This window comes from Streptomyces sp. NPDC058525 (assembly GCF_042719495.1).
Classification (GTDB): Bacteria; Actinomycetota; Actinomycetes; order Streptomycetales; family Streptomycetaceae; genus Streptomyces.
The window spans coordinates 1-48023 of sequence record NZ_JBHXNP010000074.1 but is presented as its reverse complement, the minus strand read 5'-3'; the positions used below and the strand labels follow the sequence as shown (position 1 = coordinate 48023).

The window sequence follows — 48023 nt, the reverse complement described above, 5'->3', positions numbered from 1 at the left end:
GCCGGTGTTGCGCTCGTGGGGGGGGGGGGGGGGGGGGGGGGGGGGGGGGCGGGGGGGGGGGGCCCCGGGGGGGGGGGGGGGGGCCCCCCCCCCCCCCCCCACCACCCTGGGACCGGTCGGACCGGGTCAGGCGATGGAGAAGGTGACCACCGACTGGTAGGTGTCGGCGAACATGAACGGCGGGAGCTGGATCATCCCCGCGCCGCCGACGGCGAACTCGCCACCCGTCAGCTCCTCCCCGCCGGCGGCCTGGGAGGCCACCTTCATCGGGGTCGCGGAGATCGCCCCGGGCGCACCGGCGGTGCAGGTGCTCGGGCTGTCCGCGTTGGTGACGGTGCAGGTGGGCTGGATGCCGATCTGCGCCTTCGCCATGGAGTGGCCGGTGGTCTCGTTCAGGAACGGCGTACGGGTCGCCGTGACGTCCCAGCCGAGGCTGCCGCCGCGGAAGTCCTGGACGGACATCGCCGTGAACTGGCCGACGACCGACTGGGGCTTGCCGTTGATGGTCACCTTGCCGAAGCTGACGGCCGGGTTGCCGCTCTGCGGGCCGATGGCCAGCGGACCGGGCAGCACCTCGACGTCGACCGGGTTCTTCACGCCGGGCTGGTCCTCGAGGAAGACGAAGTCCTTGTACGGGGTGACCGATCCGTCGATCCTGATCTGGTCGGCCTTCTTGGTGACCGTGACCTCACAGGTGGCCGCGCCGCCCGCGGCCGCCGTGCCCTGGCCGGTGTCACCGGTCGGGGTGCCCGCGAGGAGCGCGGAGCAGGTGACCGCACCGGGGGCGAAGTTGGCGCCGGTGACGGCGACCTTCTGGCCCGCCTTGCCGCTGTTGGGAGTCAGCTTGGTGGTGACCGGGTCCTTGGGCAGGGCCTCGACGGCGACCGATCCGACGGAGCCGCTGGGGCGCGGGTCCGGCGTACAGGTCGTGGTGTAGACGGTGCCGCCGATGTCGGCGTCCGTGATCACCTGGTCGATGGTGATCTGGATGGTGCGGCCCTCGGTGCCGTCGGGGATCTTGACGGTCCCGTCGAACCTCGGCGGGTCGGCCTTCTGGCCCGCCGTCTGCCGGCTCGGTGTGGGCGGGCTGGTGACGGTCTGGGGCACGCCGTCGACGAGCAGCTTGGCCTTGGTGGTGTTGACCGTCTCGATGGTGAACATCGGGATGATGGGCGTCAGACCCGGGTCGATCGAGATCGGTACGGTGTCGCCCGCCTTGGCGCCGTCGGGGAGCGTGATGGTGTAGTCCTGGATGCCCTCGGCGTCCGGCTGCGGAGCCGGGGCGTCGCACTTCACGTAGACCGGCGTGGTCTTCGTCGCGGCCTGCGCGGAGCCGGCCAGGCCGACCACACCGCCCGTCAGGGCCAGGGACAGTGCCCCGGCCCCGGCCAGCACTCTTCGTCTGAGCGTTTGCGTACTCACTGGGTCGCGACTCCTTCGTCATGACGAACCCCTCCCCCCACCCGCTGTGTGGGGGAGGCCGAGCCGGTGCGGTGGCCGACATTGACGCGTCGCCGTGATGAGAAGTCAATGACTTGTTTTCGCCCGAAGCACACAGAAATTGATGTGCCATCAGAGCAGGTCTGATGGCACATCGGATACCGACTGGTCGGTGGGGCCTCAGCGGGCACCTCCCAGCGGTAGCTGGGGGAGGGCGGTGGGGGTGTGCAGCAGGAGGTTGGGGGTGCCCGCGGGGAGTCCGGTGATGCGGTCGGGGACCGCGCTGTGCGCCAGCGCCGCGGCCACCTGCTCCGGGGTCTTGCCCGTGCCGTCGGCGCGGATCAGCGCCGCGACCCCGGCCACGTGCGGGGCTGCCATCGAGGTGCCGGAGGAGCGGGCGGTGGCGGTAGCGGACCCCTTCCACGCCGAGACGACGGACACGCCGGGCGCCGAGAGGTCCACGCAGCGGCCGTGGTTGGAGAACGGCGCGCGCCGGTCCTCGGCGTCGGTCGCGCCGACCGTGAGGGCCTGCGGTACGGAGGCCGGGGATCCGGAGCAGGCGTCCTTGCCGTCGTTGCCGGCGGCCACGACGAAGGCGACCCCGGAGGCGATGGCCCGGGTGACCGCCCCGTCGAGGGCGTAGCTGCGGGTGCCGCCCATGCTCATGTTGGCGACCGCCGGGGTGGCGGGTGACCTGGCGGCGTGCTTCACCATCCACTCGATGCCGCCGACCATGGCCGAAAGCCGCCCGGAGCCGCGGCAGTCGGCCACCTTCACCGAGACGAGGGAGACGCCCTTCGCGACCCCGTACGTCTCCCCGCCCACGGTCGCCGCGACGTGCGTGCCGTGGCCGTTGCAGTCGCCGGAGCCCTGGAGGAACAGCCCGTTGTAGCCGGCCCGGGCGCGGCCGCCGAACTCCTGGTGGCGGGTGTTGATTCCGGTGTCGATGACGTAGACGGTGACGCCGTCGGCCCTGGTCGGGTACGTGTACGAACCGTCGAGCGGGAGCTCGCGCTGGTCGATCCGGTCCAGCGGCCAGGGCGCCCGGGGCTGGGTGTCGGCGGTGCGGAACTCGGCGTCCGGTTCCACCGAGGCGACCCGGGGGTCGGCGGCCAGGGCGGCGGCGCGGGCGGCGGTGGTGCGGACGGCGAAACCGTCCAGGACGGTGTCGAAGACGTCCGAGACCTCGTCGCCGGCGTCGGCCGCCTCGACGGCCAGGGCCAGGGCACGGGCGGGAACCCGGGGGCCGGAGTCGGCCGGAGCGCCCTTCAGGACGACGACGTAGGGGGCGGTCCGGGCGTCGGTGGCGTCGGAGTGCGGCGGCGGCAGGGCGGTGGCCGTGCCGGCCGTCGCGAGGAGGGCGGCGGCCGGGAGGAGGGCGGCGAATGCGGTCATGTGGCCGATGCTCGGCGACGGGCGGCAGGGGCGCGCGGAGGGTGCGCCGACTGGGCGCACGACACGCCGCCGCGGGGGCGACGCGGGCGACGGGCGGCGACGGGCGGCGGGGGCGGGCTGCCGGGCGGGTGCGGTGGCGCGTCTTCGGACCTACGGCGTGAAGGGCCAGCCGCGCATCGTGAAGACGCCCTCGTCGCGGGCCCCGGCGGCCGCGTAGGTGGCGAGGGCCGCCTCGTTGTCCGTGTCGACGCCCACCCACATGCCGTAGCAGCCACGGGCCTTGGCCTCCTCGGCGAGCGCGGCGGTCAGGGCGCGGCCGATTCCGCGGCGGCGGTACCCCTCGTCCACGGAGAGCTCGTACAGGCACATCTCGGTGCCCTTGTCGGGGTGGGTCATCTCGACGCCGGAGACCATCCCGGCGGGTACGCCGTCCACGTAGGCGATGAGCAGCAGATGCCCCGGCGCGGCCAGGAAGCGCTCGGACCACTCCGCGCGCGCGGGCCCGTCGAAGAGGGATTCGGCGGCGGTGAGCTCGGCGGGGGTGCGGGCCCGGCGGATGTCCATGGCGGCCACGATAGTGCGCGAAGGGCAGCCGGAGCGCGGGATTTCGCCGCGGAACGCGATGCGCGGGCACGAGCCCGTGCGGCGGTCAGGCCCGGACGGCCAGGGCCGCCGCGTAGTGCGGGGGGGCCGGGAGGTCGCGCAGGGTCCAGCCCGGGACGGGGGCCGGGGTGGCGGCGGAGCCGACGTACGGGTCGACCAGGCCGAGGGCGAGTCCGGTGCCCTGGGCCTTGAGGCAGGCCTCCTTGCGGCACCAGACGCGGGCCAGCCCGGCCGGCCGGTCCGCCTCGGGCAGGGCGTTCAGCTCGGCGATCTCCGCCGGGTGCAGCAGCGGCAGTACGTCGGCCAGCGCCTCCTGGCTCGGCGTCTCCTCCACGTCGATGCCGACGGGCACTCCGGAGAAGGCCAGGTAGGCCACGTCGCCGCTGTGCGAGAGGGAGAAGTGGACCGGTCCGCCGCCGGCCACGGCGGGCCGGCCGTGCGGGCCGCCGCAGCACGGGCAGGTCTCGCGGACCAGGACGACCTCGTGCGGCGCCAGCCCCAGGTAGCCGCCGAGCAGGACGCGCAGGCCCAGGTGCGAGGCGAGGTAGCGGTGCCGGTCGGCGGGCCGCCGGAGCCGTGCGGCGCGCTCCTGTTCGGCCGCGTCCAGGACCTCCCCGGCCTCGGCGACCGGGCGTCCGGCGACCGAATCCCGCAGGGTGTCCAGGGACCACACGGCCACGGCCGCGCCCTCGGGGGGCGTGCCGGTGCGCGGTGCCTCGTCGGTGAGCTCGTTCACGTGGTCGATCACCTGACCGAGGGTAGACGAGCCGGATGCGGCGGCCCGGCCCTGGCTATCCTCGTCCCGGCCATGACCGGGAAGTGACCTGGGAGTACAGGGGGGATGGATCGTGCGGAGCGCTGCCGTCACGGCGGAGGGTGACCGGATCAGGTGGGTGGAGCTGCCGGGGGAGGAGCCGGCCCGGGTGTACGTGCACGGGCTGGGGGCCAGTTCGCCCGGCTACTTCACGGCGAGCGCGGCCCATCCGCTGCTGGCGGGGCGCCGTTCGCTGCTCGTCGACCTGCTGGGCCACGGGTACAGCGACCGGCCCGAGGGGTTCTCGTACACCCTCGAGGCGCATGCCGATGCGCTCGCGGCCGCCCTCGCCGCCGCCGGGGTGCGGGGCGCCGAGCTGATCGCGCACAGCATGGGCGGATCCGTCGCCATCGTGCTCGCCGGCCGGCACCCCGACCTGGTCTCCCGGCTGGTGCTGGTCGACGCCAATCTGGATCCGCTGTCCCCCACCCCCGGTTCGGGCGGGAGCAGCGGGATCGCCGCCTACGGCGAGGAGGAGTTCCTGGCGGGCGGCTGGGCGCAGGTGCGCGACCGGGCCGGCGCGCACTGGTGGGCGACCATGCGGCTGGCCGGGCGGACCGCCCTGTACCGCAGCGCCGTGCACCTGGCCGCGGGGACGAGGCCCACGATGCGCGAGCTGCTGCTGGAAGCGAAGGTTCCGCGCAGCTTCCTGCTGCTGGAGGCCGACGCTCCGCTCCCGGGTGCCGAGGCCTTGGAGGCGGCCGGGGTCCACGTGGTGTCCGTACCGGACTGCGGGCACAACATCATGCTCGACAACCCGGAGGGCTTCGCCCGGGCCGTCGCGGCGGCCCTCGACACGGACGGGCGCCCGCCCGGCGGCGCACCGGCGGCCGGGTGACGCGATGGCCCGGTGACGCGGCGTCCCGGTGACGCGGTGGCCCGGTGACGCGGCGGCCCGGTGACGCGGTAGCCCAGTGACTCGGCGTCCCGGTGACGCGGTGGCCCGGTGACGCGGTGGCCCGGTGACGCGGTAGCCCGGTGACGCGGTGGCCCGGTGACGCGGCGTCCCGGTGACGCGGCGTCCCGGTGGCCCGATAGCGCCGTGCCGCAGTAACCACGCGGCACCCGGGGGAGTTGGCCGGGGGGCGACCCGCCCCGCCCACCCCCCGGCCCCGAGGAACGCCATGCGCCGCCGTGCCGTCCGCCGTACCGTCGTCCCCGCTCTCGCCTCCGCCTCCGCCGCCGCGGCCGCCGTGCTCGCCCTCGCGACCGCCGCCTCGGCGGCCCCCGAGGTCCCCGCCGACAAACCGCAGGTGCTGAGCCGTTGGACGCAGCCCGACGCGGCCGGCTACGGGGCATGGGCCGCCGCGCGCGAGAACCAGGCGGCCTGGGCCGCGTACGGATTCGACTGGTCGACGGACTACTGCACCGGCTCCCCGGACAACCCCTTCGGCTTTCCCTTCAGGCTGGCCTGCGCACGCCACGACTTCGGCTACCGCAACCACCGGGCGGCAGGTCTGTTTCCAGCCGCCAAGTCCCGCCTCGACGAGGCCTTCCACGCGGACCTGAAGAGGGTCTGCACCGCCTACTCGGGCGCCCGCCGGGGCTCCTGCGACAGCACCGCGTGGCTGTACTACCAGGCCGTCAGGATCGTGGAGATCACCTAGGCCGGATGAGCCGCGCGCCAAGGGGGCGCACGGGTCCGGCCCCCCCCACCCCGGCCATGTTCTCCACCCCGTCCGACCCGCGCACGGCGGACTACGTGGAGGGCCGCTTCGGCTGACGCCCCGACGTGCGGACCCCCGGGACCCGGCGTAGTAATGAAGATCTACGCCGAAGATCGGAGTCCGGCATGGACGACTATCCGCTGCTGAATCTGTTCTGGACGATGCTGTGGCTGTTCGTGTGGGTGATGTGGTTCTTCCTGCTCTTCAAGGTGGTCACGGACATCTTCCGCGACCACAGCCTGAACGGCTGGGAGCGGGCCGCCTGGCTGGTGCTGGTCCTCCTGCTTCCCTACATCGGCGTGTTCATCTACCTCATCTTCCGCGGCCGCAGCATGGGTGAGCGCGAGGTGAAGCAGGTCAAGGAGCAGGAAGAGGCCTTCCAGCAGTACGTCCGCAAGGCGGCGGGTCCCTCGAGCAGTCCGGTCGACGAGCTGCACAAGCTCTCGGCCCTGAAGGACAAGGGCGACATCAGCCAGGAGGAGTTCGACCGCGCGAAGCAGAAGCTCCTGACCTGAGGCCGGCCGGCTCCGCAACCCCTGGAGGTCGAAATGGCCAGTGACAGCAGCAGACTCCTCGCAGGCGACGCACACCCGAGCCCCTGGCACGCGCCGACATCCGGCACCACGATCCTGGCCGCGGCCCTGATGCTCTTCGGCGGGGCGATGGCGCTCTTCGAGGGCATCGCGGCCATCGCCAGGGACGACCTGTTCCTCGCGACGCGCCACTACGTCTTCGAGTTCAGCCTCACGGGCTGGGGCTGGATCCACCTCATCCTGGGCATCGTCCTGATCTTCGCGGGCTGCGCCGTGATCAGCGGAGCCCTGTGGGCGCGCTTCTTCGGCGTCGCCATCGCCGGCCTGGGCGCGATCGCCAACTTCCTCTGGCTGCCGTACTACCCCTTGTGGGCCCTGGTGCTGATCGCCGTCAACATCTTCATCGTCTGGGCCCTGTGCACGGGCCTGCACCACGAAGCCGCCACGGACCCCGCCCACCGCGTGTGACCCTGCTTACGGCGACGCTACGCCGGTCTCGCTAGTCTCCGTTGACCTGCGCAAAAGCCCTCCCTGGGGGAGGGCGGCCCGGACGTCATCGGGGTGCCGCTCGCGCACCTCGTGTGCGAGTAGCCCCGGCCGGTTGAAGGGGTACTGGCCGGGGCTGGATCATTGTCAGCGCGCGATGACGAACCCACGCTCGGGCTGCCGCATACGTGCGCACGCGACCCGGGTGAGCACATGGGCCGTGGTGTCTCGGCCTTCGGCGTCGACCACGAGCCACGCACCGTTCGGCTTCTCCGGGTCGGCGGGCCTGAGGGTCCCCGCAATCCCGAGCTGCCTCATCTCGCTATGGATCTCGCGTGCTTCGTCCGCAGTCATGTCCTCACCCTTTCGTCGCCGGCGTGTGCCGAACCTACTCTCCTTCGTCTCCTCCACCGCCGTGCGTGGCACAGCCGCCGGGGTTGATCGGACCACAGCCCCCGGGGACCGGGGTGTGCGAGCAGTTCGCCGCCACAGGAACGAGCGTCCGATTCGGTGCTACCCAGAGTTCGGGGTCCGGGGTGTAGCCCGCCTGCTCGATCAGCGCCACCGTGCGGGTCAGGACGTCAGGGTCGTGGCGGGACGGGTCAGGCCGCTCGGGGTAGTGGTGGACGAACCGGCCGAGCCGCCCGGTCAGCAGCGCGTACAGGTGCGTGTGCAGGATGAGGGCATGCCAACCCTCGTCGACCTCGCGGGTCGGCGCGATCCGCACAGTGGGAAACTTGGCGGCGGCCGCGGTGAACTTGAGGGCCTCGACCACGATCCGGGACCCCATGCTGATGTCCATGTCGGGGTTGTTGTCGAGGACCGTGCCCAGCACGTCGTTGAACTGGGCGTCGCTGAGCAGGGCGCGTGCGTCGTTCGGGAGCGCGGCCGTGTACGCGGGGGCGGGCGGGGCCTCGCCCTTGCCGGCGCTGCACGGGGGCGGGGGCGGGGGCGGTACGGGAGTGGACACGATGTCTCCTTCGGATTGGAGTACAGGATTCAGCGAGTGCCGATGACGATCACCGCGCACAGCGCGGCGACGATCAGCACGTAGACGAGCTGCTCGCGCCAGTTCACTGGCCAGCCGCTTCGATGTTGTCGACGGCGGTAGTGATCTCCCGGCCGGATGCGATCCGGACGTAAGCCAGCTCGGCCCAGTGATCGACGGCGGTGGCCGAGACGTTCTCGTTGATCACGGCCATCAGTTCGCCCTCGGCCCCGGACGCGATGTCGCGCACGCGCTTGCGGAGCAGACGGTGAGGTACGTACTCGTACACCTCAGCCATCGGACGGTCCTCCGGTGCCGAGGTAGCGCTCCCAGCCGACCAGCGCACGGTCGAGGAGTTCTGGACTGGGCTCGCCCACCGGACGGACGCCCGAGAGAGTGTCGTCCGGTGTGTCGATGCTGCGCACACCATGGGCGCAATGAGGCATCGGGGCGCTGTCATGAGGTCACTCCCTACCGTCGTCAGCGGGTGGTGAAGACGACGGTAGGGGCGGTCACCCGGCAGCAGGGGTACAGAATGTACCCCTTCGGTTTCAGGCAGTCAGTAGACCCAGCTGCTGCGCCAGTTCGGACGCTCGGCGCCGGCGTGCGGGACTCTTCGATGCGGCCTCCTCAAGCACGATCCGCTTCGCGTACCCGTTGTACTTGACCGTCTCCGGCGCCGCCTCGTGAGCCTGCGCGAGCGTCGCCAGCGCGACGTCCGGCTGCGCGTCCAGGTGGTAGGCGCGGGCCTGCTCGATCCGGTGCCGGGCCCGCCGAGGCCGGGACGGGATCGCCTCCGCCTCCGCACGGGCGGCCTGCCGCGCCGACTCCCCACCAGCGTGCAGCTCCACCGCGACCGTGACCGCGTGCGCACCGATGACCGCTCGCGAGAAGCTGGTGACCGGGTGGAAGTAGCCGTCCGGCAGGCCGACGGCCAGACGGCTGGCCTCGTCCCAGAACCGCCACGCAGTACCCGTCTCCCCGCGGCGGGCCGCCGTCAGCCCGGCCTCGACCGTTAGTGCACCGGCCACCGCCCGGACATCAGCGCCTGCGTCGGGGAGCAGCGGCTCCAGGTAGCGGAGCGTCTCCATGGTGACGGCGTCCGCTGCGTCGAGGTGCAGGGATTCGCGGTGGGCCTGCGTCGTCAGCCATGCGGCCAGCCCGATGGCGTGCGGGTCCTCGGAGTCCTGCGCGGCCATCATGCCGCGCTCTGCGACTCGCCACACCAGGGGAGCGTCGGGCTGGTAGGCGCAGAAGAACTGTGCCAGAAAGTAGGTCTCGGCCAACCTGGCCTGCGCGGCCTTCCGGTCGGCGATCGTCGCGGCCGCCCGTACCGCGGCCTGCGCGTCCAGGACCAGGTCCGGCAGCAAACTGCCGATGACGTCGCGGTGGTTCGGTGCGGAGTGCCTTGCGGTCCAGGCGCGGGCCAGGCGAGCGGACAGGTGCTCGGCGGACGGCGCTTCGCGGTCGGCGCCGAGCTGCAAGGCGTTAAGGGCTTCGCGCACGGCGGCGAACCGGGGGTGTCCTGGACCGGTGAACAGGCTGACGGTCATGGACTGGTCCCCCGTGAGGTCGGACAGGTCCCGGACACGGAGTACCTCTGCGAGGCGGAGGACGATCTCCAGCTTGGGTGTGCGGAGACGGCCGGTTTCCAAGGCCTTCACCCACTCCCCGGACCGGCCGGCGAGGCCGCCGAGTTGGTCGCGGGTGAGGCCGCGGCGGTTGCGCAGGAGCTGGAGTCTCTGGCCGAACGCCAGCGACTCGCGGTACGGGTCCGGGGTGACATCGGTAGACATGCGGCCTTGCCCCTCTCGCAGCAGCTTCGACACCTGCCAGCGTAGGGGGCGAGGCCGGTTCTGTGTGATCCAGAACGCACGAAAGCCGCCCCACCCGCCCAAGGCGAGAGGGGGCGTTGCTCTCAGGCGATCGGGGTCGGCTTCAGCATGCTGCCGGTCTTCAATCGTCGGCGTTCTGTTGGCGGACATCTGCGCCCGCGCCGCCCTCCGTCCAGGACATGAGCGCCCCGGCCGGGACCGTCCAACCGATCGTGATGTCGCCTGCCGGGTCGCCTTCGACCAGGAACCCGTTCAGCGCATTGCCGGAGGTCAGCGGATAGAACTGCGTCGTCGCCCACGCGCGGTCCCCGTGTGGGTCGCCCGCGGCCGTGCCTTCGGTGGCGGCCTGTGCCAACTTCCTCTGGCTGCCGTACTACCCCTTGTGGGCCCTGGTGCTGATCGCCGTCAACATCTTCATCGTCTGGGCCCTGTGCACGGGCCTGCACCACGAAGCCGCCACGGACCCCGCCCACCGCGTGTGACCCCGCTTACGGCGACGCTACGCCGGTCTCGCTAGTCTCCGTTGACCTGCACAAAAGCCCTCCCTGGGGGAGGGCTTGCGTGGTGGAGAAAGAGTGCCCCCGGCAGGACTCGAACCTGCGGCCAAGTGCTTAGAAGGCACCTGCTCTATCCACTGAGCTACGGGGGCCGGAAGGTGGCCCTGGTGGGCCTGGAGCCCCCGGTGGGGGTGGGACTGCGGTCCGTGCCGGGTCAAGGATAGGGCTCCGGTCGCCTTGTCCCGGTTGCTTCACCCGCGTGCCACGATGTGGAGGTTCGGTGAAGCGGTCCCGATAATCGCAGGCAGGTGCGATTCTCGCATCGCTTTTGCGCCGCGGCGCCGTGGGTGTTGTGCACTCGTTATGCCTGCGCCCCACTCGTCCGCGGTGTCCAGGATGTCCCACTGGAGTCGCGCTCGGCGCGCAGAGGACGTATAAGCTTCAAAAATGGTCCTAAATTGGGCATTCTTCGCATGTGGTGACCTTGGATGTTCGGCCTCAGCTGCTCGATGCCCTGTCCGCCCTGCGCGACCGGGTCGCGTCCGTGCGTCTGCCGCTGCCCCTGCCCGGCGCTCCGCGCGCCCGCCAGACCAGAGCCGAGCTGCTCGCGCAGCTCGACGACTACCTCGTACCCCGGCTGAAGGCGCCCGAGGCGCCGATGCTCGCCGTCGTCGGCGGGTCCACCGGGGCCGGTAAGTCCACCCTCGTCAACTCCCTCGTCGGACGACAGGTCAGCGAGGCCGGGGTGCTGCGCCCCACGACACGCACCCCGGTGCTTGTCTGCCATCCGGATGATCATCACTGGTTCGCCGGGATGCGGGTGCTGCCCGACCTGATGCGGGTCTGGGTGCCGCACGGCGAGGACGACCCCGCCCCCGCCCCCGCCCCCCGCGGCCACGACCGCGGACCCGGCCACGGGCACGCCACCCGCGAGATGCGGATCGAGACCGTCTCCACCCTGCCCCGCGGACTCGCCATCCTCGACGCCCCCGACATCGACTCCCTCGTGGTCGAGAACCGGACACTGGCCGCCGAACTCATCTGCGCCGCCGACGTCTGGGTGATGGTCACCACCGCCTCGCGGTACGCCGACGCCGTCCCCTGGCACCTGCTGCGCACCGCCAAGCAGTACAAGGCCACCCTCATCACCGTCCTCGACCGGGTCCCGCACCAGGTGCTCGCCGAGGTCTCCCGCCAGTACGGGGCCCTGCTCACCCGGGCCGGGCTCGGCGAGGTCCCGCGCTTCACCGTGCCCGAACTCCCCGAGTCCGCCGGCGGCGGCGGACTGCTCCCGGCCAGCGCCGTCGCTCCGCTCTACGCCTGGCTCGCCCACCACGCCCAGGACCCCGCCGCCCGCCAGCACGCCGTCGGGCGCACCGCGCTCGGCGCACTGGACTCCCTGAAGCGCCGGATGCCCGAACTCGCCTCCGCCGTCGCCGCCCAGCACGCCGCCGCCGTACGGCTGACCTCGGCCGTGGAGGACGCGTACAAGCGGGAGGGCCGGCGCGTGCGCAACCGCCTCGACCAGGGCGCCGTACTCGCCGGGGACGCGCTGACCCGCTGGCGCGGCTACCCCCTCGACACGAGCGCCGACGAACTCCTCGACTCGCTCGCCGAATCCCTCGCCGCGCTCCTCCAGTGCGCCGTCGCCGCCGCCGACGAGCGGATCGCCGAAGCCTGGCGGCGCGAGCCGGCCGCCGGCGCCGTGCCCCTGCCCACACCCGACAGGGAGGCCGGGGAGCGCATCGGCATGGCCGTACGGCGCTGGCGGCGGGTGCTGGAGGAACTCGCCGAGGAGGAGGTCGCCGCGCTCGACCGGCAGCCGGCCCCCGACCCCGACTCGGTCGCGGCCCTGCTCGTGGCCGCCCTGCTCGGCGGCAAGCGGGCCCGCCCGGCCGGGGAGAAGCTCGCCGAACGGATCGGCGCCCAGGCCGCGCTGCGGCTGCGCGACCGCGGCGGCGAGCTGGTCGGCGACCACCTCGACCAGGTGCTGCGCGCCGAACGCGACCGCCGGCTCGCCCCGCTGGAGGCCCTCGAGGTGACCCCCGAACCGCAGGCCGAACTGATCGCCGCGCTGTCCCTACTGCAGAAGGAGAGGTGACGCGGTGACATCCCTCGCCGACCGCACCGAGGACCGCTGGGACGACGGACTCATCGCACGCTCGCGCCCCAAGCCCGCCGAGGCCCTCGCCGGTGACGGCGGCGACGGCAACGACGGCACCGAGGGCGACGAAGGCGACGAGGCGCTCGTACGGGCCCTCTCCGGCGCCGGGAGCGACGGCGGCAAGTCCACCGCACCCCCGCTCAGCCCCGAGGGCCAGGCCCTGCGCCTGCGCCTCGACGCCCTGCGCCAGCTGGTCGGACTGTCCCGGACCCGGCTCGACGGCAAGACCCTCGCCGAGGCGGGCCGGGTGCTCGACGAGGCGGCCGCACGGCGCGGACTGTCACCGCAGCACACGGTCGTCGCGATCGCCGGAGCCACCGGAAGCGGCAAGTCCACGCTCTTCAATTCACTCGCGGGGGTGCAGATCTCGGAGACCGGCCTGCGCCGCCCCACCACCGCCGCCCCCATCGCGTGCAGCTGGTCGGACGGCGCGGCCGGACTGCTGGACCGGCTGGAGATCCCCGGACGGCTGCGCCGCCGCCCCCGCGAGACCTCGGAGGCCGAGGCGCTGCGCGGGATGGTCCTCGTCGACCTCCCCGACCTCGACTCGGCCGTCGGCGCGCACCGCGACCACGTGGACCGCGTACTGGCGCTCGTCGACGCGGTGGTGTGGGTGGTGGACCCGGAGAAGTACGCGGACGCGGTGCTGCACGAGCGGTACCTGCGCCCGCTGGCCGGGCACGCGGAGGTGACCTTCGTCGTGCTCAACCAGGTGGACCGGCTGCCCGGCGACGCCGCCGACCTCGTCCTGGACGACCTGCGCCGGCTCCTCGACGAGGACGGCATCGCGCTCGGCGAGCACGAGGAGCCCGGCGCCACCGTGCTGGGCCTGTCCGCGCTGACCGGTGAGGGCGTCGGGGAACTGCGCGAGCTGCTCGGGCAGTTCACCCAGGAGAAGGGCGCCGCGACCCGGCGGATCTCCGCCGACGTCGACCGCGCCGCCGTGCGCCTGCGCCCGCTGTACGTGGCCGACGGGCACCCCGGGCCGGAGATCGGGGAGACGGCGCGCGCCGAGTTCGAGGACCGGCTGGCGGAGGCGGTCGGGGCGTACGCGGCCGGACTCGCGGCCGAGCGGGCCTGGCGGCGCAATGCCGGAAAGGCCTGCGGGACGCCCTGGCTGCGGCTGTGGCGCTGGTACGAGGGCCGCCGCGCCCCGCGCACCCTGGCGGGGCTGGCCGCGCTCGCGGCGATCGGCGGCCGGGGCACGGCGGTCGCGGCGCCGCCGGTCGAGGAGGAGGTGACCGCGCGTCAGCGCGTGGAGCAGGCGGTGCGCGTGGTCGCCGACGAGGCCGTCACCGGCCTTCCCGACCCCTGGGCCCAGGCGGTGCGGGAGACGGCGGTGCGCGGCGCCGAACGCCTTCCGGAGGCGCTGGACGAGCTGGCGGTGACCCTCGGGGCGGCGGTCGCGGTGCCGAGCGTCAAGCCGCCGCGGCCCACGTGGTGGCCGGCGGCGGTCCTGGGGCAGGCGGCGATGACCCTGCTCCAGATCTACGGCGGGCTGTGGCTGCTCGGGCAGATCATCGGGGTCCTGGAGCCGCAGCTGATGCCGCCGGTGCTGCTGATGGTGGCGGGCATCGTCGGCGGGCCGCTGGTGGAGTGGGCCTGCTCGATCGCGGCGCGCGGCCCGGCGCGCAGGTACGGGCAGGACGCGGAGCGGAGGCTGCGTCAGGCGGCCGCCGGGTGCGGTCGGGCCCGGGTGCTGGAGCCGGTGGCGGCGGAGCTGCTGCGCTACCGGGAGGTGCGCGAGCAGTACGCGACCGTCGCCGCAGGGGGGACGAAGTTGTCCACAACCCGCCAGTAATCCACAGGCTCGAGCGGGGGTCGGCGGCCGGCCCCAGCATGGTGCGTACCTCGTGCGGATGGTCCGTACGGGTACGCATCGCAGGGGGAGGGCGGCCGGGATGAACGACACCCTGGTGACGCTGGTGGGATACGTGGCCACGCAGGTCGACTACAAGGAGACGCCGAACGGGCCGTCGGCGAGGTTCCGCTTCGCCGTGACGCCGCGGTACTTCGACCGGCGCAAGGAGGCCTGGACCGACGGGACCACCAGCTTCTACACCGTGTGGGCGCGGCGCACGCTGGCGGTGAACCTGGCGGGTTCCGTGTCGGTGGGCGAGCCGCTGGTGGTGCACGGCCGGCTGCGGGTGCGGGAGGACCCGCCCGATGGGGAGGGGCACCGGTGGGTGTCGGCCGAGATCGACGCGACGGCGATCGGGCACGATCTGAACCGGGGAACGGCCGCGTTCCGCCGGGTCGTCAAGACGGACGTGCCGCTGATGGCCACTCAGAAGGCGGCGGTGGTCTGAGTGTTCGAGGCGGTTAGGATTCCCCGGTACTCACGGGCACCTGGGTCTTTGGCCCGAAGGGGAAGACTGTGTCGATTGCCGTTCCCGCATCCTCCGCTCCTGATTCCACTCCTGCTGCCGTTCCTCCTGCTGCCGTTCCTCCTGCTCCTCCCGCCGCCCCCCGGGCCGCGGCCGCGGCGCTCCCTCGGGCCGTCTCCCTCTCCGCGGCCGTACGGGGCTCCGCGCGGCGCCCGCTCGCCGTCGCCCTGCTGGCCGCGGCCCTCACCGCCGCGCCCGGAGCCCAGGCGGCCGCCGACTCGGGCCCGGCGGTGGCCCAGGCCCCCGAAGGCGCGAGCGCCGTGCTGGACGGGCTGAAGACGTACGGGCAGGCGGTCCTGCACTCCGGGGACGGGTCGATCCGGCACATCCCGGCCGGGCTCTACGAGATGCGGGTCGACGGCGGCGGGATGCTCCAGACGTACGGGGTCGGCGTCGAGGGCCACGCACAGCCCCAGTCCCGCTACACGGAGAGCGGCTGGAGCGGCAGCCCGCTCGCCGGGAAGCGGGAGGCGGGCCGGATCCGCTGGGTCCTGGAGCACTCCTACCCGCAGCTGAACGACCTGGCGGGGCTCGCCGAGGCGGCCGGGGCCGGTTCGCTGACCGCGGAGAGCGCGGCGGCGGGCACCCAGGTGGCGATCTGGCGGCTGGCCGAGGGGGTACGGGTCGAGGCCGCGGACCCGGCGGCGGAGAAGCTGGCCGACTACCTCCAGCGGGAGGCCGGGCAGCTGCCCGAGCCGCCGGCCTCGCTGGGGCTGGACCCGGGCGGTGTGTTCGGGGCGGTCGGCACCCGGCTCGGCCCGGTGACCGTGCGGACCGGGGCGCGGAGCGTGTCCGTCGTCCCGGACGCGGCGGCCGTCGCGATGGGGGTGCGGGTGGTGGACGCCGAGGGGCGGCCGCTGGCCGCCGCCGGCAACGGCACCCGGCTCTACTTCGAGGTGCCGCCCGGCACCCCCGACGGCACGGCCTCGGTCACCGTCCAGGGCGCGACCAAGGTTCCCGTCGGGCGGGTCTTCACCAGCGGGATGCCGGCCCAGGCGCAGATCGTGGCGGGCTCCAGCGAGTCCGCGGCGGCCGCCACGGCCACGGCGGTCTGGCCGGAGCCCCCGGCGGTCCAGCCCGTCACCGCGGAGGCCGGCGGGCAGCCGGGCATCCAGCCCGCCGGCCAGAACAGCCAGAACGGCCAGAACGGCCAGAACGGCCAGGCAGGCCAGACCGGCCAGGGCGGCCAGGCCGGCCAGAGCTCACCGGACTCCCCGGACGAGGAGCGGCTGGCCTCCAGCGGCAGCTCGGCGGCCACCCCGGTCATCGCCTCCCTGGCGGTGGGCCTGGTCGTCCTCGGCGGCCTGGTGGTCCTCCTGCTCCGCAAGCGCCCCCTGGACGAGGAGGACCACTAGACCGGGCGGCCCGGCCCGGCCCGGCCCCGCCCCGCTTCGCGGAGGTGTGGCGAGGTCGGCTCCGGCGGGTCGATTCCGGGGCCGTGCCCGGGGTAGGTGCAGGCCATGGCCGATCAAGAGTTGACCTGGCAGGGTGCAGTCGCGCGGTGGGACCGGCGGCTGTTCGACGTGGTGGCCCGACGGCACTGGCCCGGCGCCGACCGGGTGCTGCCCAGGCTCGGGCGGGCCGCGAACCACGGAGTGCTGTGGGGCGGGGCCGCCCTCGGGCTGGCCGCCTTCGGGTCGGCCCGGGCCCGCAAGGCCGCCGTCCGCGGGGCCGCCTCGCTGGCGCTGGCCTCCGCGACCATCAACACCGTCGGCAAATGGTCCGTACGCCGCCCGCGGCCGCTGCTGGACGGGGTGCCCGCCGTGCGACAGCTCACGACGCAGCCGCAGACCACCTCCTTCCCGTCCGGGCACGCGGCCTCGGCCTTCGCCTTCACCGCCGGGCTGGCCATGGAGTCCCCGGGCTGGGGCGCCGTGCTGGCCCCGGTGGCCGCGTCCGTGGCCTTCTCCCGGGTGTACACCGGGGTCCACTACCCCTCCGACGTGCTCGCGGGCGCGGCGCTGGGCGTGGCCGCGGGCCTGGTCGTGGACCGGCTCGCCCGCGACGCCAAGGAGGCCAGGGTCGTGCCGGGCGCCGAGCGGCCCGCCGCGGGTGTGCCCGCGCTGCCCGACGGGGCCGGGCTGACCGTGGTGGTCAACACCGCGTCGGGCACCGCCGCCACCGCCGGCCTCGACCTGCTGCGCACCCGGCTCCCCGAGGCCGAGGTGATCGAGTGCACGGGCCCGGAGCTGCCCGAGGCCCTGGAGTCCGCGGCCTCCCGCGCCACGGTCCTCGGCGTCTGCGGGGGCGACGGCACCGTCAACGCGGCCGCCACCGCCGCCCTGCGCGCCGGGCTGCCGCTGGCCGTGTTCCCCGGCGGCAGCCTCAACCACTTCGCGATGGACCTCGGCATCAGCGGCACCGAGGACACCTGCCGGGCCGTGGCCGAGGGCCACGCCGTCCACATCGGGGTGGGCCGGTTCACCCCCGGGCCGGACGGGGGCCGGCCCGGCTACTTCCTGAACAACTTCAGCATCGGCGCCTACCCCGAGCTGCTGCGCCACCGCCTGCACTGGGCCCCGCGCATCGGCGGCGGCCCCGCCGCCCTGCTGGCGGCCTGGCGGGTGCTGAACGCCCAGCGCCCGGTGCGGCTGCGCCCGGCCGGGCGGCCGCGGAGCGTCTGGCTGCTCTTCGCGGGCAACGGCACCTACCACGGGACCGGCCCCACCCCCCGCCGCCGCGACAACCTGGGCGAGGGCCTGCTCGACGTACGGCTCGTCCACGGCGGCGGCCGCCCCGGCCCGCGCCTGCTGGCCGCCGCCCTCGCGGGCCCGCTGACCCGCTCCCCGGTCCACGCGGCCACCCGGCTGCGGAGCCTGCGGATCGACGAGATCCCGCCGGGCACCCCGTTTGCGTACGACGGCGAGTACGCCAAGGCACCCTCCGGCCTGGTCCTCGAATCGCTCCCCGACGCACTGACCGTCTACCGTCCCCACCCGTGACGCGGCCCGCCCGAACCGTGCCCGGACCCTGTCCGGGCCGGAGGGCATGACCTACCCATTCGCCCGCAGGTATGGACGGCTGGCAAGATGGGGTGTATCTGCCCACCCATCGATCTGCCGGACGGTTTCTCTTGGCTGAGTTCATCTACACCATGCGCAAGACGCGCAAGGCGCACGGCGACAAGGTGATTCTTGATGACGTCACCCTGAACTTCCTGCCCGGCGCGAAGATCGGTGTGGTCGGCCCGAACGGTGCCGGCAAGTCCACCGTTCTGAAGATCATGGCGGGCCTGGAGCAGCCGTCCAACGGCGACGCCTTCCTGTCGCCCGGCTTCACCGTCGGCATCCTCATGCAGGAGCCCAAGCTCGACGAGTCGAAGACCGTCCTGGAGAACGTCCAGGACGGCGCCGCCGAGACCATGAAGAAGCTCAAGCGCTTCAACGAGGTCGCCGAGCTGATGGGCGTCGAGTACACCGACGCCCTCATGGACGAGATGGGCAAGCTCCAGGACGACCTGGACCACTCCAACGCCTGGGACCTCGACGCCCAGCTGGAGCAGGCCATGGACGCCCTGGGCTGCCCTCCCGGCGACTGGCCCGTCACCAACCTCTCCGGTGGCGAGAAGCGCCGCGTGGCGCTCTGCAAGCTGCTGATCGAGGCCCCGGACCTGCTCCTCCTCGACGAGCCCACCAACCACCTCGACGCCGAGTCGGTGAACTGGCTGGAGCAGCACCTCTCGCAGTACAAGGGTGCCGTCGTGGCCGTGACCCACGACCGCTACTTCCTCAACAACGTCGCCGAGTGGATCCTCGAGCTCGACCGCGGCCGCGCCCACCCGTACGAGGGCAACTACTCCACCTACCTGGAGAAGAAGGCCACCCGTCTCAAGGTCGAGGGCCGCAAGGACGAGAAGCGCCAGAAGCGCCTCAAGGAAGAGCTGGAGTGGGTGCGGTCCAACGCCAAGGGGCGTCAGACCAAGTCCAAGGCCCGTCTGGCCCGCTACGAGGAGATGGCGGCCGAGGCGGACAAGATGCGCAAGCTCGACTTCGAGGAGATCCAGATCCCGCCGGGCCCGCGTCTGGGCTCGATCGTGGTCGAGGTCAACAACCTCTCGAAGGCGTTCGGCGACAAGGTCCTCATCGACGACCTGTCCTTCACGCTGCCGCGCAACGGCATCGTCGGCATCATCGGCCCGAACGGCGCCGGCAAGACCACGCTCTTCAAGATGATCCAGGGCCTGGAGACGCCGGACTCCGGCGCCATCAAGGTCGGCGACACCGTCAAGATCTCGTACGTCGACCAGAGCCGCGCCAACATCGACCCCAAGAAGACCCTCTGGGCGGTCGTGTCGGACGAGCTGGACTACATCAACGTGGGCCAGGTCGAGATGCCGTCCCGCGCGTACGTCAGCGCCTTCGGCTTCAAGGGCCCGGACCAGCAGAAGCCGGCCGGCGTCCTGTCCGGTGGTGAGCGCAACCGCCTCAACCTGGCGCTGACGCTCAAGGAGGGCGGCAACCTGCTGCTCCTCGACGAGCCCACCAACGACCTCGACGTCGAGACCCTGTCCTCGCTCGAGAACGCGCTCCTCGAGTTCCCCGGTGCGGCCGTGGTCATCTCCCACGACCGCTGGTTCCTCGACCGGGTCGCCACGCACATCCTGGCGTACGAGGGCGAGTCGAAGTGGTACTGGTTCGAGGGCAACTTCGAGTCGTACGAGAAGAACAAGATCGAGCGTCTCGGCCCGGACGCGGCCCGTCCGCACCGTGCCACCTACAAGAAGCTCACCCGAGGCTGAGGCCCGCACCATGGCAAGACACCACTACCGGTGCCCCCTGCGCTGGTCGGACATGGACTCCTTCGGCCACGTGAACAACGTGGTCTTCCTCCGCTACCTGGAGGAGGCGAGGATCGACTTCATGTTCCGGCTGGCGCCGGGGGAGGGCAGCGAGTCCTTCACGGGCGGGTCCGTCGTGGCCCGCCACGAGATCGACTACAAGCTGCCCCTCGTGCACCGTCACGAGCCGGTGCTCATCGAATCCTGGGTGACCCGGATAGGCGCCGCGTCCCTGACCATCGGCTACGAGGTCAAGGACGAGGCGACCGAGGACGCCCCGGAGAAGGTGTACGTGCGCGCCTCGACCGTGGTCGTGCCCTACAACCTCGCCGAGGGGCGGCCCCGCCGCATCACGGCCGAGGAGAGGCACTTCCTCGAGAAGTACCTCGACGAGCCGGGCACGCCGGCGGCCCGCTCGGAAGGACGCCTCGCGGCATGAACGAACGGCTGTACTTCGCCGACTCCGGGGAGGCGGCGGACCTCGCCGCCTTCCTGGGCCGGCTGGTGCACTACGACCGCGCCGCCGCCGTCCGGCTCCAGGCCGGCGGCGGCGCGCTCGCCGTCTTCGGAAGGCCGCCGTCCTTCGAGGTCCTGGCCGTGCGCACGGTGCGGCTCGCCGCACCCCTCGCGACACCGCTGGACCTGACCGTCTCGGCCGGGGAGCTGCTGGAAGCGGTGGACGAGGCCGCGGCCGAGGCCGCCGTGCCCGGTCCGGTCACCGGCCCGCCCTGGGCCGGGGTGCTCCCGCCCCGCGGCGGCTGGCGGCAGCTGCCCGGGCTGCCCGGGCCCGCGGAGATGCGGGCGGCCGTGGCGGGCGCCGTCGCCGAATTCCGTGCCCGTGACGAGGCCCTGCCCGCGCAGCACCGGACCCGCTCCGAGCGCGACCGCATCGGCCGCGAGATCTGGTCCCGCACCCTCGGCGACACCGAACTCCCGCTGCGCGCCGTGCACGCCGCCCAGTCCCTGGGCTTCCTGCGGCCCGTACGGTCCACCGTGCCCGCCGCCCCCGCGCCCCAGGGCCCCGCCCCGGTGGCCCTGCTCGCCGCCGGGAGCTGGCTGCGCCTGCGCACCCCGTACGGCTCGGTCGCCATGCGCCGCCCCGGCAACCCCGCCGGCCTGGGCGCCCTCCAGGTCCGGCCGGTCTGAGCCCCGAGATCCGCTTCCGCTAGCCCGCCGTGTTGATCATCGACGCGGCGGCATAGGTCAGGTACTTCCACAGCTGGGCCTCGTGCTCCGGCGCCAGCCCCAGCTCGTCCACCGCGACCCGCATGTGGCGCAGCCAGGCGTCGTGCGCCGCAGCGTCCACCTGGAACGGCGCGTGCCGCATCCGCAGGCGCGGGTGCCCGCGGTCCTGGCTGTAGGTGGTCGGACCGCCCCAGTACTGCATCAGGAACAGCGCGAACCGCTCCTCGGCCGGGCCCAGGTCCTCCTCCGGGTACATCGGGCGCAGCAGCGGGTCTTCCGCGACCCCCTGGTAGAAGCGCCGGACGAGACGGCGGAAGGTCTCCTCGCCGCCCACCTGCTCGTAAAAGGTCTGCTCCTGAAGCGTGCCCCGCGGAATCTCATTCACCCGACCATCGTCTCAGACACCCGGACGGAGGACCCGGGTCCTAGGACCCTCCGCGTTCGCCCGCGACGGCCGCGCGCAGGACAGTGGATGCATGGGTGCACACACCGCACGCAGCACCTGGGTACGGGACCTGCGCCAGACCGCGCACGCCGCCCAGGTGCGGGAGCTGACGGCAGCCGGGGTGCTGGACGATCCGGCCTGGCGGGCGGCCTTCGCCGCCGTGCCCCGGCACGTCTTCGTCCCCTACTTCTGGACCGGCCGCGGAGCCGGCCACGAGCGGCTCTGGGCGCAGGACCCCGATCCCGAGCAGCGGGCCCGCTGGCTGCGCGGGGTCTACGCGGACACCCCGCTCGCGACCCGGCTGCGCGACGGCGAACTGCTCTCCTCCAGCAGCCAGCCCTCCCTGATGGCGAAGATGCTCCGGGCGCTGGAGGTGCGCGACGGCGACAACGTGCTGGAGATCGGCGCGGGCACCGGCTACAACGCCGCGCTGCTCTGCCACCGGCTCGGCGAGGACCTCGTCACCACCGTGGACCTGGACGAGGAGATCACCGAATCCGCCCGGACGCACCTGGCCGAGCTCGGCTACCACCCGCTTGTGGTCACCGGCGACGGGGCGCGCGGCTGCCCGGCCAGGGCCCCGTTCGACCGGATCCTGGTGACCTGCACGCTGCCGATGGTCCCGCACGCCTGGACGGCCCAGTGCCGGCCCGGGGCGCGGATCCTGGCCCCGCTGTCGACCGGGCTGATCGCCCTGACGGTCCGCGGTCCCGACTTCGCCGAGGGCCGCTTCCTGCACACCCCGGCGTACTTCGTCCCGCTGCGCGGGGCCACGGCGGCGGCGCCGCGCGATCCGGCCGCCGGGGTGCCGCACGGGCTCCCGTACGAGCTGGTGGAGAACGAGCGCTTCCAGTTCATGCTCGTGCTCACCGACGGCGTCCTGCACCCCCGCGAGGCCCTGGACCTGTGGCGCCGGGAGGACCGGCCGGCCCGCGAGCGCTTCGGGGTCACCGTCAGCGGAGAGGGCCAGTGGGCGTGGCTCGACGACCCCCAGGGCCCGTACGTATGGCCCCTGGGGGAGACGCGCGACCGGTCTAGCCGCGGCGGATGGTGATCGTGGTCCAGGCGCCGACGTGCACGCGGTCGCCGTCGCCGAGCGGGACCGGGACGTAGGGCTGGATCGGGTCCTCGCCGCCGTTGATGGTGGTGCCGTTGGTGGAGTTCTGGTCCACCACGGCCCAGCTCAGGTCGGGCTGCTGGACGAGGACCGCGTGCTGGTGCGAGACGCCCGGGTCCTCCGGCGGCACCGACAGGTCGATGTCGGGGGACTCGCCCGTGGAGGCGCGGCGGCGGCCGATGGTGATCTGGCCGCCGGCGAGCGGCAGGTGCTGCTCCGGGGAGTACGCGGGCAGGTTGAGCCCGGCCGCCTCGGGACCGCTGCGCTGCATCATCGCCATGAAGTACGAGCGGTCGGGGCCGATCGTCGCGCTCCACGAGACGCCCTGCGGCGCGAACGACTGCTGCTGGGGCGGCTGGTACTGCTGAGGCGGCTGGTGCTGCGCGGCCTGGTGCTGGTGCTGGTACTCCTGCTGGTACTCGCGCTGGGGCGGCGGCGGAGGCTGCTGCTGGTACTGGGGCTGTGGCTGCGGCTCCTGGGCCGGAGGCGGCAGCAGCCAGTCGTCCTCGCGCTGGAGCGGCTCGGCCGGCCGGTTGACCCGCGAGGGCCGCGAGCCCTGGTACTCGAAGTGGTCCTGCGCGTACGCCACCGGCGGCGGAGGCGTGGACGGGGCCCCGGCGGAGGTCCCGCGGGCTCCGGAGTCCGGGGCGAGAGGGGTGTACGAAGTCGCCGTACGCGTCAGGAAGTTGTACCGGCACTCCTCGCAGAACGGCGCCATGGCCTCGCGCGGGGTCCGGCACTGCGGACAGAGCTCGGCCTGGGCGGTCGGCTCGCCGGCGGTCGGAGGGTAGCCGTAGCCGTAGGAAGGCACCGCAGGGGGGCCTTCGGGGGCAGCCATGCGATGGCCGCAGACCTCGCACCAGTCGTCGGAGGCGGACTGGTGCCCGTTCGGGCAGGTCGGCATGGCGGCGCTTCCCCCTTCTGCCTGCGTCATCGCGTCAGGTCTCTCAGGTCTTCTTCACTCGGACGGTCTGCGTCGAACGCGTTTCAAGGGTCATCTCGTCGGCGTCGGCGACCTTCGCCTTCAGCCGCACAGTACCCGCCGCGGCGTCGACGACATCCACCACCTTCGCCAGGAGCTTGGCGGTGTCGGCGTTTCCCGAGACGCTCGCCAGCTGCACGGCGCGGCCGAGTTTGGCCGTCGCTCCGCCCACATCGCCCAGTTTGCGGGCTTCGAGGCCCTGTTGGATAGCCTGCGCCAGTTCCGCCTGCCCGGTGTAATGGGCCACCTGCGGGTTGATGGCGGTGGAGGCGGCCAGATCGTCCGTCCACACGGCCCGCACCAGCCCCTGCGCGAGGACGGCGGCCGGCTCGCCGGCCGCCCCCGGCAGGACGAGCGAGGCACGGGCGGCCAGCATCTCCTGGCCCACGCCCGCACTCGGGACGCGCACGCACACGTGGTACTCGCGGGACTCGTCGCCCCAGGAGCCGGTCGGGTAGTCGCCGGCCCGCGGACCGGCCTCGGTACGGCGGGCGGTCAGGTCCTGGACGGCGGGCGCGACCTGCTTCACGTACTGGATCTCCGCGCCGACCGGGGTCCACAGGCGCAGCGCGACGTCCGCGACCTCCTTGCCCATGACGTTCTCCATCATGTGCGTGAAGTCCTCGGCGAGGTGGGCCGGGTCGGCCACGATGTCGGCCGAGCCGAGCAGCGCGCTCGCGACCCCGGTGACCTCCTTGACCTCCCAGTCGGTGCCCACCCCGCGGGCGTCGCAGGTGAAGCGGCCCGCGCACGCGTCGAGGGTGGCGCGCAACTGCGCCGGCTCCTCGTGCTCGTTGCGCCCGTCGGTGAGCAGGATCCCATGCCGTATGGCCGCCGAGGACTGCCGCAGCAGGCCGTCGGCCAGCCGCAGCCAGGTGCCGATGGCCGTGCCCCCGCCGGCGCTGAGCCCGCGCAGCGCCTCCTTGGCCTGGGCGCGGGTCACCGGGTCGGCGACCGCGAGGCGGCCCTGGCCCGGGTACACCTCCCTGGCCACGTGCGTGCCGGCGATCACGGCGAAGGAGGTGCCGTCGCGCAGGGTGTCGACGGCCGCGGCCGTGGCCTCGCGGGCACCGCGCATCTTCTCCGGCGGGTACTCCATGGAGCCCGAGCAGTCGACCATGATCACGACGGCTGCCGCGTCCCGGCCGGCCGCCGCGCGGGCGGCGGTGGCACCGCCGGTGGAGGTGGCCGTGACGATCGCGTGGACGTCCCGCCCGCCCTGCGGGAGGAACTCGTTCTGGTACACCTCCACGCTGAAGCGCGGGGCGCTGGGCTTGGCGAAGTTCGCCATCGGTGGGGCTCCTAGGGGCTCGGACAGGCGAGTCGGACTGGTCAGGCCCGGGGAGACGCTTCCGCTTGCGGTTCCGCCGCGGGGCCGGCGCCCGGTTCCGGTTCGGCGCCCCGCGCGGGCCCCGGGGCCGGCTCCGGTTCGGCCTGCGCGGCGAACGGCACGACGGCGACGGTGACGTTGTCGTGGCCGCCGCCGTCCAGGGCGTGCCCCACCAGCACCTGCGCACTGTGCAGGGGCCGGACGGCGGCGTCCGGGGGCAGCACCTGGGCCATGTCCCGGGCGGCCTCCGCGTAGTTCCACAGGCCGTCGGTGCAGACGACGACCACACCGGGGTGGTCCGGCTTGAAGACGGCGGTGTGCGGTTCGAGGTCGTAGGCGTCGGCCCCGAGCCAGCCGGTGATGGCGTGGGCCCGGACGTCGGCGTAGGCCTCGGCCTCGCCCATCAGACCGGCCGCGACCATCTGGGCGGCCCAGGAGTCGTCCTCGGTGAGCCGGCGGGACAGGGCGGCGCGGTCGTCCGGCACCCAGTAGGCGCGGCTGTCGCCCACCCATCCGATGGTGAGCAGACCGCCGCTGACGACGGCGCCGACCAGGGTGCAGGCGGGGGCGTTCTGCGCGCCGGGGACCTCCGGGGCCAGGGCGTTGACCGCCGCGGCGGCGGCCAGGATCGCCTCGTGCATGGCCTCCTGGGGGTGGGCGCCGCGCGGCAGCGCGTCGAGCAGGGACTCGTTGGCCGCGGCGGCCGCGGCGGCCGAGGCCTCGTCGGGGCGGCTCGCGGAGGAGACGCCGTCGCAGACGACGGCCACGGTGGCGGTGGAGCCGTCGGGCAGGGCGGTGGCCGCGACCGCGAAGGCGTCCTCGTTGCGGTGGTGGCGCAGCCCGCGGTCGCTGACCGCGGCCACGCTGCCGAGCTCCTCCTCCTGGTGGTCGCGCTCCCGGGGCTGGGCGTGCCCGCAGTGCTCGCAGTAGCCGTCGGTGTCGACGTACCCGGTCCGGCAGGCGACGCAGGTCTTCCCGCCGGCGGCCTGCGGGGCCTCGGCCGGGGCGGCGTGCGCGGGGGCGGCGGCCTCGTACGGGGCTTCGCCCGCGCCCCAGGGGGTCCCGTCCGGCGGGGTCGCGGCGCCGCCGGGCAGGTCGTACCGGGCCTGCGGGTCGTCGGCACCGGCGCCGTACGCGTGCTCCGCCGCGCCCCACGGGGTGCCCTCGGGAGGAGTGGCGGTGTCGTGCGGGCCCTCGTGGCCCGGGGCCGCGGCTGTAGCCGGGGCCGGGGCCGCAGCCGGGTACGGGGCGGCGGCGGGGGTCGGGCGCGGCTCCGCGCCGCCCGGCTCGGGCCCGCTCCCCGGCTCCCGCTCGGCCTCCGCCGGGGTGAGCGCCCAGCCGCCCGGCTCGCCGACCAGTGTCGGCGCGGCCGAGGCCACGCTGCCCCAGCCCGGGGCGGGCTCGGGGGCGGCGTGCGAACCGCCGGGGGCCGGGGCGCCGTAGCCGCCCGCGGCGGCCGGCGGCGCGGGCGGGGCCGGCGGTGCCGGTGGTGCCGACGGGAGGGGGATGGTCGGGTGGTCCGCGGCCGGATCCGCCGGGGGAGGGGCGGTCACGGCGTAGCCGCAGACGCCGCAGAAACGGTCACCTTCCTCGAGGGGTTCCGAGCAGCTGGGGCAGCCCGACAGCCGATGCATCGACATCACTCACACCCACGTCCGGGGACGGAAACGGTTTGCCCGCTCCACCAGTTCGATCCTCTCCTCGCCCCGCTGCGCCAGCCGTGCGAGCACGCGGTACGAGCGCTCCAGTCCGAAGCGCAGGCCCCGTTCGTCCAGTTGACTGCCGAGCAGCGAGGTGCTGCCGGGATCGGAACCCCGGCTACCCGACAGTACCCAGTCCAGGGCCGAGCCCAGAACTTCCGTCGTGAGCCGCTCGTGGCGCTCCGGATCCAGCCCGAACCGCCGCAGCGCCTCCACCTGCCCGGCGGCCGCCTCCAGGTCGGCCAGCAGGGGCTCCTGCGGGGACCGGTCGCGCAGACGTGCCCGTACGGCCGCCACCCGCGCGGCGGTGTAGTGGATGGAGGCCTCGGGTACGGACTCCAGCGTGAGCACGGCTCCGGCCCGGTCGCCCGCGGCGAGCTGGACCCGGGCCAGCCCGAAGGCGGCGCTCACGAAACCGGGGTCGGTGGTCCAGACGAGGCGGTAGTACTCGGCGGCGTTGTCCAGCTGGCCGAGGACCTCCGCGCACAGCCCCAGCGCCAGCTTCGGCGCGGGCTCGCCCGGGAAGGCGTCGTAGATCGCGTCGAAGGACAGGGCCGCGATCTCGTCCTCCCCGGCGGCCAGGGAGGCGACGCCGCGGGCCCACACCACCCGCCAGTCGTCCGGGTACCGGTCCTCGAGCTCCCGCAGGGTGCCCGAGGCCGCGGCCAGTTCGTCCAGCTCCAGCCGGGCCCGCAGCTCGCGCAGCCGCAGCTCGGCCGAATCGGCGGGCGCCGAGCGGAGGGCTCCCAGGAGGTCGCCGGGCGCGGAGGCCAGCAGGCCGGTCAGGAAACCGGCGTTGGGGTCGGCCGGGTCCACCAGCGGTACGGGCAGCGCCAGCGCGGTGTCGCGCCGGGCCGCTCCCGCGGGGGACACGGGTACGGGTGCGGGCCCCGCGCCGGCTCTGACGGGCGCGGCCTCGGCCTCCGCCGCCGGGACGGGGGCCGGTAGCGGGGCGGGTACGGGCGCCGGGGCCGCGTGCCGGGGCCCGGGCACCGCGGCCACGTGCGTGGCACTGGTCCCGATCCCGGCCTCGGCCCCACCCCGGGCCCACGCACCGGAGCCCCCGCCACCGGCCGCCGCGGGCACGCCAACGCCCCCGGGCGCCTGCGCCCACGGGCCGGGAGCCCCGGCCGGGACCGGGGCCGCGTACGGCGGGAGGCCGCCGGAGGCCTGCGTACCCGGCGCGGGACCCGCGGCGGGCGTCCCCCCGCCCCCGGGCACCTGCGCCCCCGGGCCGGGTGCCCCGGGCTGGGGGGCGGCGATGCCTGCCGGGGTTCCCGGTGCGGGAGTGCCCGGGGGTACGGCGGGGGACGTCCGGGGGGCAGGGGGTCTGCGCAGGCCGCGGGCGCGGCGGGAGGCGGGCGGGCGCAGGCCCAGGCGGGATACGGCCGGGTCGGCGGTGTCCGCGAAGAGGCGGGTGTCCGGGACCCGGGTCTCCGGGCCGAACAGGGTGGACACCTGCGGCCGCGGCCGGCCCGTCTGGAGGGCGACGACCTCGCGCAGCACGCCCGTCAGCTGGTCCGCCATCTCCTGCGCGGAGGCGAACCGCCGCCCGGGATCCGGATCGGTGGCCCGGACGAGCAGCCGGTAGAAGGACTCGTACCGCCCGAACACCTCGATGTGCTCCGGGTCCGGCAGCGAGTCCACGAACACGTTCGTGTAGCCCTGGAAGTCGAAGGTCAGCACGGCCAGGGTGCGCGCCACCGTGTACAGGTCGGAGGCGACCGAGGGGCCCAGCTCCGCGACCTCCGGGGCCTGGTAGCCCACCGTGCCGTAGATGGCCGACTCCTCGTCGTCCATCCGCCGGACCGCGCCCATGTCGATGAGCTTCAGCTGGTCCTGCTGCTGGATGGCGTTGTCGACCTTGAAGTCGCAGTACAGCAGGTTCCTGCTGTGCAGGTGACCGAGCGCCTCCAGCGCCTCGATCCCGTAGGCGCAGGCCTGCTCCACCGGCAGCGGATCGCGCCGCCCGTCCGGCCGGCGCCGCTCGTTCGCGATCTCCTTCAGCGATTTGCCGCCCACGTACTCCATGACGATGTACCCGTCCAGCGAACCGGTCCGCTGGTCCAGGTGCTCCACGAAGTTGTAGATCCGCACGATGTTGGAGTGCTCGATCTCCGCGAGGAAGCGCCGCTCCGATATCGCGGCGGCCATCGCGTCCTCGTCCCCGGTGTCCAGCAGGCCCTTGAGCACCACCCACCGGTCCGACACCGCCCGGTCCACCGCCAGGTACACCCAGCCGAGCCCGCCGTGCGCGAGGCAGCCGGCCACCTCGTACTGGCCGTGGACCACCTCGCCCGCGCGCAGCTTGGGCACGAAGGAGTACGGGTGCCCGCACTTGGTGCAGAACCCTTCCGTCCGCCCGGGCCGGTCGCCCCGGGCGCGCCCCACCGGGGCCCCGCAGTCGGCGCGCGAGCAGAACCGCTTGCGCTCGGGCACCTCCGGGTTCTCCAGGACCGCCGCCGCAGGATCCGGACGCGGCACTTCCGGTACGTTGACCAGCCCGGCGCCGAGCCGCCCGCGCCCCGAGGACGAGGGCGCCGAGCCCGAACTGCGCACCGACACCGACCGGGCGGACGCCGGCCCCGACAGGGAGCGCGAGAGCCGCCCCGACACGGAGCGGCGAGACGCCGAGGAGCGCGCCGAGCGCGCCGAGGCCGAGGAGCGGGCCGAACCGTGCGACCCCCGCGAGCCCGCCGACCCCCGCGACCCGGCCGAACCGGCCGACCCGCCCGATCCGGCGGAGCCCAGGGCGGCCGCGCCGCGCGCCGCGCTCGTCATCCCCGTCGGCGGCGACACCAGTTCCTCCGCGCCGGCCCCCGCGACCGAGCCGATCGGCGCGAGCCCGCAGGTGTCGCAGTAGACCTCGCCGCCGCCCATGTCCTCGTACGTCCCCGGGCAGCCGGGTCTGACGCACCCCGTTCCGATCAGGCTCATGCGCCCTCCTTTCCGGGGGCCCCCGCGCCCCGCACCGCCTCGGCCGCGGCCTGCTGGTAGCGCAGGACGGCCTGCTCGGCGGCCCGCAGGTCGCAGGGCGCGCTCCACAGCATCCGCCGGGCCGTGTCGTACCGCTCGATCAGCAGCGGATCCTCCGCCAGCCCGTGCCGGGCCACCTTCGCCTTGTAGGCGTCGAGCCGCCCGCGCAGCTCGGCCCGCACCGCGAGGGGCGCCGTCACCGCGGTCAACGATTCACGGGCCCTGCGCAGTTCCTCCTCGGCCCGTTCCTCCAGGGACTCCAGCAGCGGGGAGAGCCGGTGCCAGCGGGACTGGCGCCGGTGCTCGGCCGCCGCCGCGAGCTGCTCCTGGAGCACCGTCGGCGGGCCGCTCACCGCGGGCACCTCCGACGCGGCGATCTTCGCCAGCACCTCGCCGCGGGCCGTCCGCGCCTCCGCCAGGGTCCGGTCGGCCCGCGAGAGCACGTCCCGCAGGCTGATCAGCCGCTGCTCGGCGTCCTGCCGGACGTCCAGCACGGCCTCGACCTCCCGGCGTACGTCCTCCAGCGCGAGCGCGGCCCGGTCGTAGCGCCCGGTGTCCGGACGGCCGCCGCCCGGCGCGGAGCTCCCCGCCGCGGCCGGCACCCAGAAGGCCAGCGGGTCCGCGATCACCTCGGCGCGCAGCTCCGCCAGCTCGCCGGTGATGGTCTCCAGGTCGTCGCCCGAGGGGTGCTCGCCGGGCCGCACGCCCACCGAGTGGGCCAGCGAGCGGGTGCGGTGCAGCTCGGCGGCGAGCAGGTCGATGCGGGCGGGCAGCGCCGACCACACCGCGTCGGCGGCGACCACCACGTCCAGCGAGGCCGCGTACAGCTCGTTCATCCGGGCCACCAGCTCGGCGAGCGAGAAGCGCTCGGCCAGCCCGGCGCCGTCCACGGCGGCGCCCGCGATCAGCACCCCGGGCCCGCGCAGCCGCTCGGTCAGCTCGACCAGGTCGTCGCGGCCCGGCCAGCGGCGCCGCTCCCGTATCTCCCGGGCGGCGGCCAGGGCCCCGCTGTAGGCGTCGAAGTACGTCCACAGCCGGGTGATGTCCGCGTCGGCGGCCGCCCACCGCTCCTTGGTGACCCCGGTCAGCCCGGCGCCCTCCAGCAGCCGGCGCCCGGCGTGGTCCTGGAGGGCCAGCAGCGAGGTCTCGACGGCCTCGTGCTCGGCGCCCAGCCGGGTCAGGGCACGGTCGACGCCGTCCCGGTCCATCACTGCCGACGACCACGACTCCAACGACTGTGCCTCCGCTTCCGTGTCCGACTCCGTGCCCGCCACCGGCCTCAGCCGTCCCGGTACTTGGGTGCGGGCGGCGCGGTCACGCCGGGCAGCACCGGTTGCAGGTGCTTGAGGTACGACTTCATCCAGCGGCTCTCATTGCCGCCCGAACGGTACTCCTCCAGCACCTTGTTGACCCGGCGTACCAGGTCGGAGGCGTCCTTGTTCATCGCCACGCCGTAGAACTCGCGGGTGAACGGCGAGCCGACCAGCCGCACCGACGGGTCCTGCGCGGCCTGGCCGGCCGCGAGGGCGTTGTCCGTGACGATGCCGTCCACCTCGCCGAGCTGGAGCCGGACCAGGCAGTCCAGCTGGTTCGGCACGGTGACCGGCACCGAGCCGTACGACTGGGCCTTCAGGGTGGCCTCGGCCGTGGAACCGGCGGCGAAGCAGATCCGCTTGTCCTTCAGGGAGGTGTCGTACCCGGTGATCTGCGAGCCCCTGGGCGCCAGCACCTGCTGCCCGGCCTCGAAGTAGGCCGTCGAGAAGGCGACCTCCTCCAGCCGCTTGCAGTTGATCGTCATGGTCCGCACGACGATGTCGACGCGGCCCTCCTGGAGGGCGGGGATGCGCTGACTGGTCGGGATGGCCCGGTAGATGACCGCGTTCGGATCGCCCAGGATGTCCTGGGCGATGGCCTTCACCAGGTCGATGTCGAAGCCGTCGAGCCCGCCGCCGTCCTCGGCCTGGTTGCGGTAGCCCCAGCGGAAGCTGTTCTGGTCCACGCCCGCGACGAGCTTGCCCGCCGCCTTGATCCGCGCGATCGCCGCGCCGTCGAGACCGGACGGGCGCAGGCTGGCCTCCGGGTCCTGGCAGGTGTCGAGCGGCGCCGCCGGGGCCGCCGCCATCGACGCGGGCCCGCGGACCGCCGCGCCGCCCGCGGCGTCCGGCGTCGCACTGGCCAGCGGCAGCAGCACGGTCGCGGCGGTCACCGCGCAGGCCACGGCCATCGCGCTCACCCCGCCCCAGCCGCGCAGCCGGCCCGTCAGCCGCCGCAGGGCGGACGGCGCGCCCGGCTGGTTCGCACTGCCCTCGAAGCCCTCGGAGGCCTCGAAGCCCTGGGAGCCCTCGGAGGCCCGCACCGCTCGTGTCCGCATCGCTCTCACCTGTACTCCGAAAGCCTGCGCCCGATGCCCAGCAGCGCCGCCGCCGCGCCGACGGCGGCGAGGACCGCGGTCCCGGTCAGCAGGCCGCCCAGCGCGCCGAGCCCGTCCCGGGCCGCCCGGGTGAACTCCCGCTGCTCGTGGGCCACCGCCTGCTCCAGGGAGGCGTCCACCGTGTCGAAGGCGGCCCCGCTGCTGTCCTTGTGGTCCTTGTCCCCGACGACCTGGACCAGCGCGGACTCGTAGTCCCCCTTCAAGTCCGCCTCCCGGGCCGCCGTGTGCCGCTGCTTCCACAGTTTCACGCCGTCCGCGGCGCGGGTCACCGGCGCCCGGCCCGCCTCGTCGTCGGCCAGCCGCAGCGCGATCGCCAGCCCGGCGTCCAGTTCCTTCATGTTGGTCGTGAAGTCCACGTCGTACTTGTCGGACTTGGTGTCCGCGGCCAGCACGGCGCCGCGGGCGATCAGCGTGAGGTTCTCGCCGGCCCGCGCCTGGAGGGAGGCGATCCGCGCGTCGTTGAGCACCTTCAGCGACTCCTGCCCCTGCGTGCGCGCCTCGCTCAGCGAGGCCCGCGCCACCGTGTGCCCCACGGCCAGCCACAGCAGCACCACCACGGACGCGGCCGTCGCCGCCAGCAGCCCGTGGTTGAAGACCCGGTTCGTACGGCGGTAGTTGCGCCGCTGGGCCCACGCCAGGGCGGCGAGCGCGACCAGGCCCGCGCCGATCGAGGCCAGCGGCCAGGCCCGGGAGTCGTCGTAGTCCGTGTAGAGCCGGCCGGTCTCCGCCTCGTACAGCCGCTGCGCGGCCGGGAGCAGCTGGGTCGTCATCTGCTCGTTGGCGTACCGGAGATAGGCCCCGCCCAGCGGCAGGCCCTGCCGGTTGGCGGCCCGGGCCTGCTCTATCAGGCCCGTGTAGCGCGGCAGCTGCTCGCTGAGCAGGGTGATCTGGGCGCGGGAGTCCTCGCTGCCGCCGGTGTTCGCGGCGGCGCTGACCAGCAGGCGGGAGGCGTTGGCGATGTCCTTCTCGTACCGCAGGCGGACCTCGCGCTCCTCCGTGGAGCCCAGCAGGAAGCCGCTGGAGGAGGCCGTGTCGGCGTCCGCGAGGGAGCGGTACAGGCTCGCCGCGTCCGCGCTCAGCGGCTGGCTGCGGCCCACGACGTCCTCGGCGGCGGCGCTCCGGCCGGAGACCTCCCACAGGCCCACCGTGCCGAACAGCACGATCAGGGCGGCCAGTGCGGCGCCGATGATGCGCAGCCGGCCGGGCTCGGTGGTGGCCGCGCGGCGCAGCTGCTCCACGCCCTCGGCCCAGGCGGTCCTGCGCCCCGGCGGCGCACCGGGCGCCGCCGGCGGCCCGGCGGGCGGCACGGCGCCGCCCCCGGGCGCGGGCGCGCGTGATGTGACGGCCACCGTGACCTCCCCCTTGGTCCTTGCTCCGCAGCAGTATGGCCGCATCGACGGCAGGCCACACCACCCGGTGCCGGATCTTGGGAGATCCGCCCCCTGGGGGCGCAGGTCCACCCCTTCACCGTGAATACGTCCGTACGACCGCCACGGTTCCAGACCTGCGGGCTTCCGGGGCCGGTTCACCCGAAATGGGCACGCAGTTTTCCGTGGGCCCCGTCCGGGGATCCGAGCACGTCCAGCCCCAGCAGCCCGGCCCCCAGGACCGGAGGGGCCGTCACCACCGACACCCGGGCGTGCGGCGCCCGTTCGGCGAGGCCCGCTGTGATCCGGTCGTTGAGCTGCGGATGCCCGGCGGCCAGCACGCTGCCGCCGAGCACCACGGGAGCGTCCTCGTCCAGCAGTCCCAGGCGGGTCAGCGCCACCGCCGCCATGGCCACGACCTCGTCCGCCTGCCGGTGCACCAGCGACACGGCCACCGGGTCCCCGGCGGCCGCCACCGAGAACAGCAGCGGAGCCAGTTCGTGCCGCCGCTCGCCCGGGATCCGGCCCAGGTGCAGCGACTCGATCAGCGCGTACATGGAGTCCTGGCCGAAGTGCGCCGGCAGCGCCCGGGCCAGCTCGGTCGGCCCGCCCCGGCCGTCCTCGGCCCGGGCCGCCCACCACAGGGCCTCCTCGGCCAGCCCGCCCCCGCCGCCCCAGTCGCCCGAGATCCGGCCGACCGCGGGGAAGCGGGCCGTCCGCCCGTCCGGGGTCATCCCGACGCAGTTGATGCCCGCCCCGCACACCACCGCGACGCCGCGCGGCCCGGCGCCCGCGGGCAGTCCGGCCCGCAGCAGCGCGAAGGTGTCGTTGTACACCGCCGTGGATCCGGCCCAGTTGCGGCGCCGGATCTCGGCCGCCAGCTTCCGCTCCTCCACCGGGAAGTCGGCGTTGGCCAGACAGGCCGACACGTGCGCGGCGCACGGCCCGCCCTCCGCGCGGGGGTCCAGCCCGGCCGCGGCCATCGCCTCCGCCAGCACGTCGACGGCCCCGGCCACCCCCGTGCGGGACGGCTGGAAGCCGCCGGCCTGACCGGAGCACAGCACCGAGCCGTCCGGGCCGAGGAGCGCCACGTCCGTCTTGCTGTTCCCGGCGTCGACGGCCAGCACCGCCGCCGTCCCGGGCCGGGTCACGCCCATGGCAGGTGCTCCTTGTTGTGCGCGAGGAGCCGGTCGGCCAGCCCCTCGGCACGGTCGGTCTGGCCCACCAGCGGGTGGGCCAGCAGCGCCCGGAAGACGCGCTCGCGGCCGCCGCGCAGCGCCGCGTCCAGGGCGAGGTCCTCGTACGCCGTCACGTGCGCGATCAGCCCGGTGTACAGCGGGTCCAGCGCGGGCGCCGCCAGCGGCCGCGGGCCCGAGCCGTCCACCCGGGCCTGTACCTCGACCACCGCGTCGTCCGGCAGGAAGGGCAGGGTGCCGTTGTTGAACGTGTTGACCACCTGCACGGCCGGTGCGCCGCCGTTCCCGTCGCCCAGCAGCGAAGCCGCCAGGTCCACGGCCGCCTCCGAGTAGAAGGCGCCGCCGCGCCGGGCCAGCAGCTCGGGCTTCTCGGCCAGCGCCGGGTCCCCGTACAGGGCGAGCAGCTCCCGCTCCATCGCGGCGACCTCGGCCGCCCGCGAGGGCTTGGTCGCCAGCTCGCGCACCACCTCGTCGTGCGCGTAGAAGTACCGCAGGTAGTACGACGGTACGACGCCCAGCCGGTCCAGCAGCGAAGGCGGCAGGTGGAGGTCCCCGGCGATGGCCTCCCCGTGCTCGGCGAGCAGCCGGGGCAGCAGGTCCTCGCCGTCCGGGCCGCCCCGGCGCACGCCCAGCTCCCAGGTGAGGTGGTTGAGCCCGACGTGGTCCAGGTGGATGTCGGCCGGCGCCAGGTCCAGCAGGGCCGCGAACCGGCGCTGGAAGCCGATCGCGACGTTGCACAGGCCGACGGCCTTGTGGCCGGCCTTGAGCAGGGCCCGGGTGACGATGCCGACCGGGTTGGTGAAGTCGATGATCCAGGCGTCCGGGCTGGCCCGGCGGACCCGTTCGGCGATGTCGAGGACCACCGGGACGGTGCGCAGCGCCTTGGCGAGCCCGCCGGCGCCGGTGGTCTCCTGCCCGACGCAGCCGCACTCCAGCGGCCAGGTCTCGTCCTGGAGCCGGGCGGCCTGACCGCCGATGCGCAGCTGGATCAGGACGGCGTCGGCGCCCTCCACCCCGGCGTCGAGGTCGGAGGTGGTGGTGATCAGCCCGGGGTGCCCCTGCCGGGCGAAGATGCGCCGGGCCAGGCCGCCGATCAGCTCCAGCCGTTCGGCGGCGGGGTCGATCAGCACCAGCTCGCTGACGGGCAGGGTGTCGCGCAGCCGCGCAAAGCCGTCGATCAGCTCGGGGGTGTAGGTGGAACCGCCGCCCACCACTGCGAGTTTCATGCCTAGCCTTTCACTCCGGTCAGGGTGACTCCCTCGACGAACGCCTTCTGGGCGAAGAAGAAGAGGACGATCACCGGGGCCATGACCATCACGGTCGCGGCCATGGTCAGGTTCCAGTTGGTGTGGTGCGCCCCTTTGAAGGACTCCAGCCCGTAACTGAGGGTCCAGGCGGCCGGATTGTCGGAGGCGTAGATCTGCGGGCCGAAGTAGTCGTTCCACAGGGAGAAGAACGAGAACAGCGCGACCGCGGCGATGCCCGGCTTCGCCATCGGCAGTACGACCCGCAGCAGTGCGCGCAGTTCGCCGCAGCCGTCGACGCGGGCCGCGTCCAGGTACTCGTCGGGGATGGTCAGCAGGAACTGCCGGAGCAGGAAGATGGAGAAGGCGTCGCCGAAGGCCAGCGGGATGATCAGCGGCCACAGGGTGCCGGAGAGGTCCAGCTGCTTGGCCCAGAAGAGGTACATCGGGATGATCACGACCTGGGGCGGCAGCATCATCATGGCGATGACCAGCAGCATCGAGACCCGCTGCCCGCGGAAGCGGAACTTGGCGAGGGCGTAGGCCACCGGGATCGAGGACGCCACGGTCAGCAGCGTGCCCAGCCCGGCGTACAGCAGGGTGTTGCGCCACCAGGTCAGGAAGCCCGGGGTGTCCCAGACCTTCGCGTAGTTCTCCCAGACCCAGGTGTCGGGCACCAGGTCGCGGGTGAGCGCCTGCTGATCGGTCATCAGCGAGGTCAGGAAGACGAAGACGAAGGGCAGGACGAAGAACAGGGCGGCGGCGATCGCGAGCGAGTGCACGGCGACCCACTGGAGCACGGCGTGGTGCCGGTGCGCGGGCGTCATCGGTGCCCACCTCCGATCAGGCCGCCGCGGCGGCGCATCAGCAGGGCCGTGAAGGCCATGCAGAGGGTGAACAGGACGAGGGCGAGCACACAGGCGGTGCCGTAGTCGAAGCGCTGGAAGCCGGTGTTGTAGACGATCTGCGGCAGGGTGAGCGTGGACTTGTCGGGGTAGCCCGGCTCGAACTGCTGGCCGGAGCCGCCGATCACACCGGCCGCCACCTTCCCCGCGACCAGCGGCTGGGTGTAGTACTGCATCGCCTGGATCACGCCGGTCACCACGGCGAACAGGATGATCGGCGAGATGTTCGGCAGGGTGATGTGACGGAACCGCTGCCAGGCGCCGGCGCCGTCCAGCTCGGCCGCCTCGTACTGCTCCTTCGGTACGTCGAGGAGCGCCGCCATGAAGATCACCATCAGGTCGCCGACGCCCCACACCGCGAGCATGGTCAGGGCCGGCTTGGACCAGTCGGCGTCGGTGAACCAGCCCGGCTGCGGCAGGCCCACCCCGTCCAGCAGGGTGTTGACCGGGCCGGTGCCGGGGTTCAGCAGGAAGACGAACGACAGGGTCGCGGCCACCGGCGGGGCCAGGTACGGCAGGTAGAACAGGGTGCGGAAGACCCCGGCCCCGGTCTTGACCTTCGTGATGAGCAGGCCGACGCCGAGCCCGAAGACGACCCGGCAGGCCACCATGACCACGACCAGCCACAGCGTGTTCCGCATCGCCGGCCAGAACTGCGGGTACTGCGTGAAGACGTACGTCCAGTTGTCCAGCCCGTTGAAGACGGGCGGCCGGAAGCCGTCGTACTTGGTGAAGGAGAAGTAGACGGTGGACAGGAGCGGGTAGGCGAAGAAGACGGCGAACCCGATCAGCCAGGGCGCCATGAAGGCCGTGGTGCGCAGGGCCGACCGGCGCCGCTTCGCCCGCAGGGTGTGCGTGGTCATCTGAGGGCTACTTCGCCTTCGCGATGTCCGTGTCGATCTGCGCGTCCGTCTTGGCCAGGGCGGCGGGCAGGTCGGTGACGGCGCCCTTCTCGTGCTGGTAGGCCAGGTCGGTGAAGGTCAGCTGGTAGGTGCCGCCGTCCGCCTGAGGCGGGGTGGTGCTCGACTTCGGGTGCCGGGCGATGTCGAGGAAGGTCTTGAAGTTCTCGTCGACCTGGAGGTTCGGCGAGGCCAGCGCCTCGATGGTGGAGGGCACGTTGTGGATGCCGTTCGCGAAGGCCACCACCGCCCCGGTGTCGGTGGTCATGTACTTCACCAGTTCCCAGGACGCGTTCTGCTTCTTGCTCCCCGCGGCGATGCCCATGATCGTGCCGGAGATGTAGCCCTTGCCGTAGTCGGCGAGCAGCTCGTCGGGGACGGGCAGCGGCGCGGTGCCGATCCTGAAGGCCACGCCCGCTTCCCTGGCCATGTTCGGCCGCCACTCGCCGTCCACCTGCATGGCGACCTGGCCCTTGTGGAAGGGGTGCTCGGCGCCCCACTCGTCACCGAAGGAGGCCCGGAACTTCTCCAGCTTCTCGTACCCGCCGAGCTTCTCGACCAGGTCCTTCTGCGCGGTCAGCATCTTCGCGAAGGCCGGGTCCTTGGCCAGGTTGGAGGTGCCGTCGGCGCCGAAGTAGGTCGCACCCCACTGCGCCGCGAGCCGCATCGGGGTGGTCTCGTAGCCGTGGAAGGTGGGCATGATGCCGAGCTGCTCGTACGAGTCGCCCTTGGCCCTGGTGAGCTTCTGCGCGACCTCGGTGAACTCGCTCCAGGTCTTGGGCGGGGCGGTGATGCCGGCGGCCTCGAAGGCGTCCTTGTTGTAGACCAGGCCGTAGGCGTCGTTCAGCAGCGGCAGCGTGCACTGGTTGCCCTGGTACGAGGTGTAGTTCAGCAGGGACTGCGGGAACACCTTCGCCTTGTCGAGCTTCGACTTCTCCAGGAACGGGTTCAGGTCGGCGAACGCCCCGGAGTTGCAGAACTTGCCCACGCTGTCGGTGGTGAAGGAGGACACCACGTCCGGGGCCTTGTCACCGCCCGCCCGCAGCGACTGGTTGATCTTGTCGTCGGTCATGTTGCCGGTGACCTTGACCTTGATGTTCGGGTGCGCCGCCTCGAACCGCTTGATGTTGTCCTCGATGGCCTTGACCTCGCCGGGCGCGGACCAGCCGTGCCAGAAGTTGATCGTGACCTCCTCGGCGGGGTCGTCGGCGGCCGCGTTCCCGGCGGATCCGGTACACGCGGTGGCGAGCAGGGATATCGCGGTGAGGGCGGAGGCCGTGGCGGCGGAGGTCAGACGGGGGGTTCTGGGCATGTCGGTGTCACTCTCTGCGCGGGGGACTTCCTGGGAGGGGTGCAGCAGGGGCGAGCGGCGGAACGGTGGAATGGCGGAACGGCGGAACGGGTGCGGGGCGTGCGGTGGTTCGGCGGGACCGCCCGGACGGGGGGCGCCCGGGCGGGCGGTTCGACGGTCCGGTCCGGTGCCGGTTCAGCGGGAGGTGTCGAACACCTCGTCGCGGGTGGCGGCCAGCGCGCTCTCCAGCGCGCCGCGCAGCACCGGCCGCTCCCGCACCTCCCCGGAGACCAGCCGGGGCCGGGAAGGGGCCAGTTCGGCGAGCTCGGCCTCCAGCAGGCCGCGCAGCGGGTCACCGCCGGCGGCGATCACGGCCCCGGAGAGCACCACGATCTCGGGGTCGAGCACGGCGACGAGCGAGGCGAGACCGGTGGCCAGCAGGGTGGCGTACGACTGGAGGAAGCGCAGGTTCGCCCCCTCGGGCGCGGCCGCGGCCTGCCCGAGCAGGGCCACGGCGGCGGCCACCTCCGCGCTGTGCGCGTGCTCCGCGGGCGGCAGCGGCCGCGCTTCGACGCCGAGGCCGGCGGCGAGCCCGGGGACCACCTGCACGCCGGCCAGCTCCTGGTAGCCGCCGGTGTTGGCGCGGGTGACCTGCCGGACCAGGGGGTGGCCCGGCACGGGCAGGAAGCCCACCTCGCCCGCGCCGCCGGTCCAGCCGCGGTGCAGCCGGCCGCCGAGCACCAGGGCGGCGCCGAGGCCCTCCTCGTTCCACAGCAGGACGAAGTCCTCGTGGCCGCGCGCGGCGCCCAGGCGCTGCTCCGCGACGGCGGCGAGGTTGACGTCGTTCTCGTACTCGACCGGCATCGGCAGGGCCGCCGCCAGTTCCTCGAGGAGGGTGGGGGAGTGCCAGCCCGGCAGGTGGCTGGCGTAGCGCAGCCGGCCGGTCTGCGGGTCGAAGGCGCCCGGCGTGGCGATGACCACCCGGTGCAGGTCGGAGCGGTGCAGTCCGGCGTCCTTGACGGCGCCGCCGAGGGCTTCGGTGACCTGCTCGATGACGTCCTTGTCCGGGGAGTACGGGACCTCGTGCGTCCCGGCGACGGCGCCGGTGAGGTCGGCGACGGCCGCCAGCACCCGGTCCGGGGTGACGTCCAGGCCGCCGACGTACGCGGCCCGCGGGTTGACCTCGTAGAGCTGGGCGTTGGGGCCGGGGCGGCCGCCGTCGGTGCCGGTGGCCACGACGAGCCCGGCGGCCTCCAGGCGGGCCAGGAGCTGGGAGGCGGTGGGCTTGGACAGCCCCGTCAGATGCCCGATCCGGGTCCGGGACAGCGGTCCGTGGGTCAGGAGCAGGTCCAGCGCGGCCCGGTCGTTCATGGCGCGCAGCAGGCTGGGTGTTCCGGGCGTGGCGGCGGGCATGATGCTGGCTCTCTCTCCCTCACCGAGGTGAACTGTTAGGTAAGTTTCCTATCGCCGTTTGAGCCGTGTCAATGCCGCTGCCCCGCAGGCTGTGTCGATTTCGACGGACGGCCTGAGGGGCAGCGGCGCGGGGCGGAGTGCGGAGGGCTCCTACTTGGTGATGCGGGGGCCTCCCGGGGCGGCCTGCGGCGGGATCGGCGCGGTGGCCAGGGACTGCGGCGAGGTCGGGTTGGACAGCGCGGACGGCGCGGCGACCGCGGCCGACGGGTCCGCCGCCGCCTCTTCCTCCCCCTCCGCCGGCATGCCGCCGACGATCCGGATGCCCGCGGCGTCGAAGGCCTCCTTGATCCGCCAGCGCAGCTCCCGCTCCACCGAGAACTGCTGGCCGGGCATCGTCTTCGCGGACACCTTCACCGTCATCGAGGCGAGCAGCACCTCGTCCAGGCCCAGCACCTCCACCGGACCCCACAGGCGCTCGTCCCACGGGGAGTCCTTCGCGATGGCGTCGGCGACCTGCTGGACCACCTCGCGGATCCTGGACAGGCTCTCCGTCGGCTTGACCTGCACGTCCACCATCGCGGTCGCCCAGCCCTGGCTGAGGTTGCCGATCCGCTTGATCTCGCCGTTGCGCACGTACCAGATCTCGCCGTTGTCCCCGCGCAGCTTCGTCACCCGCAGGCCGACCTCGATGACCTCGCCCGAGGCCACCCCGGCGTCGATCTTGTCACCGACCCCGTACTGGTCCTCCATGATCATGAACACGCCGGACAGGAAGTCCGTCACCAGGTTCCGGGCACCGAAACCGATCGCCACACCGGCCACACCCGCACTCGCCAGCAGCGGGGCCAGGTCGATCTTCAGGGCGGCCAGGACCATCAGCGCGGCCGTGCCGAGGATCACGAACGAGGCCACCGAACGGAGCACCGAGCCGATCGCCTCCGAACGCTGGCGGCGCCGCTCCGCGTTGACCAACAGCCCGCCGAGCGCGGTGCCCTCGACCGCCTCGGCGCTGGTGTTCATCCGGTTTATCAGCTTGGTCAGCGCCTTGCGGACCACCGAGCGCAGGGCCGCCGCGATCACGACGATCAGGAGGATGCGCAGGCCGATGCTCAGCCAGGTGGCCCAGTTCTCCTCGATGAAGCTCGCGGCCTCGGTGACGCTCTCGTGCGTCTCCTTGAGCGTCGTGGGCGCGGTCGGGTCGGATGCCAGGGGCAGCAGGGCGGCAGGCCAGGGCACGGCGGATTACCTCCAGGTGTGGCGGTCTGCCCGCGGGGGGTGTGCCCCCGGACGGAGTCCGGGGCGGATATACGGACAGACCAACCACACTAACGGGGCATTCCCTTCACCCCGACGCAGTGTTCGAGGGAGAGACCAGGCTCACCTGGGGATGACGTGGGTGTGGTTGAAAACACCTCGGACCCGTTACGGGCGCGTGGTGGCGTTTCGACCAGCCGTAAGGAGAGACTGGAGAGCAGATCGTCCCGGCGCGAGCCACGCGCCGCCGACGTACAAGGAGGCAGTCCGTGCCGCACGTCCTGGTCCTCAACGCGTCGTACGAGCCCCTCGGCGTCGTACCGCTCCGCCGCGCGCTCGTCCTCGTCCTGGAGAACAAAGCGGTCTCCCTGGAGGAATCCGGCGCCTATCTGCACAGCGCGACCAGAGTCGTCTCCGCGCCCAGCGTGGTCCGGCTCAAGCGCTTCGTGCGGGTCCCCTACCGGGGGCCCGTTCCGCTCACCCGGCGCGCCCTGTTCGCGCGGGACGGCGGCCGCTGCATGTACTGCGGGGCCGTCGCCACCAGCGTCGACCACGTCATCCCGCGCAGCCGGGGCGGCCAGCACGTGTGGGACAACGTCGTCGCGGCCTGCCGCCGCTGCAACCACGTCAAGGCCGACCTGCACCTGGTCGACCTCGGCTGGCGCCTGCGCCACCAGCCGGCTCCGCCCTCCGGGCTGGCCTGGCGCATCATCGGGACCGGGCACCGGGATCCGCGGTGGATGCCGTACCTCCAGCCGTACGGGGCCGAGGATGCGCTGGAGCGCATCGGGGTCGCGGCGTCTTAGCCTGCGGCTCGGGCTGCCCTCTGCCTCTGCCTCCGTCGGGCTGCTCCCGTAGCCGGGGCCGAGCACCGGTGCCACCGGTGCGGCGCCGCTGCGGGGGCTCCGCCCCCGAGCCCCCGCGCCTCAAACGCCGGCGGGGCTGGAGAGGGCTCGGCCCCCGCGCCTCAATCGCCGGCGGGGCTGGATGGGGCGGCCGGTCACGGGGTTGTCGCGTAGGCCTCTGCCGACCAGAGGGAGCAGCCGTAGCGGGTGGCGCGGCGGTCGCACGTGATGCGTAGGAAGCGGGTGTCGGGGGCGTCGAGGCGGACGGTCTCGGCGCCGCCGCCCGAGGATGCGACGGTGGCGGCCGGGCGCCAGGTCGTCCCGTCCGCCGAGGTCTCCACCCGGTACGCCGACGGGTACGCGTCCTGCCAGTGCAGCTCCAGGCGGCCGACGCGGGCCGGGGCGGGGAGTTCGGCCTGCCACCAGGCGCCGTCCACCGGTGGCGAGGACCAGCGGGTGGACGGGGAGCCGTCCACGGCCGCCGAGGCCGGGAAGTCCCGCGTCTCGTCCGCCGACGAGCTCGCCCGCGCTGCCCGCAGCAGGTCCGGCCCGCCGGTGCGCGGCACCGCCCGCACCGTCAGCGTGCGGGTCTCCCCGTCGAAGGCCACCGGGACCTGGTAGGTCCCCGGCGCGACGGACGGGCCGACCACCACCTCGTACGGGATCGAGGAGCGGCCCCCGCGCGGGGCCACGGCGGTCGCCGGCAGCCGGACCTCGATGCCCTCGGGCGGCCGCGCCGACAGCGGGCCGCGGGCCTCGCCCGGGCCCACCGCGGCCAGTTCGGCCGAGAGCCGCCGCGGGGCTCCGCCGATCTCGGCGTCGGCCCGCCCGCCGCCCGCCAGTTCGAAACGGGCCCGGGGGCCGTCCCCGAACCACGGGACCAGCCGGTGCACGGCCGGCGCGGCCCCGGCCCCCGTCCAGGACAGCCGTACCGCGTCGGCGCGCAGCCCCGCCGTGTCCACCTGGGTCCAGCCCGACGGCGCGGCCTCGCCGACCTTGCGCCAGCCCTCGCCCGGCACATGGGCCTCCACCGACGCCGCGCCCGCCGGCAGCGGTTCGGTCATCACCGTCACCGTGTCCACCGGGCGCTCCGCGTCCAGCCGTACCGTCCAGGACCGGGCGTCCTTCGTGACCTCGCCCGTCGGACGGGCGGCCCCCGTCCAGGCGTCCGCCTCCTCCACCGCCTTGGCGAGGAAGGGGTCCATGACGGCCTGGTCCACCCGGGCCGGTCCCTCCTCGGCCAGCGCCTGCCGGGCGCGGGCCAGCGCCTGGGCGGCCTGCCAGGCCGCCGTCCCGTCCCCGCTCGCCTGGGCCCGCAGCACGTCGACCGCCAGCTCGCCCGCCGCCCCGTAGCGCGACAGCCGCTCCAGCCACGGCCCCGCCTCGCCCGCCAGGGCCGGGAGCCGGGCGGGGGCCTCGCGCAGGACGGTGAACGCCTTGCGCAGCTCGGTGCCGGCCGCCGGGTCGCCCGCCGCGCGGGCCTTCCAGAACTGCTCGACCAGCGGCGCCAGGTAGGCGGACTCCTCCTGCTTCAGGCCCGAGGCCGCGCTGTTGCCGGCCAGCGCCGCGACCGCCTCGCGCGTGCGCGCGTCCGGGCCCGCCAGCTCGCGCACCGCCGCCGCCCAGGACTCCCCGGGCCGGTAACCGCGCGGGTTCCAGGCGTAGTCCGCCGCCGTGAAGAGCGGGATGCGCGACAGCGTGCCCTGCGGCATCGCGTTGGCCAGCAGGGCCGCCGAGCCGCCCGCGACCGCCGGTTCGCGGCCCGTGTACGGGCCGAGGAAGATCCGGCCCGGATCCCAGTCGTTCACCGGGTAGTTGTCCATGAGCACCAGCGGATGGCCCAGCGCCGAGCGCGCCCCGGCCAGCTCCCTGCCGGTGATCGTGCGCGGCACGACGCCCACGCCCGTCCAGGCCACCTCCACCCGGTCGTCCAACGCGCCCGCCAGGGCCGTCCGGTACTCGGTCGCGCCCTCCTGGTAGAACTCCGTCGGCAGCAGCGACAGCGGGGCCGCCCCCGGGTGCCGCGCGGCCAGGTGCGCCGCCAGTTCGCCCGCGACCGCGGCGTGCGCCCTCGCGGCCGCCTTCGGGCCCTTCCCGAACCGCTCGCGGTCCTCCTCGCAGCCCCACTCGGTGTAGCTGACGTCCTGGAACTGCACTTGGAAGGCGCGGAAGCCCAGCTCGGCCATCGCGTCCAGCTTGCGCGCGAGCGCGGCCCGGTCGGCCGCCGAGGACAGGCACATCGACTGGCCGGGCGTCACCGCCCAGCCCAGGACGACCCGGTTGGCGCGGGCCCGCTCCGCCAGCGCCCGGAACTCCTCCCGCTGCTCGCGCGGGTACTCCTCGCGCCATCGCGTCGTCCGGTACGGATCGTCACCGGGCGCGAGCAGCAGCCGGTTCTGCTTGGTGCGGCCCATGAACTCCAGCTGCGCCAGCCGCTGTTCCCGCGTCCAGGGCTGCCCGTAGAACGCCTCCGCGATCCCCCGTACGGGCGCGGCGGGCCAGTCCCGCACCAGCACGCCCGGCACCTTGGCCCCGCCCCCGGCGAGGACCGCGCGCAGCGTCTGCGCCGCGTGGAACAGCCCCTCCTCCCCGACGCCGGCCAGCGCGACGGTGTCCCGCCCGCCGGGCCGGCCCACGGCCAGCCGGTAGCCCCCGTCCGGCAGGTCGCCGGCCTCGGCCGCGCCCAGCGCCCGCAACGCCTCGTGCGCGTCCGGGCCCTGGAGCCGTACGACGGTGCCCCGCGCGGGCAGCGGGGCCCCCGGGGCGCGCTCGTGCAGGGTCCGCACCCCGGCCGCGTGGAGGGCGTCGCGGACCACCCGGACCGCGTACGGATCGGCGTCGGACGGGGCCACCAGGACGGCCTCGGCCCCCAACGGCACCTCGCGCGCCGGGTCGGCGGCCATCGACTGCGGCCGGGGCCACACCGCCGGGCCCTCGGCGGGGCCGCGCGGGGTGTCGGCCCGCGGATCGAGCGCCGGCCCGCCGGCCGCACCGGACGCGGGATCCGTGGCCGGGGTGCCCGGGGCGGCAGGTACGGACGGGACGGCGAAGGCCCCGCGCGGCGCGGCCGCCACGGCTCCGCCCAGCAGCGATCCGATCACCGCGACGGCCGCGGCCGTCGCCCGCTTCCTGCCCCTGAGCTGCACAGAGCCTCCTCGTCCCGAGACGTCCCCCGCTCGTACGAATGAGCCCGAGCCCACCACTCGTGCGGCTGGAGTGTCAACGCGGACGGGCGATCTGACCGGTATACGCCAGGAATGCGATGCCTCCGAGTGGGTAAGGCTGCGGTGTTCCCCCGCGGTCGTACCCGTCGGTCGTTCCCCTTCGGCCGTCCCCGCCGTTGTCTCCTGCGGTGTCCCTCTGTGGTTGTCCTCGCGGCGTACCGCCCTTCCGCGCCGCGCTTCTGATCGCCCCTCAAGTCCTTGCCCGCCCTAAGGAGTGCCCGTCGATGGACGACCTGGCCCGGCTCGCGGCCCTGCACGGCATCGCCACCGTCTACCAGCCCGCCGCGGACGTCACCGTCCCGGTCCCGCGGCACACGGTCACCACCGTGCTCGGGGTCCTCGGCGTGCCCGCCGACACCCCCGAGGACGTCCACGGGTGCCTGGCGGCCGCCGAACGGGAGGCGGCGGCCCGGCTGCTGCCGCCCGTCCTGGTGTGCTGGCAGAGCGAACCGCCGCCCGCCGCGCTGGCCGCGCTGCCGGCCGGGACCCGGCTGCGGCTGGAGCCCGAGGACGCCCCGGACGAGGCCACCGCCTGGGAGACCGGCCCCGCCGGGCCGCTGCCCGGCGGCCTGCCCCTGGGCGTCCACCGGATCACCGCCGCCCTGCCCGACGGCCGCACCGCCGAGGCCACCGTGATCGTCGCCCCGGACCGGGCCCCCGCCGCGCCCGAACGGGCCCACGGGCTGCTCGTCCAGCTGTACTCCCTGCTGTCGGACCGCTCCTGGGGCATGGGCGACCTCGGCGACCTCGCGGAGCTCGCCCGCTGGGCCGGGCGGACCCACGGCGCCGGGTTCATCCAGGTCAACCCGCTGCACGCGGCCGTGCCGGGCACCCCGACCGACCCGTCCCCCTACCGCCCCTCCTCGCGCCGCTTCCCGGACCCGGTCCACCTGCGCGTCGAGGACGTGCCCGAGTACGCCCGCTGCCCCGAGCGCGAGGCCCTCGCCGAACTCGCCGCCCGCGGCGGGGAGCTGCGCCGAGAGGTCCTGGAGAAGGGCGCGCTGATCGACCGGGACGCCGTCTGGGACCTCAAGCGCCGGGCCCTGGAGCTGCTGTACGCCGTCCCGCGCACGCCCGGGCGGGAGGCCGCCTACCGGGAGTTCCGCGCCGGGCAGGGCCCGGCCCTGGACCGGCACGCCTCCTGGTGCGCGGCCGCGGCCGGGGAGGACCCCGCCGAGCGGCTCGACTTCCACCGGTGGCTGGTCTGGCTGACCGACACCCAGCTCGCCGCCGCCCAGCGGGCCGCCCGGGAGGCCGGGATGGCCGTGGGCATCGTGCACGACCTGGCCGTCGGGGTGCATCCCGAGGGCTCGGACGCCCGTACCGGCCCCTTCCACGCCCGCGGGATCTGCGTCGGGGCCCCGCCGGACGCCTTCAACGCGCGCGGCCAGGACTGGGGTCTGCCCCCGTGGCGCCCGGACCGGCTGGCGGCCGCCGGCTACGCACCCTTCCGGGCCCTGCTGCGCGGGGTGTTCTCGTACGCCGGGGCGCTGCGGATCGACCACGTGATGGGCCTGTTCCGGCTCTGGTGGATCCCGGAGGGAAGCCCGCCCGCCGAGGGCACGTACGTGGGCTACGACGGCGAGGCCATGCTGGCGATCCTCGTCCTGGAGGCCCACCGGGCCGGCTCCCTGGTCATCGGCGAGGACCTCGGGACGGTGGAGCCGCGGGTCCGTGAGGCACTCGCCCGGCGCGGGGTGCTCGGGACCTCCGTGCTGTGGTTCGAGCGGGACTGGGCGGGCGACGGCAGCCCGCTGCCGCCGGGGGACTGGCGGGCCGACTGCCTGGCCACCGCCACCACCCACGACCTGCCGCCGACGGCCGCCAAGCTGGCGGGCAAGCACGTGGAACTGCGCGACCGGCTGGGCCTGCTGACCCGCCCGGTGGAGCGGGAGCGGGAGCAGGACGCGGCCGACACCGCCGAGTGGCTGGCCGTACTGGACCGCCTCGGCCTGGACGCCAAGGGCGAGGAGGCCGCCGTACGGGCCCTGTACGCCTTCCTGCTGCGCACGCCCGCGCGGCTGGTCGGCGTCTGGCTGCCGGACGCGGTGGGGGACCGGCGGCCGCAGAACCTGCCGGGCACCTGGGACCAGTACCCCAACTGGCGGCTGCCGGTCGCCGATGCCTCGGGGCGGCCGCTGACCCTGGCGGAGCTGACCGCCTCGCCGCGGGCGAACGCCCTGCTGGGCGCGGTGCGGGAGGGCCTGGCCGGGGGCGGGTGACCCCGTACGGCACCCCCGGACGCGCGGGCCGTTCAGACGTTCGCTACGTTTGCACCGTGGACAAGAAGAACGCTCTGCGCGCCGGCGCCGTCACGGCCGGAACGACGCTGATGATGCTGCTGATGACGTCTCCCGCCCTGGCGCTGACCCGCGACGACGGCGACGACCCGGGCCCGGGCCTGAGCATCGCCGAGACGCTCGGCCTGTTCGTGGCCGCGCCGATCGTTCTGTACCTGGTCATCACGGGTCTCGTGATGGTCGGCGACAAGTCGCGCAAGCAGCAGGAGAGCTGATCCGGTCCGGTCCCCAGGGACCGGCACCGCACGACTTCCCGGGCGCCGGGGGTCCGCACGGCCGTTGACCCGGCCGGGTGACGACCCTCGGCGCCCTGCCGTGTCCTCAGACCCCGGC

The 48023-nt window shown here is 74.1% G+C and carries 43 protein-coding genes and 1 tRNA gene; 17 read left to right on the top strand and 27 right to left on the bottom strand.

Features of this window, described 5'->3' with window-relative positions:
* Nucleotides 1-126 precede the first annotated feature (126 nt).
* From ACFWP3_RS28985 to ACFWP3_RS28970, 4 genes are all read right to left on the bottom strand, one after another.
* Entirely contained in the window at nt 127-1422 is a 1296-nt protein-coding gene (locus ACFWP3_RS28985) for a hypothetical protein (RefSeq protein ID WP_384226736.1), read from the bottom strand.
* A gap of 198 nt (nt 1423-1620) precedes the next feature.
* Nucleotides 1621-2835: a S8 family peptidase gene (locus ACFWP3_RS28980; protein ID WP_384226734.1), complete on the bottom strand. Its 1215-nt coding sequence runs from the start codon at nt 2833-2835 to the stop codon at nt 1621-1623.
* A 150-nt stretch (nt 2836-2985) separates the two neighbouring features.
* A complete protein-coding gene (locus ACFWP3_RS28975; protein WP_384226732.1) occupies nt 2986-3399 on the bottom strand; it encodes a GNAT family N-acetyltransferase in 414 nt (137 codons plus the stop codon).
* A gap of 85 nt (nt 3400-3484) precedes the next feature.
* Nucleotides 3485-4186 carry a 4'-phosphopantetheinyl transferase family protein gene (locus tag ACFWP3_RS28970; protein ID WP_384226731.1) on the bottom strand — a complete coding sequence of 234 codons (702 nt, stop codon included), beginning with the start codon at nt 4184-4186 and terminating at the stop codon, nt 3485-3487.
* Between the two features lie 100 nt (nt 4187-4286).
* On the opposite strand from ACFWP3_RS28970, the gene ACFWP3_RS28965 reads away from it, so the two are divergent.
* From ACFWP3_RS28965 to ACFWP3_RS28950, 4 genes are all read left to right on the top strand, one after another.
* Complete coding sequence (locus ACFWP3_RS28965) at nt 4287-5090, top strand: alpha/beta fold hydrolase (RefSeq protein ID WP_384226728.1); 804 nt, start codon at nt 4287-4289, stop codon at nt 5088-5090.
* Nucleotides 5091-5376: 286 nt separating this feature from the next.
* Nucleotides 5377-5859 carry a phospholipase gene (locus ACFWP3_RS28960; protein WP_384226726.1) on the top strand — a complete coding sequence of 161 codons (483 nt, stop codon included), beginning with the start codon at nt 5377-5379 and terminating at the stop codon, nt 5857-5859.
* Nucleotides 5860-6044: 185 nt separating this feature from the next.
* The gene (locus ACFWP3_RS28955; RefSeq protein WP_384226723.1) at nt 6045-6434 is read left to right on the top strand and encodes an SHOCT domain-containing protein; all 390 of its coding nucleotides are present in this window, start codon (nt 6045-6047) and stop codon (nt 6432-6434) included.
* A 33-nt stretch (nt 6435-6467) separates the two neighbouring features.
* A complete protein-coding gene (locus ACFWP3_RS28950; RefSeq protein WP_384226720.1) occupies nt 6468-6920 on the top strand; it encodes a hypothetical protein in 453 nt (150 codons plus the stop codon).
* Between the two features lie 165 nt (nt 6921-7085).
* On the opposite strand, the gene ACFWP3_RS28945 is transcribed toward ACFWP3_RS28950, so the two are convergent.
* The 6 genes from ACFWP3_RS28945 to ACFWP3_RS28920 all read right to left on the bottom strand — a co-directional run bounded on the left by ACFWP3_RS28945 (nt 7086) and on the right by ACFWP3_RS28920 (nt 10116).
* On the bottom strand, nt 7086-7292 hold the full coding sequence (locus ACFWP3_RS28945; protein WP_384226717.1) for a hypothetical protein: 207 nt from the start codon (nt 7290-7292) through the stop codon (nt 7086-7088).
* A gap of 34 nt (nt 7293-7326) precedes the next feature.
* Nucleotides 7327-7908 (bottom strand): glycine-rich domain-containing protein, encoded by a 582-nt coding sequence (locus ACFWP3_RS28940; RefSeq protein WP_384226715.1) that lies wholly within the window; start codon nt 7906-7908, stop codon nt 7327-7329.
* Nucleotides 7909-8011: 103 nt separating this feature from the next.
* A complete protein-coding gene (locus ACFWP3_RS28935) occupies nt 8012-8224 on the bottom strand; it encodes a hypothetical protein (protein ID WP_384226712.1) in 213 nt (70 codons plus the stop codon).
* Nucleotides 8217-8351, bottom strand: a complete 135-nt coding sequence (locus ACFWP3_RS28930) for a hypothetical protein (protein WP_384226710.1) — start codon at nt 8349-8351, stop codon at nt 8217-8219. The genes ACFWP3_RS28935 and ACFWP3_RS28930 overlap by 8 nt, the downstream gene beginning before the upstream one ends.
* A 126-nt stretch (nt 8352-8477) precedes the next feature.
* Nucleotides 8478-9722: a helix-turn-helix domain-containing protein gene (locus ACFWP3_RS28925; RefSeq protein WP_384226707.1), complete on the bottom strand. Its 1245-nt coding sequence runs from the start codon at nt 9720-9722 to the stop codon at nt 8478-8480.
* A gap of 160 nt (nt 9723-9882) precedes the next feature.
* Nucleotides 9883-10116: a hypothetical protein gene (locus tag ACFWP3_RS28920; RefSeq protein ID WP_384226705.1), complete on the bottom strand. Its 234-nt coding sequence runs from the start codon at nt 10114-10116 to the stop codon at nt 9883-9885.
* On the opposite strand from ACFWP3_RS28920, the gene ACFWP3_RS28915 reads away from it, so the two are divergent.
* On the top strand, nt 10100-10243 hold the full coding sequence (locus ACFWP3_RS28915) for a hypothetical protein (protein WP_384226742.1): 144 nt from the start codon (nt 10100-10102) through the stop codon (nt 10241-10243). The genes ACFWP3_RS28920 and ACFWP3_RS28915 overlap by 17 nt on opposite strands.
* A gap of 94 nt (nt 10244-10337) precedes the next feature.
* Here ACFWP3_RS28915 and ACFWP3_RS28910 read toward each other — a convergent pair.
* Nucleotides 10338-10410 (bottom strand) — tRNA-Arg (locus ACFWP3_RS28910).
* A 332-nt stretch (nt 10411-10742) separates the two neighbouring features.
* Here ACFWP3_RS28910 and ACFWP3_RS28905 point away from each other — a divergent pair.
* The 8 genes from ACFWP3_RS28905 (at nt 10743) to ACFWP3_RS28870 (ending at nt 20732) form a co-directional block, all read left to right on the top strand.
* Nucleotides 10743-12359, top strand: a complete 1617-nt coding sequence (locus tag ACFWP3_RS28905) for an ATP-binding protein (RefSeq protein ID WP_384226702.1) — start codon at nt 10743-10745, stop codon at nt 12357-12359.
* A gap of 4 nt (nt 12360-12363) precedes the next feature.
* A complete protein-coding gene (locus ACFWP3_RS28900) occupies nt 12364-14223 on the top strand; it encodes a GTPase (RefSeq protein WP_384226700.1) in 1860 nt (619 codons plus the stop codon).
* Between the two features lie 100 nt (nt 14224-14323).
* The gene (locus ACFWP3_RS28895) at nt 14324-14731 is read left to right on the top strand and encodes a single-stranded DNA-binding protein (RefSeq protein WP_384226698.1); all 408 of its coding nucleotides are present in this window, start codon (nt 14324-14326) and stop codon (nt 14729-14731) included.
* A gap of 68 nt (nt 14732-14799) precedes the next feature.
* Nucleotides 14800-16164: a thioester domain-containing protein gene (locus ACFWP3_RS28890; protein WP_384226695.1), complete on the top strand. Its 1365-nt coding sequence runs from the start codon at nt 14800-14802 to the stop codon at nt 16162-16164.
* A 105-nt stretch (nt 16165-16269) separates the two neighbouring features.
* Nucleotides 16270-17751 (top strand): bifunctional phosphatase PAP2/diacylglycerol kinase family protein, encoded by a 1482-nt coding sequence (locus ACFWP3_RS28885; protein ID WP_384226693.1) that lies wholly within the window; start codon nt 16270-16272, stop codon nt 17749-17751.
* Nucleotides 17752-17882: 131 nt separating this feature from the next.
* Nucleotides 17883-19547, top strand: coding sequence for an energy-dependent translational throttle protein EttA (gene ettA / locus ACFWP3_RS28880; protein WP_384226690.1), 1665 nt, complete (start codon nt 17883-17885; stop codon nt 19545-19547).
* Between the two features lie 10 nt (nt 19548-19557).
* A complete protein-coding gene (locus tag ACFWP3_RS28875; protein ID WP_362297029.1) occupies nt 19558-20025 on the top strand; it encodes a thioesterase family protein in 468 nt (155 codons plus the stop codon).
* The gene (locus tag ACFWP3_RS28870) at nt 20022-20732 is read left to right on the top strand and encodes a hypothetical protein (protein WP_384226687.1); all 711 of its coding nucleotides are present in this window, start codon (nt 20022-20024) and stop codon (nt 20730-20732) included. The genes ACFWP3_RS28875 and ACFWP3_RS28870 overlap by 4 nt, the downstream gene beginning before the upstream one ends.
* Before the next feature lie 19 nt (nt 20733-20751).
* Here the strand turns inward: ACFWP3_RS28870 and ACFWP3_RS28865 are convergent, their stop codons facing one another.
* Nucleotides 20752-21156, bottom strand: a complete 405-nt coding sequence (locus ACFWP3_RS28865) for a globin (protein ID WP_384226684.1) — start codon at nt 21154-21156, stop codon at nt 20752-20754.
* Nucleotides 21157-21247: 91 nt separating this feature from the next.
* Between ACFWP3_RS28865 and ACFWP3_RS28860 the strand changes: the two genes are divergently transcribed.
* The gene (locus ACFWP3_RS28860; RefSeq protein ID WP_384226682.1) at nt 21248-22270 is read left to right on the top strand and encodes a methyltransferase domain-containing protein; all 1023 of its coding nucleotides are present in this window, start codon (nt 21248-21250) and stop codon (nt 22268-22270) included.
* Here ACFWP3_RS28860 and ACFWP3_RS28855 read toward each other — a convergent pair.
* The 14 genes from ACFWP3_RS28855 to ACFWP3_RS28790 all read right to left on the bottom strand — a co-directional run bounded on the left by ACFWP3_RS28855 (nt 22251) and on the right by ACFWP3_RS28790 (nt 41303).
* Nucleotides 22251-23267: an FHA domain-containing protein gene (locus ACFWP3_RS28855; RefSeq protein ID WP_384226680.1), complete on the bottom strand. Its 1017-nt coding sequence runs from the start codon at nt 23265-23267 to the stop codon at nt 22251-22253. The two genes, ACFWP3_RS28860 and ACFWP3_RS28855, sit on opposite strands and share 20 nt — an antisense overlap.
* A gap of 13 nt (nt 23268-23280) precedes the next feature.
* On the bottom strand, nt 23281-24606 hold the full coding sequence (locus tag ACFWP3_RS28850; RefSeq protein ID WP_384226677.1) for a VWA domain-containing protein: 1326 nt from the start codon (nt 24604-24606) through the stop codon (nt 23281-23283).
* Between the two features lie 41 nt (nt 24607-24647).
* A complete protein-coding gene (locus tag ACFWP3_RS28845; RefSeq protein WP_384226675.1) occupies nt 24648-26285 on the bottom strand; it encodes a protein phosphatase 2C domain-containing protein in 1638 nt (545 codons plus the stop codon).
* A 3-nt stretch (nt 26286-26288) separates the two neighbouring features.
* Nucleotides 26289-29282, bottom strand: a complete 2994-nt coding sequence (locus ACFWP3_RS28840; protein ID WP_384226673.1) for a tetratricopeptide repeat protein — start codon at nt 29280-29282, stop codon at nt 26289-26291.
* Nucleotides 29279-30529, bottom strand: coding sequence for a hypothetical protein (locus ACFWP3_RS28835; RefSeq protein ID WP_384226741.1), 1251 nt, complete (start codon nt 30527-30529; stop codon nt 29279-29281). The genes ACFWP3_RS28840 and ACFWP3_RS28835 overlap by 4 nt, the downstream gene beginning before the upstream one ends.
* Before the next feature lie 71 nt (nt 30530-30600).
* Complete coding sequence (locus ACFWP3_RS28830; RefSeq protein ID WP_384226738.1) at nt 30601-31545, bottom strand: glutamate ABC transporter substrate-binding protein; 945 nt, start codon at nt 31543-31545, stop codon at nt 30601-30603.
* Between the two features lie 152 nt (nt 31546-31697).
* Complete coding sequence (locus tag ACFWP3_RS28825) at nt 31698-33101, bottom strand: hypothetical protein (RefSeq protein WP_384226671.1); 1404 nt, start codon at nt 33099-33101, stop codon at nt 31698-31700.
* Between the two features lie 176 nt (nt 33102-33277).
* Nucleotides 33278-34276, bottom strand: coding sequence for an N-acetylglucosamine kinase (locus ACFWP3_RS28820; RefSeq protein ID WP_384226669.1), 999 nt, complete (start codon nt 34274-34276; stop codon nt 33278-33280).
* Nucleotides 34267-35541 carry a 6-phospho-beta-glucosidase gene (locus tag ACFWP3_RS28815; protein WP_384226666.1) on the bottom strand — a complete coding sequence of 425 codons (1275 nt, stop codon included), beginning with the start codon at nt 35539-35541 and terminating at the stop codon, nt 34267-34269. Before ACFWP3_RS28815 ends, ACFWP3_RS28820 begins: the two co-directional genes overlap by 10 nt.
* A gap of 2 nt (nt 35542-35543) precedes the next feature.
* Entirely contained in the window at nt 35544-36386 is an 843-nt protein-coding gene (locus ACFWP3_RS28810) for a carbohydrate ABC transporter permease (protein WP_384226664.1), read from the bottom strand.
* A complete protein-coding gene (locus ACFWP3_RS28805; RefSeq protein WP_384226661.1) occupies nt 36383-37327 on the bottom strand; it encodes a carbohydrate ABC transporter permease in 945 nt (314 codons plus the stop codon). Before ACFWP3_RS28805 ends, ACFWP3_RS28810 begins: the two co-directional genes overlap by 4 nt.
* A 7-nt stretch (nt 37328-37334) precedes the next feature.
* The gene (locus ACFWP3_RS28800) at nt 37335-38675 is read right to left on the bottom strand and encodes an ABC transporter substrate-binding protein (RefSeq protein WP_384226660.1); all 1341 of its coding nucleotides are present in this window, start codon (nt 38673-38675) and stop codon (nt 37335-37337) included.
* A gap of 174 nt (nt 38676-38849) precedes the next feature.
* Nucleotides 38850-40067 carry an ROK family transcriptional regulator gene (locus ACFWP3_RS28795; protein WP_384226658.1) on the bottom strand — a complete coding sequence of 406 codons (1218 nt, stop codon included), beginning with the start codon at nt 40065-40067 and terminating at the stop codon, nt 38850-38852.
* A 150-nt stretch (nt 40068-40217) separates the two neighbouring features.
* Nucleotides 40218-41303: a mechanosensitive ion channel family protein gene (locus tag ACFWP3_RS28790; protein WP_384226656.1), complete on the bottom strand. Its 1086-nt coding sequence runs from the start codon at nt 41301-41303 to the stop codon at nt 40218-40220.
* A gap of 287 nt (nt 41304-41590) precedes the next feature.
* Here ACFWP3_RS28790 and ACFWP3_RS28785 point away from each other — a divergent pair, with 287 nt between their 5' ends.
* Nucleotides 41591-42127: an HNH endonuclease gene (locus ACFWP3_RS28785; protein WP_384226654.1), complete on the top strand. Its 537-nt coding sequence runs from the start codon at nt 41591-41593 to the stop codon at nt 42125-42127.
* Between the two features lie 194 nt (nt 42128-42321).
* Here the strand turns inward: ACFWP3_RS28785 and ACFWP3_RS28780 are convergent, their stop codons facing one another.
* Entirely contained in the window at nt 42322-45312 is a 2991-nt protein-coding gene (locus ACFWP3_RS28780; protein WP_384226651.1) for a beta-N-acetylglucosaminidase domain-containing protein, read from the bottom strand.
* Nucleotides 45313-45614: 302 nt separating this feature from the next.
* On the opposite strand from ACFWP3_RS28780, the gene ACFWP3_RS28775 reads away from it, so the two are divergent.
* Together ACFWP3_RS28775 and ACFWP3_RS28770 are read left to right on the top strand one after the other, a co-directional pair.
* Nucleotides 45615-47612 (top strand): 4-alpha-glucanotransferase, encoded by a 1998-nt coding sequence (locus tag ACFWP3_RS28775; protein WP_384226650.1) that lies wholly within the window; start codon nt 45615-45617, stop codon nt 47610-47612.
* 56 nt (nt 47613-47668) lie between these two features.
* Nucleotides 47669-47905, top strand: a complete 237-nt coding sequence (locus ACFWP3_RS28770) for a hypothetical protein (RefSeq protein ID WP_384226648.1) — start codon at nt 47669-47671, stop codon at nt 47903-47905.
* Nucleotides 47906-48023 lie beyond the last annotated feature (118 nt).

Coding starts and splice junctions, on each gene's coding strand:
- ACFWP3_RS28980 (WP_384226734.1), bottom strand. CDS start 2,835: ATGACCGCATTCGCCGCCCTCCTCCCGGCCGCCGCCCTCCTCGCGACG.
- ACFWP3_RS28975 (WP_384226732.1), bottom strand. CDS start 3,399: ATGGACATCCGCCGGGCCCGCACCCCCGCCGAGCTCACCGCCGCCGAA.
- ACFWP3_RS28960 (WP_384226726.1), top strand. CDS start 5,377: ATGCGCCGCCGTGCCGTCCGCCGTACCGTCGTCCCCGCTCTCGCCTCC.
- ACFWP3_RS28955 (WP_384226723.1), top strand. CDS start 6,045: ATGGACGACTATCCGCTGCTGAATCTGTTCTGGACGATGCTGTGGCTG.
- ACFWP3_RS28950 (WP_384226720.1), top strand. CDS start 6,468: ATGGCCAGTGACAGCAGCAGACTCCTCGCAGGCGACGCACACCCGAGC.
- ACFWP3_RS28945 (WP_384226717.1), bottom strand. CDS start 7,292: ATGACTGCGGACGAAGCACGCGAGATCCATAGCGAGATGAGGCAGCTC.
- ACFWP3_RS28935 (WP_384226712.1), bottom strand. CDS start 8,224: ATGGCTGAGGTGTACGAGTACGTACCTCACCGTCTGCTCCGCAAGCGC.
- ACFWP3_RS28925 (WP_384226707.1), bottom strand. CDS start 9,722: ATGTCTACCGATGTCACCCCGGACCCGTACCGCGAGTCGCTGGCGTTC.
- ACFWP3_RS28895 (WP_384226698.1), top strand. CDS start 14,324: ATGAACGACACCCTGGTGACGCTGGTGGGATACGTGGCCACGCAGGTC.
- ACFWP3_RS28885 (WP_384226693.1), top strand. CDS start 16,270: ATGGCCGATCAAGAGTTGACCTGGCAGGGTGCAGTCGCGCGGTGGGAC.
- ACFWP3_RS28875 (WP_362297029.1), top strand. CDS start 19,558: ATGGCAAGACACCACTACCGGTGCCCCCTGCGCTGGTCGGACATGGAC.
- ACFWP3_RS28870 (WP_384226687.1), top strand. CDS start 20,022: ATGAACGAACGGCTGTACTTCGCCGACTCCGGGGAGGCGGCGGACCTC.
- ACFWP3_RS28860 (WP_384226682.1), top strand. CDS start 21,248: ATGGGTGCACACACCGCACGCAGCACCTGGGTACGGGACCTGCGCCAG.
- ACFWP3_RS28855 (WP_384226680.1), bottom strand. CDS start 23,267: ATGACGCAGGCAGAAGGGGGAAGCGCCGCCATGCCGACCTGCCCGAAC.
- ACFWP3_RS28850 (WP_384226677.1), bottom strand. CDS start 24,606: ATGGCGAACTTCGCCAAGCCCAGCGCCCCGCGCTTCAGCGTGGAGGTG.
- ACFWP3_RS28845 (WP_384226675.1), bottom strand. CDS start 26,285: ATGTCGATGCATCGGCTGTCGGGCTGCCCCAGCTGCTCGGAACCCCTC.
- ACFWP3_RS28840 (WP_384226673.1), bottom strand. CDS start 29,282: ATGAGCCTGATCGGAACGGGGTGCGTCAGACCCGGCTGCCCGGGGACG.
- ACFWP3_RS28835 (WP_384226741.1), bottom strand. CDS start 30,529: ATGGACCGGGACGGCGTCGACCGTGCCCTGACCCGGCTGGGCGCCGAG.
- ACFWP3_RS28830 (WP_384226738.1), bottom strand. CDS start 31,545: ATGGCCGTGGCCTGCGCGGTGACCGCCGCGACCGTGCTGCTGCCGCTG.
- ACFWP3_RS28820 (WP_384226669.1), bottom strand. CDS start 34,276: ATGGGCGTGACCCGGCCCGGGACGGCGGCGGTGCTGGCCGTCGACGCC.
- ACFWP3_RS28815 (WP_384226666.1), bottom strand. CDS start 35,541: ATGAAACTCGCAGTGGTGGGCGGCGGTTCCACCTACACCCCCGAGCTG.
- ACFWP3_RS28810 (WP_384226664.1), bottom strand. CDS start 36,386: ATGACGCCCGCGCACCGGCACCACGCCGTGCTCCAGTGGGTCGCCGTG.
- ACFWP3_RS28805 (WP_384226661.1), bottom strand. CDS start 37,327: ATGACCACGCACACCCTGCGGGCGAAGCGGCGCCGGTCGGCCCTGCGC.
- ACFWP3_RS28800 (WP_384226660.1), bottom strand. CDS start 38,675: ATGCCCAGAACCCCCCGTCTGACCTCCGCCGCCACGGCCTCCGCCCTC.
- ACFWP3_RS28795 (WP_384226658.1), bottom strand. CDS start 40,067: ATGCCCGCCGCCACGCCCGGAACACCCAGCCTGCTGCGCGCCATGAAC.
- ACFWP3_RS28775 (WP_384226650.1), top strand. CDS start 45,615: ATGGACGACCTGGCCCGGCTCGCGGCCCTGCACGGCATCGCCACCGTC.